We start from the raw sequence: 57,671 nt of genomic DNA, 5'->3' as shown, positions 1-57,671 counted from the left end.
TTTACTAGCTCTGCATCGACATTAATTGAACCAAAGTCATTTACGATAACGGCCATACGCATGCCATCGGCATTGGTTAGGATATGGTTTAACAGGGTGGTTTTCCCGGCACCTAAAAAACCCGCTAAAATGGTCACTGGAATAGGTTTTTTATTCATTGACGTTTCTCTATATGATTTACTTTTTAACGAAAAAGCTCGGTATTACCCGAGCTTTATGATTTTAGGCATAATGGTTATGCAACCACTGGATTACGAACTGCTAAGCCAGGATTTACATCTAAATGCAATTCACCATTTTCGATAATAGGTGTACCATTTACGATCACATGATGCATCCCTTCTGAGAGTGCATTAGGCGCATCAAAGGTCGCTAGCACTTTGATTTCGTCAAGTTTAAATAAGACTAAATCAGCATCTTTACCCACTTGAATACGGCCTTTGTTTTTCATTTGAGGAACACTGTTTTCTAATATTCGACACGCATTTAAGCTCGTACGCTCCATCGCTTCGAGTAGTGTAACTGCTTTGTATTCATTGAGGTATTTACTGATAAAGCGAGTAAAACAAGCAAGCGATCTTGGATGAGCAATAGCATCACTTGGTAATGGCCATACATTACCTTCGATTAATTGCCCCTTAGGATTCATCCATGGCATTGCATCGGATGCAATGGCTGCGCCTGGAAATAATACTGAGCGGTCCATTTTATGGCGATCGGATTTACTTTCATCAGGTTTTAAAAAGTGCATTACTACCACTGTACCTGGCGCATTTGCTTGAAGCTCAGTGACTTTTTCTTGTGTTAAGGCTTTACCATTTGCTTCCATGTAGCTTGCACTTGGCACTCCCCAGCGCTCTAGCCAGTCATCACCGCGGAAAACTTCTGCGCCGATCACTGATGAACCAGCACCGTAAGGATAAGCTTCTGTTGTCACCGATAAGCCTGCATCAACCGCATCTTGAACTAAATCAGCACAATCTTCGATATCTTGCACTGAGGTACTGTTAAGGTGACAAACATGCATGTGTGCACCGGTGGTTGCCGATAAACTGATCAGTTCTTGGTAGGCTTCAAAGCTTGATTTAGGCTCTGCGCTATTTAAGTAACGCACGTGGGTATAAGTAGGCATTTCATAGCGTTTAGCTAGCTTTGCTAATTCGTAGTACTCTTTATGGCCATAACCTGGTGCATAGCCAGCGTTAATACCAATGCCCAAACCTCCCTCTTTAAGGCCTTGCTCAACATAGTTTAAAATGGATTTAAGCTCATCTTTTGTCGCAAGGGTGTTTTGCCAGTTATTTTTAGAAAATGCTTGTTGAAACCAAACAATCGTACCGTCTGCTGGTGGCATTGTGGGCTCTTTTGCCGTGATACGAGCATAAGTCCATGCAACAGAGGCGCCGTAGTTAATAGGGCGGCCCTCTTTGGCTGTGTCATCATAGAATTTAGCAATAGGTAGCAACCCCGACTCCATTTCAAGAGCGGTGGTTACACCATCAAATGCTTGTGCTCGTGCAGCCGGAAGCTGTTGACCATGCGCGTGCATATCAATAAAGCCCGGCGCAACCACTAAGCCTGTGGCATCAATGACTTTTTTGCCTTGTAATTTATCTGTTGAAATGGCGGCAATACGATTGCCTTTAAGGCCGACGTTACGAATGGCATCTAATTTAGTTTCAGGGTCAATGACCCGGCCATTTTCAATAACAATATCAAATGGGCCCTTTTCATTGGCCATTAGCTTAATTTGCTGCTCAGTGAGTTTGTCTGATGCGGCTTGCAAAACTGAGGCAAATGGAAGCGCTGCAGTACTAACAGCCCCCGCCGCAAGCTTAGTTAGCGTAGTACGTTTTGACTGGTCGACATTGTTAGTGGTTAAATCATTTAGCTTGGTATCGTCTTTCATTTTTTATCCTCATTTATTCATGCAATAAAAATAGTAAAAACTGGCAACATGTGAAACGGCAAGCACCATAAAAGCTACTTTAAACAGCTTTGCTCTAAATTTGGATAATGTAAAGCACACTTTGATACTTTTGTTGCGCAATCGTGTCTTTGGGGCGAATAATAAATATTTCAGGGCTTAGGGTTACGGCTTTGTTAGCTTCGGTTGCTCGTATCGCTTTGAGTTTGTTACTGATATTGCGTTAATGATAAAATTTTGCCGCTGTAAAACTTATTACTGATATTAATTAATAGCATAGATTAGAGGAACTCACATTTGAAGGATCTAACCCTTCAAGTTTTGACCAACCTTGGCCAATAATAAATAAATGATAGGTGATAACTGACTAAATGATAGGTCATGAGTTTTTATATGTAGTAGGCTGGATCTTGAGTGGGCGATAGAGTTGGGTAGGTGATAGAGTTGAGTAGGTGATAGAAGTTGAGTAGGTGATAGAAGTTGAGTAGGTGATAGATGTTGAGTGGGCGATAGAGTTGGGTAGGTGATAGAGTTGAGTAGGTGATAGAAGTTGAGTGAAAGGTAGAGATTGAGTCAAAGGTAGAGATTGAGTCAAAGGTAGAGATTGAGTCAAAGTGGTGGCTTGTATTGCATTGGCGGGTAAACACTTTCTCAACAGTCACAGTTATGGCCTAAAAGGCAATAACTGCAACAGCTGAAAACGGATAACCATCCCCTGGTTAGACTGACTTATGTAGCAGGTCTAGGTAACGGGTTCAATCGCTTGATGTGGATTGCGGCTATCTTGCCCTTGAGGCAGATTGCGCATTAAAATTGCTTTATCCAGCTCGACTTCTGCCGGCACAGCTAAGAATACAAAGTGCCCTGAACCTAACCCGGCTTCTACTGATTCACCTTTGCGATTAACTAATTCTGAAATGGTTAAGGTGATATTGCCTTGCGGGGTCATCAATTCAACACTGTCACCGACAGAGAACTTGTTCTTAACGTCAATTTCAGCTGCGCCGGCATCATTGCGTTTACCGGTAAATTCACCAACAAATTGTTGGGTATCACTGATTGAGTAGCCGTAATCATAGTTCTGGTATTCGTCATGAACGTGACGACGTAAGAAGCCTTCGGTATAACCACGATGCGCCAAGCCTTCAAGGTTATGCATTAGCGTGCGGTCAAAATCTTTACCTGCCACAGCATCCTCAATGGCTTGACGATATAACTGTGCGGTTCTCGCTACGTAATAAAAAGATTTAGTACGGCCTTCAATTTTTAATGAGTCGACACCCATTTTGGTTAAACGCTCAACGTGTTGAATGGCACGTAAATCTTTTGAGTTCATAATATAAGTACCATGCTCATCTTCATAAGCAGGCATATATTCGCCTGGGCGTCCTGGTTCTTGCAATAACACCACTTCACTTGATGGCTGACCTGCGCCCAATGTTGGCGGCGTCTCTAACTGCACACCATGTTGGTCAACAAGCCCTTGTGGGTTTACCGCAATAATGTCACCGGTTTCAGTTTGCTTGGCTTCATGGACATCGTACTTCCAACGACAAGCATTGGTGCAAGTGCCTTGGTTAGGGTCGCGCTTATTGATGTAACCAGAGAGTAAGCAACGGCCTGAGTAAGCCATACATAATGCGCCATGGACAAATACTTCTAATTCAATATCAGGGCATTGCTGACGAATTTCTTCAATTTCATCTAACGACAATTCTCGAGATAAAATAACGCGTTTAATACCTTGTTGCTGCCAAAACTTCACCGAAGCCCAGTTAATGGCATTGGCTTGTACTGATAAATGCACTACTTGATCGGGAAAGGCTTCTCTCACCATCATGATAAGGCCTGGATCTGACATGATTATGGCGTCAGGTTTCATCGCCACGACAGGTTCCATATCACGAATGTAGGTTTTTAGCTTGGCATTGTGGGGCGCAATGTTGCTGACCACATATAATTTTTTATTGAGCGCATGGGCTTCCTGGATCCCCATGGCGAGGTTTTCCATTTTGAAGTCATTATTACGAACTCGAAGGCTATAACGAGGCTGACCGGCATATACAGCATCTGCACCGTAGGCAAATGCGTAGCGCATATTTTTAAGGGTTCCAGCTGGAGACAATAGCTCTGGTCTAAACATAATAACTCTCAATTTGATGAAAACTCGCACACAGCGCGGGGGCGGCATTTTACTGAAGTATGGCTGCTGAATGCAAATTTTTCCTCTGTGATTGCGGTTACAGTCAAATTTGATCATCTTTAATGGAATAAAATCCCCATAGTCGTTCTTTTTCTTTATTCAAATAAGCCACATAACTGGTACAATTGCTTACAAAGCGATAATAATAATACAACGGGCTGAATTGATGACGACTGAACACCAACTCCTAGTGGGTTTACTGAAAAAGCTTAAAGATGACGCATTGGTACTGCCAACGCTTCCTGAAGTTGCCATGAGAGTGCAAGAGGTGGTATCAAACCCTAATAGCAGCTTGAAGCAAGTGGGTGATATTATTGGCCAAGATGCGGCGATTTCGGCGCGCATTATTAAGGTGGCAAATAGTGCATTGTATAGCCGTGGTAAAAAAGCTGAAAATATCAGTGCTGCCGTTAATCGAATTGGCTTAGTGCAGATTAAAACCATTGTCACTTCAGTGGCGTTAGAGCAACTTTTTATCTCAACCAATGAAATGGTATGGGAGGTGATGGATGAAGTATGGCAAACCTCCATTGAAGTGACAGCAGCGGCAGGGGCATTACTTGCAATTTATAATAAGCGCAACCCCAGTAAAAGGTTAGATGCTGAAACATTGACCTTGGCTGGCTTAGTGCACAATATTGGCGCGCTACCTGTGTTATCAGAAGCTGAAACAAGGCCTGATACCTTTACCAGTATTGAACAATTACGCGGTCTCGTACGTAAAATGCAAGGGCCAATAGGTCGAGCTATTTTAAAAACGTGGGACTTTGCCCCTGAAGTGATGGAAGTGGTTGAGCGCTGGGCTGATTTGCATTACATCTCTGAGCTGGTCACTTATTTAGACTTTATTCGCTCAGCGGCCTATTACTCTGGTGAGTTAAGAGCAGGTCCCGAGCTTGAGCAGCGGTTAGCATTATTTGCCACAAGAGGCTTACCAGTTACCCCTGAAGATTTAGAGAGTGATGAGTTTTTAGATGTTTATCATTCGATAAAACAGAGTTATCAATAAGCATAAATTCAAGCCCGATGGCTATTGAGTTAACGCTAATAAGGCTAACGCTAATAAAGCAAGATAATAGAGGCACTCGGTTGTGTTAACTGTTGAAATAATGATCATTGTGTTTATTGGCTTAGTTTTGCTGCTCGGTATTGTACTGGGTGGCTATTTTCAGCAAGGGCGCTTTATTAATGAGTTAACCCAAACCCTTGATGTCAATAGTAGCAATAAACTACCGTTAAGTTTCAAACATACCCCTCGGGCTTTTAAACCCCTTATTCGCAATCTAAATCAACTACACAAAAATAATCCTGTTAATCTTGATCGTGACAAACTAACAGGACTGTCCAATCGAGTGGGCTTTAAACGCAAAATGTTTGCCAAAATGCCAGCGACCGAAGGTATGTTGATTTTGGTCGATATTCAACAGTTTAGATTTGTGAATGACTTATTTGGCTTTGTTTTTGGCGATCAATTATTGCAAGCATTTGCAGTGAGGATTAAAGGCTTAACTACCCCCCCTGCGTTTGTATCGCGAATGAATGGTAATGAGTTTTTGCTTTTTTATCCAAATTCATTATTGAGCCAGGATTTACAGGATATGAAGCAGCATTTACAACGACCATTTGAAATTGCTCAAACGCCAATCTGTATTAAAGTTCAACTAGGTGTATTGGAGTTAAATAAACACCATGCTGATGTCAGTTTAATGCTAAGAAGGCTGGATTTAGCCCTTAAAAAAGCTAAGCGCAGCAGTGGCTCTGTTGCTTTTTATAATCAAGATGATGATAAAGCCCAATATCGTGAATTATTAATTATCAATAGCTTACCAAAAGGTTTAAAGCAGAATCAATTGTACATGGTATATCAACCAAAGCTGGACATGAACTCAGGTGCTTGTCATCAAGTTGAAGCACTCATTCGTTGGAAACATGCTGGTCTTGGTGACATTTCTCCTTCGGAGTTTATTCCATTAGCTGAGCATACTGGCATTATCGATTTAGTTAGCCATTGGGCGCTGGATGAAGTGTTAAAACAACAGGTTAAGTGGATTAACAAAGGTTTAAATATCAAAGTGGCAGTGAATTTGTCCACCAAAGATTTAGAGAATAAACAGCTTCCGATCATCATAAGCAGTAAGTTGCTGCAATATAAAGTGCCTGCGCAAAACTTGACCATAGAAATTACTGAAAGCGCCTTGATGATTGATTTGAACAGCACCATAGAAACGCTAAATACCCTCAGAGACATCGGCGTCTCCATCGCCATTGATGATTTTGGCACCGGCCACTCTTCTCTTGCTTACCTGCGCCATCTTCCAGTGGATGAGGTAAAGATTGATAAAGCATTTTTGGACGATTTTAATTGTGATTTACAAGCTAACAAAATTGTCAAAACCAGCATAGATTTAGCTAGTAGCTTAGGGTTTAATGTCACGGTTGAAGGGGTCGAAACAAAGGCGGTATTTGATACCTTGATTGGATTTGGCGCCAATACCATCCAAGGGGATTATTTTAGTAAACCCCTTCGGCCTAGTGAGTTAGAGCATTGTTTAGCTCAGTTAACTTATCCGGTTAGCGCGACGTAATTTATTGCTAAATAGCTAATCTTGACCAAATTGTGATCGTAACTGTGCGATCAGCTCAACTGGCATCGGCGCCATTTGTCGTTGTTGATTCATACAAACCATTTCTATGGTCGCTGTCACAGCAGGCTTGTTAGCATTAGGTCGCCAAATTTCCTGTTGCCACACAGTACGATATTTACTTTCAAAATAATATCGAGTGCGAACATCAACAATATCTGCAAACTCAACCCCATCATGACAAAGCATATCGGTGCGATACACTGCAAATCCCAATTGTTGTAGCTGCCATAAGCTATTTAGTACATCGGCCCCAATAACATGCTCTCTGGCTCTTTCGAAATACTTTAAAAAGTTAGGATGATACACAACCCCAGAAAAGTCGGTGTCTTCATAATAGATTTGCACCGGAAAGTGAAATATTGGGCTATATGCTATTGTTTTTGTGCTCATTCGCTACTCAGTTAGGCTGATTTGGTTATTAAGGTAAAACGGATGCTTATTGTCACCTATTTAAACCACTTTAAACAGACTCTTGCTGTTGATATACCTCAGTTACATACTGCTCAGACCTGCAACGATATTGCATTGTGAGTAGCTTTAAGCATCACAGTCAAACTGATGCTTAATTTTTAGCTGACCTTTTGTTGCATAGACAATGGCAGTAATTGTGTTTCCCCAGTAAGCATTTGGTAAGCGCTTTGCGCGTTGACCGCTGGGCTGAAGATATAACCTTGGCCTACATGACATTGATACTGAATTAACTTTAATAATTGCAGCTCGGTTTCAATACCTTCGGCAACAATTTGCATATTCAAGTCCTTACCGAGATTAATAATGTTTTTAAGTACATTACCAGCCGCTTTGTTATCGATAAAGTTATCGATAAAGCCTTTATCAATCTTTAAGGTATCAAGCGGGAAATGGGTCAGGTAATTCAATGAAGAATAGCCTTTGCCAAAGTCATCTAAACTAATCCTGATATGCAGTTGATGCAGCTGGTTAAGTACTTTTTCAGCGACTTCCACGTTTTCAATTAATAATGATTCGGTAATCTCGAGCTCCAGTTTCTCGGCAGGAAAACCTGTTTCAACTAAAATCGCTTCAATTTGCTGGCAAATATCCGGCTGTGATAGTTGCACTGGCGAAATATTGACTGAAATATTGCCACTTAATAGCCCTTGCTGATGCCATTGATTGCCGGTTATGCAGGCTTGTCTTAATACCCAGTAGCCGATCTCAATAATTTGACCGTTACTTTCAGCTTCTGGAATAAAGCGATTAGGCGGGATCATGCCTTCTTTAGGGTGAAACCAACGCAGTAATGCTTCAAAGGAGCTGATCTCACCGCTGACTAAACAGACTTTCGGTTGATAAAATAACTCAAATTCACCATTCTCTAATGCCAGTTGCAGTTGCTGTTTGATAGTGATTTTTTCTTGCAGGGCGATGGAGAGCGCCTCATTAAAAAAGTATGCACTATTACGGCCTGCATGCTTGGCGGCATACATTGCCGTGTCGGCGTGCTTTAGCAAGGTCTTAGCATCTTGGCCATCTTCAGGGTAACAGGCGACCCCAATACTCGCTGAAGTACTGATCCAATGCTGTTGTACCTGGTAACCGCAATTAATGGTTGCTCTTATCCGTTCAACAATAGTCACTAATTGAGCCAACTCACCAGGGTTTCGAATGATAATGGCAAATTCATCGCCACCTAATCGAGCTAATAAGTCATCCCTTTTTATATTGGCTTTTAAACGCTGACTGACCTGAATAATAAGCTCATCACCAATGTCATGGCCCATGGTGTCATTCACTTCTTTGAAATAATCAAGGTCGATAAAAACAATGGCTGCGTGAGTATTTTTAATGCTAATGGACGCTTCAAGTTTGCTATTAAATTGGAAGCGATTCGATAACCCCGTTAACGCATCAAAGTTCGCTCTTTTTCTAAGTTCAGTAATTTTTTGATGGCGAGTTAATAGGTATAAAAACAGTAATAAGGCACATATTATCAGCAAGCTAATAATGGCGTAATGCCACCAAGCTTGGTTTATTTTAAAAGCAAATATGGCTTGATGAGGGCTCCATAGGCCGTCGCTATTACTCCCTTGTACGATGAAGTTATATTCACCGGCACTGAGGTTAGTATATGTGGCAGTGTTGGTGTTACCGACATAGGTCCACTCTTTATCAAACCCTTGCAGCATATAGCGATACTGGTTTTTAGTGGGGGCACTGAAGTCTAATGAGGCAAAGGTAAACTGGACCATATTTTTTTGATAATCTAGGCTTAACTTAGCGAGCTGATTATTACTATTAGGGCCAATATATTCTTGGTTAGCAACAAGTGCCGAAGTAATATGCACTTGAGGCTGAAAGTCATTTCTTGTTAGCTGCTGGGTGTCAATTTTAAAGGCACCATGATTAGTGCCAATAAGTAACTCGTGGTTTCTTATTGCTATTGCACCATCTGAAAATGAACTGTCTTTTTGAGTGATGGCACTGGGGTATTGGGTGATTTTATTGGTTTTTGTATCCATGTGCGCAAATTTAGCTTGCGAGGTGATCCATAAATTTCCTTTACCATCACCCACCACGCCCTTGAGGGTATTGCTGGTAAACCCATGCTCTTTGGTGAAGTACTGGATGTTTAATTCATCACTCCATTTCTCGCCAATCTCAATTTTAGCCAGCCCTAACCCTTGAGTGGCAACCCAAATAATATTATCTTCATCTTGGTAAATTGTGACGGTGCGAATATTTTCAACCTCACTGCCTAGAGGCAAGTGTTTCACTTCATCAGTTTCAGGGTTAATTCGGAAAATAGCATTGGTTGTGGCCATCCATAATTCGCCGTTATGAATGATTTTCTTATCAAAGGCAAAGTTACCTCCAGAGCGATATGCATTATCGTAGTGCTCGAAATAGCGCTTTAAAATGCCTTTATCAGGATTGAACAGTATTAAACCCACGTCTAAATAACCGCTTATCCAAACATTGCCTTTGTTGTCAGGTATGGCGAGGTAAAACTCATTACTGGGGAATCCATGGGGGTTGTCAGAGCTATTACTAAAATGTCTTAAAGTATCATTATCAATATTATACTGTGATAAGCCATTGGCACCCGCTATCCATAAATTGTTTTGTTCATCAACAATGGTGCTATAGGGTTCATTGATCACAGCATCTGTTATTGGCGCTATGGTAATTGTTTCTGTGCCAGCGTTAATCTTATCGATACCTTTATCAGTGGCTATCCATATATTATTTTGTTTATCGGTATCAAACCAATAAACGAAATTACCTGATAACTCGGGTTTAAAAGGGTGAGGGCGATATAATCGAGAGCCTTGTTTAAAGCTTGAGTAGCGCGATACACCATTGCCAGTGCCGAACCAAATACCGTTTGAATAATCGATTAAGATGCTTGCAACGTAATCATCAGCAAGTGAATTATCATTATAATCTTGATGTTTGATATGGCTGAAGGTCATGGTATCGAGTTGTAATCTTGTGGCACCATGATCGTGCGCAATCCACAGGGTATTGTTATCTTCTGCGGTAATGTAAAAAATTTGATTTGAAGCGAGTTGCTGGGAGGAGGGATTATCCCCTTGATGTTGAAATACCTCAGTAGCCAGTGTTTCAGGGTTAAACTTGATTAAGCCTGTTTGATAAGTGCCAATCCACACAAGGCCATCTTCAGCCTGAAACACGGTCGATAAGCTTCCGTCAAAGATCTCTTGGGTGCGCTTATCGTTAAAATTGACTAATTCCAGTTTCTGCTTCAGCCGATTTACCTTGGCCAAGCCAAAGTCTGAGGTTACCCAAATGTTATGGTTACTATCGTAAAAAAAGCCTGCGATAGAGGTATCATATGCTTTATCCGTTTCAACTTCATAGAGGAAGTAGGGGGTAAAGGTTTGAGTGTCTATATTATAGTGACTGACACCAGAGCCGGTGCCAAACCATAGATCGTTATTATCATCTTCAAATATATCTATTATCCAACTGGAACCTAAGCCATTACTTGATGATTTCATATCATGAATAATAATCTGATTATCTGTGGTTAACTGATTTAGACCATCTTCGGTTGCTATCCATATATCACCATTTGTATCCTCGTGGATTTTAGTGACGTAATTGTTTGATATATGGTGTTTATCATTTAATGAAAATTGGAAATTGGTGAAGTTAACCCCATCATAGCGACTGGCACCCGCATCGGTACCAAACCAGATAAAGCCATTTTTTTGTTGATAAAGGGTAGTAATACTCGAAGAAGGTAGACCGTCACTGATGGTCAGGGTTTCTAATCGAAATTGTTCGCCATAGCTTTGAGGCGTAAAAAAAACAGTGACGCAGGCGCAAGTGATTAACAATACAAACTGCTTTAACGCTCCAAACATCGACTAGCCTCAATTATTATTATTTTTTATTAATGAAGTTCGCTAGTAATTCTACATAAATTTAGAAGTGATGTAATGCGGATAAACAGCACAATATGGGAAGTGAGCACTGTGACCATATAGGAAAGCCTAGTTAGTTGTTTATATTGGTATTTTAAAACATACTAGCCAGCTTATATATGTGTATATATTTGTTTACACGAAGCCGAAGAGTGATGAAAAATGTGACAGTTAAAGTAGCAAGTCATGGTTAATCGCGATATGGCTGCCAGTGACATCAAGCAGTGACTTTGCTGTTAAAGGCGCAACGCTGATCACTTGGGTATTACAGCCATATTTTTGTGCTACTTTGGCAAGCAATAAATCAAAGTCACCATCGCCAGACAATAAAATTACCTTATCGACATGCTCGGCAATATCAAGAATATCTATGGTAATTCCTACATCCCAGTCGCCTTTGGCGCTGCCATCACTGCGCTGAATATAAGGTTTGAGTTTGACTTCAAAACCTATGTGTTTTAATGCATCTTGAAACTTTCTCTGACCGTCGTCTGCAGGGGCAATGGCATAAGCAATAGCATGTTCAATGTGATATTGCTGACTCAGTAATTTATATAAAGCGCGGTAATTGAATGAGCGCCCAAAAGCTTGTTTACAGGTGTAATAAATGTTTTGTACATCAACAAAAATAGCCACTTTTTCCATTTTTACACCTGTATTAAAGTCATTAAGTTAAGGTCGTTGTTTTTGCGCCTCAATAGCATCATTGAGTTGTTGTTCAACATACCCGGGTGAATGCGTTGCCCCTGAAATGAGTCGATACATGGCAGGAATAACTAATAAGGTCACTAGAGTAGCAAATGCCATCCCAAAGAACACTACTGTACCCACAGCTATTCGACTTTCCGAGCCTGCACCTGTTGACATAATGAGTGGAATTGCGCCGATTAGAGTGGTAAAAGCAGTCATTAAAATCGGTCTTAAACGACGAGCTGAGGCGTCGATAATGGCTTGCTCTATTTCAAGGCCTTTATCTCGCAGCTGGTTGGCAAACTCAACAATCAAAATACCATTCTTAGTCACCATACCAATGAGCATTATCATGCCTATCTGGCTATAAATATTTAACCCCTGACCGGTTAAATAAAGCCCTAAGAAGCCGCCAAAGATCCCCATTGGTACGGTAAACATCACCACTAATGGGTTGATGAAACTCTCGAACTGCGCCGCCAGAACTAAATAGGCAACCAATAGCGCTAAACCAAATACGATAAATACGCTGCTCTGGTTTTCTTTAAAATCCTTCGACTCACCGGTATAGGACACATTTATATCACTGGGGAGCATCTCAATGGCTTTTTGGTCCAGAAAATCTAATGCTTCACCGAGTGTATAACCCGCGCCTAAATTCGCCTTTAAGGTTATCGATTTTTGTTTATTTAAATGGCTTAGTTTTTGCGCTGAAGCCACTTCATCAATCTTGGTAATGGTATCAAGGGTGATAAGTTCACCGGTTTTAGTGCGCATATATATCTGACTCAAATCAGCCACGCTATTAAAACTATTTTCATCACCACGTAAGTAAACATCGTATTCTTCACCGCGTTCGATGAAGGTGGTTTCACTTTTGCCGCCCAGCATAATTTCTAAGGTGTCGGCTACTTCTGAGACACTGACGCCCAGCTCTGCAGCGCGTTGCCTATCAACACTCACCAGTAATTCGGGGGTGGTTTCTGCATAATCAAGATCAGCGCCTTCTAGAAGTGGGCTATGATCCGCTTCAAGTTGCAGTGCCTGTGCCCATTTAAATAGCTCCTGATAATTAGAACCACCTAACACAAATTGTACCGGCTCACTGGATTGGCCTCTAAAGCCAGGCAACATTGGCCGAACCATAACGTCAGCAATGCCATCAAGTGCTTTAGCGATAATGCCTAAAGATTGCTGGGCATTAATATCACGGTCTTGCCACTCTTCTAATTGGATAATCACAAAGCCGGTCTGGTCGCCTGCGCGGCCACCAAAAGCAGGCGCTTGAATACTAAATGACTTAATAACACCATCGCCTAACATGGGCAGTAGTCGCTGCTCGACAATATCCATGTTGGCCGCCATGCGGTTATAGCTGGTGCCTTCAGCGCCTTTAACAAAAGCAAACATTACACCGCGATCTTCTTGTGGTGCTAGCTGTGCTGGTACTTGGTTGAGTAACCAGCCACTACCAATCACACAAGCAATAATGATAATAGGCGCGATATAGCGGTATTTCACCGCTTTTGAAACCAGCTTACGGTATTGCTGCTCTAGGCGCTCAAAAAGGTCATCAACCCACAGATTAAATCGATTAGGTTTGACGTTAGCCTTAAGTAATTTACTACCAAGTACTGGGGTTAAGGTTAGGGCAATGAGTGATGAAAACAGCACTGATACAGCCAACATGACTGAGAATTCAGTAAATAGCAGCCCCACCATGCCCTCCATAAAGGAGATAGGTAAAAATACCATGACCAGTACCGCTGTGGTTGCCATTACAGCAAAACCAACCTCACGGGCACCTTTGTACGCGGCAAGTATCGGTGGCTCACCTTTTTCGAGGTGATGAAAAATATTTTCTACTACTACAATTGCGTCATCGACCACTAAACCAATGGCGAGGATCAGTGCCATTAAGGTTAACAAGTTGATTGAAAAGCCAAAGCTATTGGCCGCAATAAAAGCAGAAATTAATGATACCGGAACCGTCACCGCAGGGATCAATGTGGCTCTCACTTGGCCAATAAAAATGTATAGCACCAGTATCACTAAAATAGCAGTGATAATAATAGTGTTATACACCTCATCAATAGAACGAGATATAAACACGGTAGAGTCATAATCTACCGCGAGGGCTGTGCCATCAGGAAGAAACTGTTGAATGTTATCAACCTCTTGATGAACCAATTTAGCGACATCCAAAGGGTTAGCATCTGATTGGGCAATAATGCCTAAACTAAGGTTAGGAACACCATTACTTTTAAAGGTTGAGTTTTCATTCTCTGCACCGATAAATACATCAGCGACGTCTTTTAGATAAATAGGACTGCCATCTTCTGCAGTACGTACAACCAAATAATCAAAATCATCTGGATTATTATAAAGTCTGGCCGTTCTCACAGTCATAACAGTGGTGTCATTACGGACCTCACCACCTGGGGTTTCAACATTTTCAGTATTTAAAGCAGAGACGATATCATTGGCTGACACGTTACGCCCGGCCATAAGTTCAGGCTTTAACTGAACGTACATGACTTTATATAATCCACCAGTGATTGAAATAGAACTCACTCCGGAAATTAAGTTAAATCTGTCCTCTAGCACCCGTTGGGAGTAATCAGTTAACTGGGTCCTATCCATCGTCGATGAGCTTAAATTGACATAGATTGCCGGCTCGCCAGAGCCATTGTCTTTAGAGACCACAGGATCATTAGCTTCATCAGGTAAGCGTCTTTGCGCGCGCGCGACAGCATCACGAACATCGCTTACCCCTTCGGTTAAATTCCAGCCTAATAAGAAGGTTACAGTAATGCGCGACATGCCATTGCGGGTTACTGAGGTAATTTCATCAACACCACTGATACCGGTTAATTCATCTTCAATGGTGGTGGTGATCTGGCTTTCCATAATGGTTGCCGAGGCGCCATCATAGGTGGTCATTACAGTTACCACAGGGCTTTCTACATCAGGCATTTCTCTGATTGAAAGCTTAGACAGTGATACCAGTCCAAATACCCCTAAAAGCAGGCTCAGTACGATGGCGACAACAGGGCGTTTTACCGAAACGTCAGAAAGCCACATTAACTTTTCTCCAATTCAGTGGTTAGCATTGCGCTGTCATCTTCTTTAGCGATTTTCTCAGTGGTTGAGTTGGTTTGTAAAATATCGACACTGACACCATCACGCATATTGACAAGTCCCTGAACCACCACATTGTCGCCAATTTTAAGGCCATTTGAGATCAACACTTCATTATCAATACGGGCACCAAGAATGACTTCAGTACGTTTAGCAATGTTGTTCTTTCCAATCAAATAGACAAAGCGTTTAGTACCTGAGTATTCAATAGCCTGTACAGGAATGACTGGCTCAGCAATCGCAGGAAAGTTAAGTGTCGCCGCCATCATCATTCCCGGCTTGAGTTGACTATTGGAGTTATCAAACTGCACTCTAACTCGTAAATTTAAGGTGTCTTGATTAATGCGGGAATCAATGGCGGTAATCTCGCCGCTAAAGACTTGTTCAGGCCAGGCTTTACTTTGTGCCGCTACAGGCATACCAATGGATAACATAGATAAATAATGCTCAGGCACTTGCAGGTCGAGTCTCATACTAGAAAGGTCGTCAAATGCCAGTAACTCGGTGCCGACAGCAATCATTTTACCTACACTGAAATCAACTAAGCCAGCGGTGCCAGAAAAAGGCGCATTTAATGAATGGTAATCAAGTTCTGCTTGGGCAGCGGCTAAACGCGCCTGAGCTATATCTACACTGGCTTGTTGGGCATCGATTTCAGTTTGGGTAATGGCATTACTTTTAACTAATTTTTGGAACTCTTTGAGCTTTCTTTTTTCATCAGCAAGGTAAGCCGCGGCTTCTGCTGTTGCCGCTTTGGCTTTGGCGTCGTCTAATTGAACAATGATTTGCCCAGCTTGAATATCTTGATTGGACTGAATATTAATTTGACCGATTTGCCCAGCCACTTGCGAAGAGATATACACTGATTGTTCAGCGTCGAGTTTACCAATCAAAGACAGTGATTGAGATAATTCATGTTGCTCTACAAGCCCTGTAACAACCGGAATAGATTTTTGGGCAGGGCCTTTTTGAGACGGCGTAGCTTTATTGGCTTGTGAAAAATCACTATAGATGACTGCGGCAGCAACTAAGCTGCAAATGACAATAAGGGGAAGTAATTTTTTCATAATAGAACTCGATGACTCGTTGCTGAATTGCGGTCTATATTAATAAATAATTAGCCATATAAGCGTAAATGAATGTAAAGCAAAGAAGATAAGAGTGTAACTGAACATTCCGATAACAAGCTTATCAACAGTTCGTTGCAACTATAGGCGATTAGCTGATCATTTTGTAATGAATAGATAACATTAGCTTGGCTTATGTTGTTGGTGACTTTTGGTGTTCGACATTGTTACTGTGACAATTTGCTAGCTTATGATATTAACAACCTGCGGCTTAGTTATTCTTCTCATTAAAATAGCTCATTAAGCTAAATGCACTTAAATAAAAAAGCCACTTAGGTAATACCTAAATGGCTTTTTTTACTCGCAGCTTATAGGGCTATTAGTCGAAGTTTTTTTCATGCTCACTATTAGCGGGTTCAATACCCATAAAGTATTCATAACCTTTATCGGTTAAGCTTTTTTTGGAGGTGGCGTTCGCTTGGTTATTGGTATTAACCTGTTTAGGCTTCATTTTTATAACTTGTTTTTTACTGTCTTTGTTTGGCAAGCTGACTAGGTCATTTTGTCGAGACATATTATTGAAGTTATAGTTAAAAACGCCGTTTCCTTGAATGAACTCAACACTCGATTTATCTTGAGACTGGTATGATGCCAAAATGCCATGTTGCCCTAATGGCACCTCATGAAATAATTCTCGGCCTGTACCGATTTTTACCCCATCAATAAACCAATCAGCAGCGACATTACTCACTAAGGTGATCATGGCTGATTTTAACCCTAGCTTTTCATTAATGAGCGAATCAATTTTACTGTTATAAGAAGGCTTGAAGGCCATCTTGATCTTGTAGTTTAAATTACCACTCATGTTCATGCTGGCATCAATAACATCGTATGAAAGCAACACGCTACGATCATTTAAGAATGGATCCGTTTTAATGGTATTAGTGACAATGTAATTTTCAGAATCTTTAAGACAGTCGTTTATTGATTGGAATTTAGAACATAACGTCGAACCGTCTAAATCAACAGTTTGGACAGTATCTGGTTTTGATACATCAGCGATTAGACGTTTGGTAATATCACTTTTTAAGGCGGCTAACTGCTCATCTTTATCGGTACGTTTAGTATTAATGGCATCGTACTCGGCCATAATAGTCTTGTACTCTCTACGAAGTGATTTGCCGTCAATATCATATTTGGTTTCTAACTGGTCAATTTTAAGCACCAGTTTTTCGATATCTTGGTAATAAGCATTAATGTTTGAGCGCGATAAAATTTTAGCCGGTAGTTTTGAGATAACGTGATCATACTCAGTTTTCTTACTCTTTATTTCAACACTGAGAGCATGATAATCAGATTCTTTTTTCTTATGAGTCGATAACTTGTCATTGGCAGAAATAAGTAAGCTGTCAATGTTGTATTTTTGCTCAATTTCTTCAAGTGCTTTAGTTTCACTGCTGGTAATAATTTCTAAACCAAATGAGCTGCTTGCATAAAAGCATAAAAACATAAATGTTATTCGACTATATCTCACTGATTTCTCCGTTTTTTCTTAATTTTTTTGGTGTATAGCAATTGCGCCATAACAAATGGTCAACAGTAAAACAATCCGTCAATAATTTTATATTACTGAAGTTGGTATGTCTTTACAAATAGATTGTTGTTTTTGAGTATTTTTTACAACATCGCCACAGCTCACGAAAATTAATTCATCTAGGCCATTTTTATACACTAAGGGATAAGTTGTAAATGATTTTTAAGCTGTTGTTAATTAGTAAAAATAGTCCATATGGATGATGAGTTTGGCAAGGGGCGGATAAACATGAACATAACGGCGCCGCTGCAATATGGTTTGGCGAGTTGTTAATATTTAAATTGTTTTTGGATATGAATTAATGGTGTCATTTTTATGACATTAATCAACAAAACTGCAGCTTTAACCTGTTTAGTGAATTTTTTAGTCATGAGATATAAAAATGCTCCTTTAGACTATTTACTTAAAAATGGGTAAATCGTCATAAGGAGCATTTATTAACTTGCATCACCATTGATAGGTATCGGCAGTGACGCGATTGTTATTTTGCAATGCGTTTGTATTTCAAGCGGTGCGGCTCAATGGCTTCTGCACCTAAGTTTTCTTTCAGCCAAGTGGTATATTCACTGTAGTTACCTTCATAGAAGTTCACTTGGCCTTCATCACGGTAATCAAGAATATGGGTAGCGATTCTGTCTAGGAACCAACGGTCATGGGAAATAACCATGGCACAACCTGGGAACTCTAATAAAGCTTCCTCTAGTGCTCGCAGCGTTTCAACATCCAAGTCATTGGTTGGTTCATCGAGTAATAACACGTTGCCGCCAGCTTGCAGTAGTTTGGCTAAATGAACCCGGTTACGCTCACCACCTGAAAGAGTGCCAATGATTTTTTGCTGATCGCCACCACGGAAATTAAAGCGGCCTACGTATGCACGACTCGGGATCTCAGTATTGTTGATCCGCATGATATCTTGACCGTCTGAAATCTCTTGCCAAACTGTGTTCTTATCATTCATTGAATCGCGGAACTGTTCAACTGAGGCTATTTGCACTGATTCGCCGACTTCAATGCTGCCGCTATCCGGTTGCTCTGCACCTGAAATCATCTTAAATAAGGTTGACTTACCTGCACCGTTAGCGCCGATGATACCAACAATCGCGCCTTTTGGCACAGCGAAGGTGAGGTTATCAATTAATACACGGTCGCCATAAGATTTTGTTAGGTTATTAACCTCAATAACCTTGTCGCCTAAACGAGGCCCCGGCGGGATGAATAACTCATTTGTTTCATTACGCTTTTGGTAGTCATTGGTGTTCAATTCTTCAAAGCGAGCCATACGGGCTTTGCCTTTAGATTGACGACCTTTAGCACCTTGACGTACCCATTCTAATTCTTTTTGAATGGTTTTTTGGCGGGCGCTTTCAGTGGCAGACTCTTGTTGCAGGCGGGCATCTTTTTGCTCAAGCCATGATGAATAGTTGCCTTCCCACGGTATACCTTCACCGCGGTCTAGCTCTAAAATCCAACCTGCGGCATTATCCAAGAAATATCTATCATGGGTAATCGCTACAACGGTGCCAGTGTAATCTTGTAAGAAGCGCTCAAGCCAAGCTACTGATTCAGCATCCAAGTGGTTGGTAGGTTCATCAAGGAGCAACATGTCAGGTTTTTCAAGTAACAAACGACAAATGGCCACACGGCGACGTTCACCACCAGAAAGCACTGCGATTTTTTCATCCCAATCCGGCAAGCGCAGTGCATTAGCGGCGCGCTCTAATACCATATCAAGGTTATGGGCATCTTGAGATTGAATAATGGCTTCAAGTTGACCTTGCTCTTTTGCAAGCGCATCAAAGTCTGCATCAGGTTCTGCGTAAAGTGCATACACTTCATCAAGACGGGTTAGTGCATTTTTAGCTTCACTGACTGCTTCTTCGATCGCTTCACGTACGGTTTGCGATTCATCCAGCTTTGGTTCTTGCGGTAGGTAGCCGATTTTTAAATCTTGCATCGGGCGAGCTTCACCTTCGATTTCGGTATCTAAACCGGCCATGATACGAAGTAGCGTTGATTTACCTGAGCCGTTTAAACCCAGTACACCAATCTTGGCGCCAGGGAAAAAACTAAGGGAAATATCTTTAAGGATTTGTTTTTTAGGTGGAACAATTTTGCCCACTCTAAGCATGCTGTATACAAACTGAGCCATTTTTATATCTCTTTGACTGGGGGATCGAACTAGGAATAGCACTAATTCTACTCGAATCGAGCAACAACTTAAAACCGATCTTTTTGCCGTTAGCTGTTTACGGTTTTTTTGAAGGAGACTTATGTTGCTTTAGTGGTCACTAAGCAGGGTTTCTGTCAGCTAATAAAGATGATTTTGTGAAATATTAAGCGGAGTGCTTATTGAGCCGTGACAGTCTAATTAATTTGTTGCTAACTCAAGATTATTTCATTGAATCCGCATTTTGCGGGTTAAAAAGTGATATTCGTGACTATTTTCACTGTTCGCGTTGTTATTTTTGTTGATTCATTTTTTAGAAAAGAGTTTTCTTAAAATTGTCACAAGGTTATGAAACTAAGCGTTAATTTGGATTTTTCTATGAAATACAATTGCCGAACAACTCCATACAAGAAAATACAACTAACACAAGTGCAGTTCATGACGAATTGCAACTAATTTCATGTTTCAAATGCTGGGATTGTGATCAATTGCGCTGTATCATACCGCGCAACCCTACTATAAGAATTAACAGCTGGAGTGAGTAATGCTGAAAAAAGCTATGAATATCGCAGATTATGATCCACAACTATTTGCAGCAATTGAAGATGAGACTCGTCGCCAAGAAGAGCACATTGAATTAATCGCATCAGAAAACTATACCAGCCCTCGTGTACTTGAAGCGCAAGGCTCACAGCTAACAAATAAGTATGCTGAAGGTTACCCAGGTAAGCGTTACTACGGTGGTTGTGAACATGTGGATATTGCTGAAGAATTAGCTATTTCTCGTGCTAAAGAATTATTTGGCGCGACATACGCAAACGTTCAGCCTCACTCTGGTTCTCAAGCAAACTCAGCAGTTTTCATGGCGCTTTTAGAAGGCGGTGATACTGTTTTAGGTATGAGCCTTGCTCACGGCGGTCACTTAACTCATGGTTCTCACGTTAGCTTTTCAGGCAAGTTATACAATGCGGTACAGTACGGCATTGATGAAGTAACAGGTAAAATTGACTACGCAGAAGTTGAGCGTTTAGCCGTTGAGCATAAACCCAAAATGATCATTGCTGGTTTTTCTGCTTACTCTGGGATCATAGATTGGGGCAAATTCCGCGAAATCGCTGATAAAGTAGGTGCTTACTTATTTGTCGATATGGCGCACGTTGCCGGTCTTGTGGCTGCGGGTATCTACCCGAATCCGCTACCACACGCACACGTTGTGACAACCACTACCCATAAAACCCTAGCGGGCCCTCGTGGTGGTTTGATTTTATCTGCCATTAACGATGAAGCTATCTATAAAAAACTAAACTCTGCAGTATTCCCAGGTGGCCAAGGTGGCCCATTAATGCACGTTATCGCGGCTAAAGCAGTAGCATTTAAAGAAGCATTAGACCCTGAATTTACCACTTACCAAGAGCAAGTGGTTGCTAACGCTAAAGTGATGGCGAAAACCTTCATTGAACGTGGCTATGATGTTGTTTCTGGTGGCACCGATAACCACTTATTCTTACTTGATTTAATCAACAAGGATATCACTGGTAAAGACGCAGATGCTGCGCTAGGTCATGCAAATATCACAGTTAACAAAAACTCAGTACCAAATGATCCACGTTCACCGTTTGTGACGTCTGGTTTACGTATTGGCTCTCCTGCTATTACCCGCCGCGGTTTCACTGAAACTGAATCGGTAGAGTTAACTAACTGGATGTGTGATGTGTTAGATGACATCACTAACGAAGCTACTATTGAGCGCGTTAAAAACCAAGTGCTTGAATTATGCGCTAAGTTCCCAGTTTACGGTTAATGTCAACCGAGATTGATTAACATAAACAATGATCTATTTAACTAACGCGGATAATCTTTTCGATAAGGTTAACCTTGTAAAGTAAATAGGATAAACTTCAATGGTCGTAAGTACTCAGTGCTTACGGCCATTTTGTTTTTTATTTCAGGAGCGGATATGCATTGCCCATTTTGTAGCGCGACAGATACGAAAGTTATTGATTCAAGACTCGTGGCTGAAGGCCATCAAGTGCGCCGTCGCCGGGAATGTACTGAGTGTCATGAACGCTTCACCACTTTTGAAGGCGCCGAATTAGTCATGCCGCGGGTGATCAAGCAAGATGGCACTCGCCAACCATTTGATGAAGATAAGCTGCGTGGCGGCATGCTTCGGGCTGTTGAAAAACGCCCAGTTTCAATCGATCAAATTGAGCAAGCGTTAAGTAAGATTAAGTCCACTCTTAGAGCAACAGGTGAGCGTGAAATTGATTCGGCCATGATTGGTAATTTGATGATGGATCAATTGATGATCCTAGATAAAGTTGCCTATATCCGTTTTGCTTCAGTTTATCGCGCCTTTGAAGATGTCTCACAATTCGGTGAAGCCATCGCCAAGCTGCAAAAATAATCTAGCTTATTTTTATTGCCGTCTTTAATTAATTGCAGTCTTACATTTGTTGGTATTGGCACTTTGCATTCTTGCCAATGATTAACCTTATTTAGCAGTTCTGAATTTTAATGACTGCTTTTTAGTTTCTAGAAGGTCTTTATGTCTCAGTGGTCAAAATGTGATATTGAAATGATGAGCCTTGCTATTTCATTAGCTGAAAAAGGCCGTTATACCACACGTCCAAATCCTAATGTGGGTTGTGTGATTGTCGCCAATGGCGAGATCATTGGTCAAGGCTATCATATTAAAGCGGGTGGCCCCCACGCCGAAATTCACGCCTTAAAAGATGTCGAAAATCGACAATTACAACAGCTACTCCCTCAAGCTACAGCCTATGTCACCCTTGAACCCTGCAGTCATTATGGCAAAACCCCGCCATGTGCTAAGGCATTAATTGCAGCCAAAGTGAAGCGAGTGGTGATTGCGCAAATGGATGCGAATCCGCAAGTGGCGGGTAATGGCGTTAGCATGCTTGAAGCGGCAGGTATTAAAGTTGATGTGGGTTTGCTAACAGCTGCGGCAAGCCAACTTAATATCGGCTTTATGAAACGCATGACTACGGGATTACCTGAAATCACCATTAAGCTGGCAGCCAGTTTGGATGGTAAAACCGCGCTATCGAATGGGGTATCAAAGTGGATAACCGGCCCCGAAGCCAGAGCCGATGTGCAAAAGCTGCGCGCCCGTCATTGCGCGCTAGTGACTGGCGTTGAAACTGTTTTAGCTGACGACCCCTCTTTGAATGTGCGCTACGAGCAATTGGCTAGTGTACAAAACAGCCTTGCTGAGTCTGACCTTCAACAGCCTTTAAGAGTGGTGCTTGATAGTAAAGCAAGGCTGACTGCCGACTATAAAATGTTTACTATTGAAACGCCGATTTTGCTGGTGTCTTGTGTCGACTATCCAGCAGAAGTAAAACAAGATTTTAAGTCCCATGTTAGCTTTATCACAATAGCGGCTAATAACGATGGACGAGTTGATTTGCATGCTTTATTTACACACTTAGGCCAGCATTGTAACTCAGTATTAGTCGAGGCTGGTGCCAGCGTTGCTGGTAGTGTTATTCAAAGTAAATTAGCTGATACACTTTATTTGTACCAAGCAATGAAAATATTAGGCAGTCATGGACGCAATTTGATGCAATTAGACGACTATCAAACTATGGATCAGATTCCTGATGTACAATTAACGGATTGTCGCAGAATTGGTACAGACCAACGACTGATTTTAAAGCTTAATTCGCCAGCGAATTAACTAATGCAATTTTGTCTATCGGTCGATGCTAAGCGTGGCCCAAAAGATAACAAGTGAGTAAATATGTTTACTGGGATTATTGAAGCACTAGGTACATTAAGAAAAGTTGAGCGTAAAGGCGATGATATTCGTTTGACTGTAGCCAGTGGCAAGCTCGACTTAACCGATGTAAAACTGGGTGACAGTATTGCCACTAATGGGGTGTGTTTAACCGTAGTGCAATGTTTAGCAGATGGTTATGTTGCAGATATTTCTGCTGAAACCGTTGCCTTAACCGGATTTGCTAAATATAACGTCGGTCAAAAAGTAAACCTTGAAAAAGCGGTGACCCCAACGACCCGATTAGGCGGCCATATGGTTAGCGGTCATGTGGATGGTATTGCCACAGTGGAGCAGCGCCTTGTGCGTGGCCAAGCCATTGAGTTTTGGCTGGCAGCTCCCGCTGAGTTATCTCGTTATATTGCTCATAAAGGTTCGATCACCATTGATGGCGTTAGCTTAACGGTAAATGAAGTTGATCAGCACAGATTCAGATTAACCATAGTGCCGCACACTGCAGCTGAAACCACCTTATTAGCTTTACAAGCGGGTCATAGCGTCAACATCGAAGTTGACCTTATTGCACGTTATCTCGAACGCTTAATGAAAGTAGAACAAAAGCCAGCCACTGAAAGTGGTGTCACAATGGAATTGTTGGCAAGTGCTGGATTTATGCGATAACTGATTATTACTGGTAAATATTATTACCGGAGCATATTTACTCTATATCGCTGATATAGACAAAACAATATAAAGGTCTTAGCAATGGCATTACATAGTATAGAAGAGATCATCGAAGACATTCGTCAAGGTAAGATGGTTATCTTGATGGACGATGAAGACAGAGAGAACGAAGGTGATCTTATCATGGCGGCCGATAAGGTGACGCCAGAGGCCATTAATTTTATGGCGACCTTTGGCCGTGGACTGATTTGCCAAACCATGACTAAAGAGCGTTGCCAGCAACTGAACTTGCCGTTAATGGTTACCAACAATAATGCTCAGTTCTCAACAAATTTTACCGTTTCCATTGAAGCGGCAACGGGGGTCACAACGGGCATTTCAGCCCATGATCGCGCTGTAACCGTTCAAGCGGCTGTTGCTAAAGATGCTAAAGCATCAGATTTAGTTCAGCCTGGTCATATTTTTCCACTTATGGCACAAGATGGCGGGGTGTTAATTCGCGCCGGTCACACAGAAGCGGGTTGTGATTTAGCCCGTCTTGCAGGCTGCGAGCCATCTGGCGTGATAGTTGAAATTCTTAATGATGATGGCACTATGGCCCGTTGTCCAGATCTTGAAATCTTTAGTGAAAAGCACGGTATTAAAATGGGCACCATTGCCGATTTAATTGAATACCGCAACACCAAAGAAACCACGGTTGTGCGTGAAGCTGAATGTAAATTGCCAACGCGTTTTGGTGAGTTCAATATGGTGACTTTCAGAGACACCATCGATAATCAGCTACACTATGCCTTATTGAAAGGTGACGTTGAAGAAAACTGCCTAGTACGGGTACATTTACAAAATACCTTTAATGACTTATTCCACTCTGAACGCGATCAAAAACGTAGCTGGCCACTTGAAAACGCCATGGAGCGTATTGCATCAGATGGTGGTGTATTAGTACTGTTGGCGAATCACGAGCATTCAAGTGACATGCTCGCCAAGGTCAAAGCCTTTGAAGCGGAAGATAACGGTCAAGCGCCTACAGCTGCTAAATGGCAAGGAACCTCGCGCCAAGTCGGTGTTGGCTCGCAAATTCTTTCAAATTTAGGTGTGAGCAAAATGCGTTTATTAAGTTCACCCAAGCGTTATCACTCTCTATCAGGGTTCGGTTTAGAAGTAACTGATTATATTGCAGAATAATTCACTAACTTAGTGAAGTTAACATTTATCAATAATTGCACAGGACTCAGGGCATTTGGCTGTGGTATTATACCGCCACTTTTGCCCAGAGCCGGGTGCTTTAGCTAATTTAGGTAAGATAATGATCGTAGTTGAAGGTAATATCGAAGCAAAAAATGCCAAAGTGGCGATCGTAGTATCGCGTTTCAATAGTTTTCTTGTTGAGAGTCTGCTTGATGGCGCATTAGACACACTAAAACGTTTAGGTCAGGTAAATGACGACAACATTACTGTTGTTCGTGTTCCTGGCGCTGTTGAATTACCACTTGCTGCACGTCGAATTGCTGCTAGTGGAAAGTTTGACGGTATTGTTGCACTTGGTGCAGTAATTCGTGGTGGTACTCCGCATTTTGATTTAGTTGCTGGTGAATGTAACAAGGGTCTTGCTCAAGTCGCTTTAGAGTATGATATCCCAGTTTCATTTGGCGTTTTAACCACTGATACCATCGAGCAAGCAATTGAACGCTCTGGTACTAAAGCTGGTAACAAGGGCACTGAAGCTGCACTTGGTTTACTAGAAATGGTTAACGTTCTGCAAGAATTAGAACAACAGTTAGTATAGTAGTAGGAAAAGTAATGAAGCCTTCAGAGCGCCGCAAGGCACGCCGTTTAGCTGTTCAAGCTATTTATTCATGGCAGTTAAGCAAGAACAATGTTGCTGATGTTGAACATGAATTTTTAACTGAACAAAACATTAACGGTGTTGATGTAGCTTATTTTCGTGAATTGCTATCAGGTGTAGCCACGAAAGCAACTCAACTTGATGATCTGCTAAAGCCTCATTTAGATCGTGATATTGAAGATGTATCACCCGTTGAGAAAGCCATTGTGCGTTTAGCAGCTTATGAATTAACTTATCGTAAAGATGTGCCATATAAAGTGGCCATTAACGAAGGTATCGAATTAGCGAAAGCGTTTGGTGCTGACGATAGTCATAAGTTTGTCAATGGTATGCTAGATAAGCTTGTTACTCGTAAGTAATGAATGAAAACGGTATCTTCGGATACCGTTTTTGTATGTAACGCTTTTTTCTACAAAATAATAGGTGGGCGGTTATCCGCACCAGATTATATCGTGAAAGAATTCCAACTTATCGAACAATTTTTCCGTGATAAAGGTCAGCAACGTCGAGATGTGCATTTAGGCATTGGCGATGACTGTGCATTAGTCCAACCGGCGGAAAACACATCTATTGCCATATCTTGCGACACCCTAGTCGAGAATGTCCATTTTTTACCGACAATGCCAGCTTATGAGCTTGGCTATAAATCTGTAGCGGTAAATTTATCCGATCTTGCTGCCATGGGCGCAGATCCGGCGTGGATGACGTTAGCGCTAACCTTGCCAGATGTTGATAATGAGTGGTTAGCGCAATTTAGCCAAGGGCTATTTGAAGCGGCTGAATATTACAGTGTTAGTCTGATCGGTGGTGATACCACCCGCGGGCCTCGCTGCATCAATATTACTATTCATGGTCAAGTGCCAACCGGTAAAGCATTAACCCGTAGTGGCGCGAAAATTGGTGACTGGGTGTATGTTACTGGCACTTTGGGTGACTCTGCCCTTGGGCTTGATATCCTGTTGGGCAAAAAAGAAGTCGCACATCAACATAAAGAATTTTTAATTAACCGTCACTATCATCCAACGCCTAGAATACTAGCGGGTCAAGCGCTACGCTCTTTAGCAACCAGTGCCATTGATTTATCTGACGGTTTATTTTCTGATATTCAGCACGTTTTAAAGGCATCTAATGTGGGTGCGATTATTGATGTGAATGAATTACCGCTATCGGAATCATTACAAGCATCATTGAGCCCTAATGAAGCAACTAGTTATGCGTTAACTGGTGGCGAAGATTATGAGTTGATGTTTACTGTACCAGAATCTCAACGTGGCGCTTTGGATATTGCACTGATCCACGCTGGGGTTAAATTTATTAAAGTAGGTCAAATTTGTGCCGGCGAAAAGTTACGCTTAGTGGCTGATGGCAAACCTTTTGAGCTAGAAAAAAATAGTTTTGAGCATTTCTAATGAAGTTTATTTCAACCGATCCAGCCGTTAAGAAATTAACCTTAACAAACCCTGTACACTTTTTAGCATTAGGTTTTGGCAGTGGTTTAGCCGCCAAAGCCCCGGGCACCTTTGGTACCCTTGCCGCAGTGCCGATTGTGTACTTGATGAGCTTTTTAAGCCTATCGGCTTTTATTTTTATCACGCTAATTAGCTGCCTTGTTGGTATTTATATTTGTGATAAAGCCGCTAAAGATATGGGCGTTCATGATCATGGCGCAATTGTGTGGGATGAAGTCGCAGGCTTAATGATCACCATGATTGCCGCCCCTGCTGGGGTAATTTGGTTAGTGGTTGGTTTTGCGTTATTTCGTTTTTTCGATATTTTAAAACCGTGGCCAATTCGTTGGCTCGACGCTAAAGTGCATGGCGGTTTTGGGATCATGATTGATGATGTATTAGCGGGGATTTTCTCGTTAATTTGTTTACAGTTGTTGGCTTATTATATTTAACCAATGATACTTTAATCTCTTTAAAGCTAATCCCATTAAACGTTAAGCCCACTTCATAGTGGGCTTTTTAATGGGCGATGATTAATGGATGATGCTTAAAGCTGCAAGATTATTGCAATAGCTCTCTAGCATTCGCTAAGGTATTTTCAGTTATCACATCACCCGCGAGTAGTCTTGCTAGCTCATTGACTCGCTCTTGTTTATCCAATGACTTCATATTCGTCTCAGTGCCGCCACTTTTGGTGAATTTATTCACTAGCATATGTTGGTGACCATTACCTGCAACTTGCGGTAAATGCGTCACACAGAGCACCTGAGTTGATTGACCTAAGCTGCGTAGCATTCTTCCCACAACTGCTGCAGTAGGTCCTGAAATACCTACATCCACTTCATCGAATATCAAGGTTGGTGTTGATACCTTTTTAGCGGTGATAACCTGAATACCAAGCCCAATACGTGACAATTCGCCACCAGAAGCTACTTTGGCAATGGGCTGCATCGGTTGACCGGGGTTGGTGGTAACCAAGAATTCAACTTGATCACAACCAGAAACTGATTGTAGTTCTGGGTTAAAATTCACCTCAATGCAGAATCTGCCTTTGGGCATATTTAACTCTTGAATCGATTGGGTGACTAACTTATTAAGCTCTTTAGCATAGCGGTTACGGCTATGGCTGAGTTTTTGGGCGCTAATTACGTAAGCTTTTTTGCTTTCATCTACTTGCTGCTGAATTTCATCAAGCCTTGTGGCATCGTTATTAAGCTCGCTAAGTTCAGCTTTTAAAGCTTGGTGATGCTCAAACAGTTGCTCAGAGCTCACATGGTGTTTTCTTGATAATTGCATCGCCTTTGAAATGCGCTGCTCAAGGTAAGCAAAGTGTTCAGGATCGAGTTCTATTCGGCTTAAATAGTCCTGAACTTCGCTGCTGCTTTCCTGCACTTGAATTAACGCTTCATTGAGCATTTGAGCAATATTACTTAGTTGTGGGTCAAACTCAGTTAGGTTCTCAGCTAAGCCCACGACCCGATTAAGTAAAGATTCAATATTGGCTTCATCGTCATCACACAGTAATTGCAGGCTGGATTGGCAGGTATCAATTAACTCTGTGCCGTTAGCAAGGCGTTTATGCTCTTGCTCAATCTCAATAAATTCACCGGCTTTAAGATCAAACTCATCAAGCTCTTCAACTTGATATTGCACTAGCTGTTTTCTGGCGATACGCTCTTGCTGATTTTGTTGTAATTGTTTCAGTTCATTTTCGATTAACTTACAGCGTTGATAGCTTTTGCTTACCCCATCAAGCAATAATTTATGGTTGGCGTAGCTATCAAGAAGGGTCAGTTGATGCTCGCTTTTTAACATTGCATGATGCGCGTGTTGGCCGTGAATACCGACAAATAATTGCCCTAGAGATTTAAGCTGGGCTAACGGAACTGGATTACCATTTATATAGGCACGTGAGCGGCCATCGGCATTAATTGTTCTTCTTAAGATACATTCGTCTTCGACATCAAGGTCATTGTCCTCTAGCCAGCGCTTAGCAAATGGCACATCATCTAAGCTAAAGCGGGCACTCACTTCGGCTTTGGTTGCACCTGGTCTAACGCTATTGGCATCTGAGCGATTACCAAGGCATAAGCCCAGGGCATCAATAGCAATGGATTTACCAGCACCGGTCTCACCAGTAATGCTGGTCATGCCAGCTTTAAAGTCGAGTTCTAGAAAACGTACAATTGCGAAATTATTAATGCTTAATTGGCACAGCATAATCAATCCTTGTGTGAATAACCATCAAACCACTGTATCCGCATACAGTTTACACTGTTTTTATATACAGTAAAGTACTGTATAAAAAATGGTGCTGATTTTTTATACGAGGATTAAACCAAGGCGCTTAAGATTTTTTCAATAATGGGCAAACTAATAAAGGTGGCTGTAGTGCTGATCAATATGCACTTGGCACTTGATAAGGCATAGATTTGGTAACGCTGTGCCAGTAAGTAAACACTTGCTGCTGTCGGCAGTGCCGCCAGAATGACGCCCATAAAAACTAGCTCAGACTCCACCTTAAAATAGCTTAATAAAACATAGGCAAATAACGGCTGGACAATGAGTTTTAAACTATTCAGCAAGCTCATTTCAAGGGCGATATTATGTTTTTTAGGCCCAGCTTTTGCGCCGCGATGCATGGCTTTAGCTAACACCATGCCAATGGCAAATAAGGCGCAGGGGCTAGAGGTGTTTCCGATTAACCGAAACATCATGCTGATACTGTCAGGTAGGTTTATTTTGAGCGCTGATACCAATACCCCTAGGGCGCAACCAATAACGATGGGGTTGGTGATTAATGCGTTGAGCATAATCATAATAGGATGACGTTGTTGGGTTTTATTCACCGCAAGTTCCATGCTCACCAGTGCAAATGCGAACATGATAATGGACAGTAGACTGGCAATGGCTGCGGTGGCGATGGCTTGATTGTTATCAGGATACAAGCTCATCATTAAAGGGATCCCAATAAAGGCGGTATTACCAAAACTGGTGTTTAGGCCTCTAATTGCAGCTAGCGCGGGCTGTTTATTGTCTGCAAGGGTTGAGATGATCACTGTAATACAATATGTGCCCGCCATAGCGAGGCCAAAGGCGAATATAAATCCCCATTGCAGAATATCGTTAATGTCAGTTTCGGCCAGCGCAATAAATAAAATAGCAGGGAAGGCGATATAGTAGACGTATTTATTTAGCGCCGAGTCACTATCTTGGGGGAGTAATTTAAGTTTCTGGACACTAAAGCCAATAACCATGATGCCAAAAACAGCGATAAGTGGGGTTAGGATACTAGGCAAGCTTGATTCCTTTTTAGGGCCTTGAATGACATATCAATAATGTGGGCGTTGGATATCTTACTTTAATGGCGCCAATAAGATATTAGATAAAGGTAAGGTATGAGATGAATCTAAGCTATTCAAATAAGTTAAGTTTTTAAATTAAACTAAGATAAGAAAAACTGCATAGATCTGATACGACAAGGAAGATGTAAATGTTGCCCATCAGGTTGGCATTAGAGTATAAAGCTATCTGTTAGCGGTATCTTTAATAAGGGCATGATGACAGGCCCTTATTAAAGAGTGCTATTGCTACTTAAAGAGTGCTATTGCTACTTTAAAAGTATCATTGCTGCAGACTGATGCCGATATTAGACACGCCAGCATCAATGATTTCTTTGCGTAATTCCTTAATGAATTCAGGTGTGATTTTTGTTGTTTCTTCAATCACATCTAATAACATTCCTTGTAAGTGCTTCTCTTCTTGCATTACAGGATGGTTAAATACGAACTCTTCTACAACATCTTCATTCATGACGTCTTCAAGTTCTTCAATGCTAATGGCTTCAATATAGTTGGCCACTGTACTTGATGATAATTTACTGACGTTGGTAATATCTTCTTCGATTTTAGCTTGTATGCCACCGAGTAAAGTCGATAACGCTACAGCAGCATCCATTGCAGGATAAACACCGTAGGCTTCAAAATCTGCAGGCTCAGGGGTATTTTCATCTAAACGCTGTAAGTGAATATCGTAATTAAACTTAAGCTTTTTATCGTATTGTGATTGCCAAAGTAAATCCAATACTGTGCTTAATACTTTAGGCTCGCCAAACTCACACACTTCGGAGAAAAGGGCGTAATTGGGCAGCATGCGCTGACATAGCGCGGTCGCAAAAAGTTGCTTTTGAGGTAATGACAGCGCTTTTAAACGCTTAAAAAAACCGGGTTTATTGCTCATAGGGAACATCCGCTGATAACTGTGATATCACTTGATTTGCTGCTGATTCTACCTTAGTTAGCTCGTCAAGTAACTCAAGTATTTCAGGTTCTAAGTCTTCGATGTTGGTTTTGTGCTTTAACGCAGACTCTAATTCTTGGCAAAGTTTTTGGGTGTTGGGCACCCCACAATAACAACTCGCTCCATGAAGTTTATGCACGGTTTGCAGCATAAGCGAACTATTGCTGCTTTTTAATGCCGTTTCTATGTTGCTGACACTTTCAGGCAGTGAGTCCACCAACATTTGCAGCATCTCTAATGCTAAATCCGGTTTTTGATTGGTTTGTGCTAAGCACAGCTCCCAATTAAGGGTATGCATATCAAAGTGGGTAAATTTAGGTTTATTTATCCAGCGATCAATCACCCCTTTTAATGCCGCTTCATCAATGGGTTTTGGCAGATAACCGTCCATGCCGCTACCTAAAATTAATTCTCGCTCTTCAGCGATAGCGTGGGCTGTTACCGCAATAATAGGTGTATTGCGGTTAAGTGAGTCTTGGCGGATAAGTTTGGTTGCTGTAACCCCATCAGTGCCGGGCATTTGAATGTCCATAAAGATAACATCGAAGGCTTGTTTTTGGGCATAGCTCACGGCTTCATCACCGTTATTGACAGAGATGACATTAACCACCAACTCTTTCAGTAGGGTATCGATTAGCTTTAAGTTAGCAAGGTTGTCATCAACAGCAAGTACGCTCAAATTCTTGCGCTCATACACAGTCGCGGGTAGTGACTCGGTTAATAGCGCTGTTTGAGTGGGTGGATGAATTAAGTGGTTAGCCAACTCGTAGTCACTCACTGGCATACTGAGTAAAATATCGCTATTAGGCCTCAATGCTTGGTTTAATATTTTTTGCTGCTCGATGCAATCATGAAGCAAGACTAAACATGAGGTCTTTTCCCTCGCCATGCTTAAACAGCTTAATAACTGCTCTTTATCACTAAAGCCATGGCAGTTAAGCAGAATATAATCGTAATGCACTTTGCTTGATGAAAGCGTTGACTCTAAATGGCTAATTTGGCCAACAGTGGTTAAATGTAGCCCCCACGCTTCAAAGCGGCGATTGAGCATATCGCGGCTTAGCTCTCTTGATTCAAATAACAACAGGGTTTTATTACGTAAAGAGTCCAAATGCAGCACTTCACCAATATGAAACTGGCTTAATTCCAATGGCAGCATGAACCAAAATGTTGAGCCTTGATTTGGAATTGAGGTAAAGCCAATTTGGCCGCCCATTTGGTTAATCAAACGTTTGGTGATCACTAAGCCCAAGCCGGTACCACCAAAGCGGCGTGAAATAGACGAGTCTGCTTGGCCAAAGGCCTGGAACAGATATTCTTGCTGACTTTCATCAATACCAATACCGGTATCAATTACTTCACAGCGCAGGGTGATATTTTCATCTTTTTGGCCTACAAGATGAATTTTCAAAATAACGCTACCTTGATCGGTAAACTTAATCGCATTGCCCAATAGGTTCGTCATGATTTGTGCAACCCGCATCGCATCACCGCTGACACTTTCAGGCACGTTGTCGTCAATATCAATAATCAGTTCGATGTCTTTTTCTTGAGCGCTGCCGGCCACAATGCTGACGGTTTCAGAAATGGTTTCCCGCAGGGCGAATGGCATTTTCTCTAAGACCATTTTACCGGCTTCTAATTTGGAGAAATCCAGAATGTCATTAATGATCCCCAGTAAGTTACTGGCGCTTCGTTCAATGGTTTTTATGTAATCTAACTGACTTGAGTGCAGCGGCGTTTTAATTAACTGCCGAGAAAATCCAATCACACCGTTTAGTGGTGTTCTTAATTCATGGGACATATTTGCTAAGAACTCTGATTTAATGCGACTGGCTTCAAGGGCGCGCTTTTTGGCTAAATCAAGCTCGACGTTTTGGATTTCAATTTGTTCAAGGGTTTCCCGTAAATCAGAGGTCGCTTGGTCAATGTTTTGCTGCATTTCATCGTGATATTCTGACAATGAACTAGCCATGGCATTAATGCCGCGCTTAAGTAAATCTAGCTCGCCGATTAATTGTCCATCAAGACGGGTGTCTAACTTACCTTCACGAATTTTTGCTACTACTCTTACCATTTCAGTAATGGGGTAGTTAACATGCTTAACCAAACGGAATGTGAAAAACAGATTCAGCTGCACCCCAATTAATACAATGACAAATGCGGCAATGGCGGCACGGTGTTGCTCAAGTAAGGCATTTTCTTTATTGAGTAATATTGAGATATACCCCAATATTTGTTGCCCTTCAGCATTGGTGATAATTTTTCTTGGGCCGTTGGCGGGCGAAATTGTCACCCCTTGCGGGTTAGTTTGTTGATTAACGCCGGTATAAGACATAATCGGCACCCGTATCACCATGGTGTCGTCGATGGTTTCATACTGAGTCGAAATTAAAGACTTTAACGCTGCTGTATAGCGCATACTCTCAAAATCTTTATGGTAGTGAGATGTTACAAACAATTGATTTTCATCATCAAAAATAGCAATTGAGTGAATAAGGGCAGAGTTGTTTAATTGCGATGCTGCCAGTAAACGTTTGCTGGCTTCTCTGTCTTCAGTGACCAGTCCGAACTCGCTGGCAATGGCCAAAGGCTCGACAATACTTCTACCTTGATTGATTAAGGTCTCTTCGAGTTCATAAAAACGGTTTATGGTGAAGTAACTTCCAAGTAGAATACCCACCATGACCGTTGGCGCTAACGCAAGTACCAGTACCCAAGAGCGAAGACTGTATTTGGTCATGTTGTTAGCATTTTTCATCGTGAAGACATTATTCCTAAAGACTTTTTATCTATGATGAGGACTAGACTGCCAGAAACAGAGCCGTCTTGACTAGTCATTTATTCAATACCTGAGGCCAAAATGGCACAATTTTTTAAAGCAAAACCAAACAAAACTAAACAACTGTCGGCCAAGTTGACTTTAACGGTATCACAACTTGATCATCTCGGTGCAGGTATTGCTCAACATGACGGCAAAGTGGTATTTATTCCTGGGGCTCTGCCCGGTGAAACGGTAACCGCGCAATTAATTGAACAAAAGAAAAAGTACGCTAAAGCTAAGCTGCTTAAAATTCAAATCGCAACCGATAAAAGAGTCGCGGCGCAATGCCCTCATTATCAGCAATGTGGTGGCTGCGACTTACAACATATGAGCATTGATGCGCAGCGCGAATATAAGCAAGATGCACTACAAAATTTAATGGGTAAGTTAGCGGTCAATATTGATGACAAGATCATGACTTCAATGATAACCGGTGAGCAATGGCATTATCGTCGTCGCGCACGGCTAGCTACGTTATTTGATAAAAAGACGAAGCATTTACAATTAGGCTTTCGAGCTGCCAATAGCAATAATATCGTTGATATTAAGCAGTGCGATGTATTGGCTGTAGCATTGTCGGCATTGATTGAACCCTTCTCAAACGTGCTTAATCAGTTACAAGCTAAAATGACACTCGGTCACCTTGAACTCACTGAAGCTGAAAATGGCATATTTGCAGTACTTAGAATCACCAAAGCATTGAAAACCGATGATGAGCAGCGCCTGAAAGCGTTTGCTTTGGAGCATCAAATACAGTTGTTAGTGCAAGATAATGATGGCGAACTGCGTTCGCTAGTCAGTGACGATCATATTGAATTACCCAAATATTTGTTAGCTAACGGCCAAGTCGAATGTCGATTTAGCCCGGGAAATTTTGTGCAGGTCAATGCTGATATTAACCAGCGTATGGTCGCACAGGCCATCGAGTGGCTAGATCCACAACAAGATGAACGAATTTTGGATTTATTTTGTGGGGTAGGTAATTTTAGTTTGCCCCTTGCTACCCAAGCCGCTGATGTTATTGGTGTTGAAGGCGTACCTGAAATGGTTACGCAGGCGAAACAAAATGCTGCTGATAACAACTTAACCAACCTGAGTTTTTTTCACGCTGATTTAAGTGCGGATTTATCTCAAGCCTCTTGGCTGGGCAAAATTGATAAACTATTGCTCGATCCTGCCAGAGCGGGGGCGTATGAAAGTTTGCAATGGTTATCTAAAATGAAGCCTAAAAAAGTGGTGTATGTGTCATGTAATCCGGCAAGTTTAGCCAGAGACAGCCAAGTATTAATCGAACAAGGCTATCAGCTTAAAAAACTAACCATGTTGGATATGTTTCCACAAACTCATCATATCGAAGCGATGGCATTGTTTGAAATTAAATAACTTGCTGCGCTGGCGTGGCAAACCAGTAAAATCAACTGTTTTTACTGCCAACTCAAACAGAAATACTGTTTGAAGATGACATTTTTTAAATTGATTAATATTAATTTGACATAAATAACTGAATGCTCAAGATGAAAGCATTAGAGTAAATAACACATCAACACAGATTCAGTTATTTGTACGCGTAAAAGTCAGTACCAATAAGGAAGTTAATTATGGTCTCAGTTCGAGAAGCACATTTTAATCTAGCCGATTTTAATATCGACGAATGGGTTATGCGTTATATCGATAACGCCGAAGAAGCCCTATTGTTACGGGATCTGATCCTGTATCTAGATATGTTGCCAACGAAATCTCCCGATGTACATCGGGCCTTGCTTGAGCGTGCCCGTGAAATGGTGGAAATTCTAGCGCCATTGAATATGGATATCGAGACCTTACAAGCTTCATTATTATTTATTGCTCATGATGCCGGTATTTTATCAATTGAAACAATTGAAGAAAAATATGGCGCTAGCTTAAGCAAGCTAGTGGCAAGCGTGGTGACCATGGAGGCTATTGGCGCCTTAAAAGTCAGTCCTGACTCTCGAACCGCCGAGCCGCAAATCGATAATATTCGTAAAATGTTATTGGCCATGGTCGAAGATGTACGCGCGGTAGTGGTTAAGCTTGCTGAGCGGGTAGCGCTACTTCGTGAAGTTAAAAATGCCGATGAAGAAACCCGGGTATTGTTGGCAAGAGAAGTGGTCGATATCTACGGCCCGCTTGCCAACCGTTTAGGAATTGGGCAATTAAAGTGGGAATTAGAAGATATCTCGTTTCGCTACCTGCACCCGACAGTTTACAAAGATATTGCCAAACAGTTAGATGGTAAACGTGTCGACAGAGAAGTGTTTATCGATAAGTTTGTTACCCAGCTGCAACAGCGTCTGGATAATGACCAAATTCGCGCGAAAGTCTATGGCCGCCCGAAACACATCTATAGCATCTGGCGTAAGATGAAAGGCAAAGACTTGAAGTTTGATGAGCTGTTTGATGTGCGCGCGGTGCGTATTGTCACAGAACGCCTCCAAGATTGTTATGGTGCTTTAGGTGTCGTGCATACCCTTTGGCATCATATTCCCCGTGAGTTTGATGATTATGTGGCCAACCCTAAACCCAATGGTTACCAATCAATTCATACCGTGGTCGTTGGCCCTGAAGGTAAAACGGTAGAGATTCAAATTCGTACTGAAGCTATGCATCAGGACTCAGAACTTGGGGTCGCAGCCCATTGGAAGTACAAAGAAGGCTCTGCTGGTGGCAAGCAAAGTGGCTATGAAGAAAAAATTAATTGGCTACGTAAAATTTTGCTGTGGCAAGAAGATGTTGCTGAAACCGGAAACCTGGTTGATGAAGTCCGCAGCCAAGTATTTGAGGACAGAGTCTATGTGTTTACCCCTAATGGCGAAGTGGTTGATTTACCATTAGGCTCCACCGTGCTCGATTTTGCTTACTACATTCATTCCCATGTGGGCCATAAATGTATTGGCGCCAAAGTCGATGGCCGTATTGTGCCCTTTACTTATCAAGTTGAAACCGGTGAGCGTATTGAAATCATTACCTCAAAGCATCCTAATCCGAAGCGCGATTGGTTAAATCCAAATTTAGGCTACATCAAGTCGTCTCGCTCTCGCTCGAAAATTCAGCATTGGTTCAAGCAGCAAGACCGCGATAAAAACATGGTGGCAGGGAAAGAATTACTTGAGGCTGAACTTAACCGTGTCTCACTTCATTTAAAAGATGCCAAAGTTGCGGTTGAGCGCTTTAATATGAACTCCATGGATGACATGTTAGCGGCTATTGGTGGCGGTGATTTACGCTTAAACCAAGTGGTGAATTACATTGAAACCAGTTTACGCAAAACTGAAGTGACCGAACAAGAGATTGTTGAAGAGCTCATTAAACGCTCGAATCCGAAACCAGCCCGTAAAGGCAAAGGTCAGGTAGAAGTAAATGGTGTTGGTAATTTATTAAGCCATATTGCCAGCTGCTGTAAACCGGTACCGGGTGATGAAATTTTTGGTTATATCACCATGGGCCGCGGCGTGTCAGTGCACCGCAGTGACTGCTCACAGGTTAAAGAGCTAATGCGCGCCCATCCAGAGCGCAGTGTCGAAGTGGTGTGGGGAGAAAACTATTCTGGCGGTTATCGGATTAAAGTACGGGTGATAGCTCATGATCGCAGTGGTTTACTGCGAGATGTCACCACAGTACTGGCGGCTGAAAAGTCCAATGTAATGGCAATGAGTTCAACCTCTGATGAAAAAAACCAAACCGCTACCGTTGAGCTAGAACTTGAACTGTATAACCTCGATGGCTTGTCACGGATATTATCAAAATTAGGCCAAGTTGAAGGTGTGACCGAAGCCAGACGATTATAGTATTAAATCCCAACGGCGCACTTTAGTGTCAAAAGATAAGGTGATAAATCGAAAGGTTTGTCACCTTTATTTTAACTTATCAGCCAGTTTAGGCCATATCATTGAGAAATAGACCATGTCAGCAAATACCCTAAAGCAAGCTAACGATATTATGCAGCCTTTATTAACAATTATGGAAAAACTGCGGGATCCTGAAACGGGTTGCCCTTGGGATAAACAGCAAAGCTTCGAGACTATTGTTCCTTTTACCCTTGAAGAAGCTTATGAGGTTGCCGATGCCATCGAGCAAGCTGATTTAGATTCGCTGCCAGATGAGCTGGGTGATTTGTTGTTTCAGGTGGTGTTTTACTGTCAGCTCGGTAAAGAACAAGGCTTATTTGATTTTGCCACTGTGGTGAATAAAATTTGCGACAAATTAACCAGAAGACATCCCCATGTGTTTAGCGGCGACAACCTTGGCACTAGCGCTGAACAAGTCAAACTTGTTTGGGATGAAATTAAGCAGCAAGAAAGGCTCGCGAAAAGCCAACACTCGATACTTGATGACATTCCAGTAGCAATGCCAGCACTGAACCGAGCGATAAAAATTCAAAAGCGGGTTGCAAAGGTGGGCTTTGATTGGGCTGATTTAGCCCCTGTGGTGGCAAAGGTTCATGAAGAAATCGATGAGGTCATGGCAGAGGCGCAGCACTTAGAAGCCAATAAAGACGAATATTACCCCAAGGTGGTTGATGAAATGGGCGACTTATTATTTGCTGTTGCCAATATGGCAAGACACTTAGGGGTTGAGCCAGAGCAGGCATTAAGGCTTGCTAATCAGAAGTTTGAACGTCGCTTTAAAGGGGTAGAGCAATATGCTGCACAAAGTGGCAAGGCGTTTGAACAGCACTCACTTGAAGAGCTCGATAGCTATTGGGATCAAGTTAAAATGGCAGAGAAAAGTCAGCAGCTTAGTAAAGATTAATCTGCGCACTTGGCAAACATTAGGATGATATTGAATTCAACGCTATGAAAATTAGGGTTAAATTATGACCATGATTTAACTTTGGCTTAATATCAATTTTATGCGTTTATTGTTTGTTGTTAGCGCGCTATTTTGGTAGAATGTCGCCCCGTCCTAGTGCTTTCTTACAAGCACGTTATTTTCAATCTCACATTCTCAGGTTCAGCATGACTACAAGGTATATCTTCGTTACTGGTGGCGTTGTTTCATCACTAGGTAAAGGCATTGCAGCAGCTTCATTAGCAGCAATTTTAGAGGCGCGTGGCCTCAATGTAACCATTATGAAACTTGACCCATACATTAACGTTGACCCTGGCACCATGAGCCCGACTCAGCATGGTGAAGTATTCGTTACTGAAGATGGTGCTGAAACCGATTTAGACTTAGGTCATTACGAGCGTTTCATTCGAACCAAGATGAACCGTCGTAATAACTTCACTACCGGTCGTATCTACGAGCAAGTGCTACGTAAAGAGCGTCGTGGTGATTATTTAGGTGCCACCATTCAGGTGATCCCGCACATCACTAATGCAATTAAAGAAAAAGTACTTGAAGGCGGCGAAGGTCACGATGTTGCTATCGTAGAAATTGGCGGCACAGTAGGCGATATCGAGTCATTGCCTTTCTTAGAGTCAATTCGTCAATTAGGTGCTGAGCTAGGACGTGATCGCACATTATTCATGCATTTAACCTTAGTGCCGTTCTTAGGTGCTGCAGGTGAAATTAAAACTAAGCCAACACAACACTCTGTTAAAGAATTGCGTTCAATTGGTATCGCGCCAGACGTATTAGTTTGTCGTGGCGACCGTGCTATTCCTGCTAATGAAAAAGCGAAAATCTCGCTATTTTGTAATGTAGAAGAAAAAGCCGTTATCTCATTAAAAGATGTCGACAGTATTTATAAGATCCCAGCGTTATTGCGCTCTCAAGGTCTTGATGAGTTAGTGGTTAAACGTTTTGGTATCGATTGTAATGATGCTGATTTGTCTGAGTGGGAAAATGTTATTTATCAAGAAGCTAATCCAAATGGTGAAATTACCATTGGTATGGTGGGTAAATACATCGAACTACCAGATGCTTATAAGTCTGTGAATGAAGCACTTAAGCATGCAGGCCTTAAAAACCGCCTAACAGTGAATATTCAGTATGTTGATTCACAAACAGTAGAAGCTAAAGGCGCTGAAGTACTAGAAGGTTTAGACGGTATTTTGGTTCCTGGTGGCTTCGGTGAGCGTGGTGTTGAAGGTAAAATCTTTGCGGCGCAATATGCCCGTGAAAATAACATTCCATACTTTGGTATTTGTTTAGGTATGCAAGTGGCATTGATCGAGTTTGCTCGACACGTTGCTAAACTTGAAGGGGCTCATTCAACTGAGTTTAAACCAGAAACAGAACATCCAGTCATTGGTCTGATCACAGAATGGATCAATGAAGAAGGTAATGTTGAGCTGCGTCATGAAGCGTCAGATTTAGGTGGCACTATGCGTTTAGGCGCACAGTTATGTCATTTAGCTGAAGGTTCTAAAGCCGCTGCAGCATATAACTCTACTACTTGTGTTGAACGTCATCGTCACCGTTTTGAAGTGAACAACAACTATGTTGAGCGCTTAGAAAAAGCTGGCCTGGTATTTAGTGGTTTGTCATCAGATCGCAAATTAGTGGAAATGATTGAGCTTCCTAATCACCCTTGGTTTGTAGCAGGTCAATTCCACCCTGAATTCACTTCAACACCTCGTGATGGTCATCCATTATTTGAAGGTTTTGTTGCTGCTGCTGCGATTCATCAAAAAGGTGAAGCTGAGTAATTAAAAATAAAGCCACTGATAATCATATCAGTGGCTTTTTTTTATCTGGTCAATTTTTTATCTGCTAATTAATAGATGTGACCTAGGTAGTTGCCGCTTAACGATAATCGGTCTATGCTATGGCTTCAGTTGACCTTTTATTACCAAACTGAAAGTGAAATACCAATAATTGCGCAATTATTAATAAATTGTCGGTGTTTATTGGTATTGATTTTCTATTTTAATATTTAACTTACATATATTGAGGGAATTATGGCTAACATTATTAACGTCATTGGTCGTGAAATCATGGATTCACGCGGTAACCCAACGGTAGAAGCTGAGGTTCACCTTGCTGACGGTTCTATCGGTATGGCTGCTGCACCATCGGGTGCATCAACAGGTTCTCGTGAAGCACTTGAGTTACGTGATGGCGACAAAGCACGTTACTTAGGTAAAGGTGTTCTTAAAGCTGTTGAAGCTGTAAATGGCCCAATCGCTGAAGCGTTAAAGGGGAAAGATGCACTAGCACAAGCTGAGCTTGATCAAATCATGATTGACTTAGATGGCACAGAAAACAAAGCTAAGTTTGGCGCAAACGCTATCCTAGCTGTTTCTCTTGCTGCTGCTAAAGCGGCTGCTGTTTCTAAGAAAGTACCTTTATACGCTCACATTGCTGACTTAAACGGTACTTCTGGTGTTTACTCTATGCCTCTTCCAATGATGAACATCATCAATGGTGGTGAGCACGCAGATAACTCTGTAGACATCCAAGAATTCATGATCCAGCCTGTTGGCGCAGCTAACTTCCGTGAAGGCCTTCGTATGGGCGCTGAAGTATTCCATAGCCTTGCTAAAGTTCTTAAAGCTGGTGGCCACTCGACTGCTGTTGGTGATGAAGGTGGTTTCGCGCCAAACCTTGAGTCTAACGAAGCTGCACTTGCTGCAATCAAAGTGGCTGTTGCAAACGCAGGTTACGAGCTAGGTAAAGACATTACCTTAGCGATGGATTGTGCTGCATCTGAGTTCTTTGATAAAGAAGCCAACATCTACGATCTTAAAGGTGAAGGCAAGAAATTCACCTCTGAAGAGTTTAACTACTTCCTTAAAGATTTGACTGAACAGTACCCAATCGTATCTATCGAAGACGGTCTTGACGAGTCTGACTGGGATGGTTTCGCACACCAAACTAAGCTTCTAGGTGATAAAATTCAATTAGTAGGTGACGATTTATTCGTAACTAACACTAAGATCCTTAAGCGTGGTATCGACAACGGTATTGCTAACTCAATCCTAATCAAATTTAACCAAATTGGTTCGTTAACTGAAACGTTAGCAGCAATCAAAATGGCTAAAGATGCGGGTTTCACCGTGGTTATCTCTCATCGCTCAGGTGAAACTGAAGATGCAACTATTGCAGATCTTGCTGTAGGTACTGCTGCTGGCCAAATCAAAACCGGTTCATTAAGCCGCTCTGATCGCGTTGCTAAGTACAACCAACTGCTGCGTATCGAAGAAGCATTAGGCTCAAAAGCACCGTATAACGGTCTTAAAGAAGTCAAAGGCCAAGGTTAATTTTCCTTGAGCTAAAAAAAGGCCACCACTAGGTGGCCTTTTTTGTTGTACTATAGTGGGATTAATCATTAATTTCGCCACATTATACCTATGAAAAGCCTATTACTATTACTTTTGATCTTAGTCGGTTTATTACAGTATCGATTATGGCTGGGCGAAAATAATTTATCCCAATATATGAATCTGAAAAAACAGATTGCCAGCCAACAAGCCAGTAACGATAAACTCATCGCTAGAAATCAAATTTTAAAAGCGGAAATCATCGATTTAAAACGCGGCACAGAAGCGATTGAAGAACGTGCTCGAAATGAGTTAGGCATGGTAAAAAAAGGTGAAACTTTTTATCGCGTCGTTGGCAACAACCCTCGAAACAATGCTACTTTTGGTCAATAACATCCTATGAACGTTGAGAATCAATCTGTTATCGCGATTGTCCCTGCTGCCGGTATTGGTGCAAGGATGGGGGCGACTATTCCTAAACAATATTTAGCTCTAGGTGAGCAAAGCATCTTAGCCCACACCTTAGATAGCTTGATTACTCATAAAAGAATCAAGCAAGTTATCGTAGCGCTGCACCCTGAAGACACCTTTTTTGCGACTTTATCTCAAGCAAACCACCCTAAAGTGAGCACGGTTATAGGCGGTCAAGAACGTGCAGATTCTGTATTGCGTGCTTTAGTGTCGATTGACAAAGAAACCATGGAGTCTAATTGGGCATTAGTCCATGATGCCGCGAGACCTTGCTTAACCCACTGCGATATCGATAAATTACTTAATGCTAGAGTTGACTGCCCACAAGGCGCGATTCTAGCCATGCCGGTGCGAGACACCATGAAGCGCTGTGCTAACTCAACTAATCTAATTAGTGAAACAGTATCACGTGACCATCTTTGGCATGCATTAACGCCGCAACTGTTTCCCTGCAAAAGCTTGCAGCAACATTTAAGTGATGCACTTAAACAAGGCGTGCAAATTACCGATGAAGCTAGCGCCATGGAGTGGGCTGGTGTTACCCCTGGTTTAGTCACTGGCCGCGCAGACAATATTAAAGTTACTCACCCTGATGACTTGCAGTTAGCAGCGCTGTTTTTATCTCACATAAATTCTCAAAAATAACGGTTATTATTATGTTGAATATACGCATTGGTCATGGTTTTGATGTACATAAATTTGGTAGCGATAAACCGCTGATCCTTGGTGGTGTTACTGTGCCATACGAAACAGGTTTAATTGCTCACTCTGATGGTGATGTAGTGTTGCATGCAGTAAGTGACGCCATACTTGGTGCCATGGCTTTAGGTGATATAGGTAAACATTTCCCTGATACCGATGCCGAGTTTGAAGGTGCTGATAGCAGAGTATTATTGCGCCATTGTGTTTCATTGGCACAAGCTAAACAATTTAATATAGGTAACCTTGATGTCACTGTTATTGCGCAAGCGCCAAAAATGTTGCCACACATTGAAGCCATTAGACAATGTCTGGCTGAAGACCTATGTACCCATATCGATAATATTAATGTGAAAGCCACCACCACCGAAAAACTGGGCTTTACAGGCCGCAAAGAAGGCATCGCAGTTGAGTCGGTCGTCCTTATGGTGCGAGATTAACACTGATAAACGACGATATTACGTCTATTAACGTCACGTAAGCTAATTGCACTCAATAGCTGCAATTACATCATTAGCTCATTTGAGAAGAAACATGACTCCGTTATTTTATTTATTTGGTAAGCCTGATTGCACTGCAGATCTACGCACAGTAAACAGTGACTTTATCGTTAAAGAAATGCTGCCTTTTAGCCCAACTGGCGAAGGCGAGCATCATATGATCCATGTTCGTAAAGATGGCTTAAATACCACGCAAGTGGCAGAAATTTTAGCTAAGTTTGCCAAAGTGCATCAAAAAGAAGTGACATACGCAGGCCAAAAAGACCGAAACGCTGTGACAGAGCAATGGTTTGGGGTGCGTATTCCAGGGAAAGAAACCCCTGATTGGCAATCGCTGTCTGATGAGCACTTAACCATCTTATCAAGCCAACGCCATAGTAAAAAACTGCGTATTGGCGCACTGCTGGGTAATCGGTTTGAACTGATTTTACGAAATGTGTCCGATAAAGCAGTGCTTGAGCAACGGATTTTAAAAGTGGCTGAAATAGGCGTACCTAACTATTTTGGAGAGCAGCGTTTTGGCCATAAAGGTAAAAACTTAGTTTTCGGCCAGCAAATGCTCGCGGGTAAAAAAGTTAAAGATAGAAAAAAACGCAGCATGTATTTATCTGCAGTGCGCTCTAATGTGTTTAACACTGCTGTGTCGTACCGTTTAAGTAAAAATGGTATTGCGCCTATTAATGGTGATTGTGTCATGTTAGCGGGCAGTAAAAGTTTTTTTGTCGCGCAGACATGGGATGAGGCCACAATGAAGCGTTTAGCTGACAATGACATTCAATTGTCTGCGCCATTGTGGGGCAGAGGCGAACTCGCCACTCAAGGGCTTGCATCAGTAGTTGAACAAGCTGCATTAGCTGAGTTAAGCACCGATTTAACCGGGCTTGAGCAAGCGGGTTTAGAGCAAGAACGTCGACCATTATTATTAAAGCCTCAAGCGCTAAAATACCGGTTTGAAAATGATGATGTGTTAGTCATCGAGTTTATTTTACCAGCAGGTAGCTATGCGACCTCAGTATTGCGTGAGCTACTGGATTATCAAGATGTTCAAGAAGTGCAGCGACAACAAATGGTGGCAATGCAGCAGCAAGAGCAAGCGCAGCAATTTGCAAATAGCGTTACAAATGACGCAACTAAAAGCACTCTAGAAGGTTAAGTGATGATTAACATATTGGTCAGCAATGATGACGGCGTTACAGCTCCAGGGATCAAAGCCCTAGCGGCAGAGTTAACCAAAATTGCTAATGTGTTAGTCGTGGCGCCTGATAGGAATTGTTCAGCAGCCAGTAATTCTTTGACCTTGACTAATCCATTAAGAATTAATAACTTAGAAAATGGCGCTATTGCTGTCAATGGCACACCGTCAGATTGTGTCCATTTAGCCATTAGAGAATTATGTCCAGTAGAGCCTGATATTGTGGTGTCAGGCATTAATGCTGGGGCGAATATGGGTGATGATACCCTGTACTCAGGTACGGTAGCCGCAGCAATGGAAGGACGCTTTTTAGGCCTACCTGCGATAGCGGTATCATTAGTGGGCAAAGAATTACGTCATTACGATAGTGCAGCAATCTATGCCGCTAAAATAGTGCAAGGTTTACTTGAGCATCCTATTAATAACGATCAAATATTAAATGTAAATGTGCCCGATTTACCGCTAGAACAAATCAAAGGCATGAGAATTACTCGCTTAGGCTCAAGACATAAAGCTGAAGGCATGATCAAAACTCAAGATCCTGCAGGAAGAGATATATATTGGCTTGGGCCTCCGGGCAAAGAACAAGATGCTAGCGCTGATACAGACTTTGGTACAGTTGAACAAGGTTATGTTTCAATTACTCCGCTAACGGTCGACTTAACTGCGTATGATCAGCTTGCTGACTTAGAAAACTGGATTAATAAACTATGAGCCAGGTAGCTTCAACTGTTGCCCTTAATTTAGCCAAAAAACTGCATGAAGCAGGGATCCGTAATCACACTGTGTTGCAGGCGGTATCAAATACCCCAAGGGAGTTATTTCTCGATGGGGCATTAGCCCATAAAGCTTACGAGAATACCGCTTTACCTATTGGGCAAGGCCAAACTATCTCTCAGCCTTATATTGTCGCTAGAATGACGGAGTTATTACTACAACATAACCCTGCTAGAGTGCTTGAAATTGGTACTGGTTCAGGTTACCAGGCAGCGATTTTAGCGCAACTGGTACCTCAGCTTTGCACAATTGAGCGGATCAAGGCGCTACAAATTCAAGCGAGACAACGTTTAAAGCGCTTAGATTTACATAATGTGTCTTTTAAATATGGTGACGGTTGGAAAGGTTGGACCAATAAAGGCCCATTTGATGCCATTATGGTAACAGCAGCTGCAGCATCGGTACCTGAAGCATTATTGGCGCAACTGGCTGAAGACGGCGTGCTAGTGATCCCTGTTGGCGAAGACTCGCAGCAGTTATTAAAAATCACTCGTAAACAAAATGAGTTTCAATCACAAATTATCGAAGCGGTTAAGTTTGTACCGTTAATCAATGGCGACTTAGCTTAACAGTGATGCAAGGGCGATATTTCAAAAGTATGATGGAGACAATGTTGAAGTGTCGTAATTGGCCTTGGGTTACAATTTTACTGCTGTTTATTTCAGGGTGTAGCTTTCAAGCTCACAACCCTGCACCCGTTACGAGTATTTCGAGTAATGCTGGTCAAAAATTTAATAAAGGCTCTATTACCTCTGGCAGTTACAAGGTAAAACGCGGTGATACTCTTTACTCAATTTCATGGGGCGCTGGGCAAGATTTTAATAAAATCGCTCAATATAATGGCTTAAAAGCACCTTATACCATCTATCCAGGACAAACATTAAAACTCACCAAGCCACAGCGCACTAAGCCTGCAGCCAAGCCTGCACCAAAACCGGTCGCTGTAGCGAACACCAAGTCAAAGCCTGCTAATAAAACGGTTGCAAAACAAACTTCAGCACAAAAAAAGCCAGCGACAACGACAAATCAAAATAGTACAAAAAAAGAGCTTGATCACAAAGCTAAGCCTGCGTATTCTGTAAAAACTACCCAAGACAAAACGGTTCAAATAGCGAAAAAATCTGTTTCAACCTTGCCAGATAAAGTAAGTCAGTGGAACTGGCCGACAAAAGGTAAGATTGTAGGTTATTTCTCTAGTACTCAGCAGGGCAATCAAGGCATAAAAATCGCTGGTTCCAGAGGCGATATTATCAAGGCTGCAGCTGATGGAAGAGTTGTTTATGCAGGTAATGCACTTCGGGGCTATGGCAATTTGGTCATTATTAAACACAATGATGATTATTTAAGTGCTTATGCTCATGCAGATGCAATATTGGTCAAAGAAAAGCAATATGTAAATGCTGGACAGACAGTTGCGAAAATGGGTAGTACAGGGACTAATCAGGTGATGTTGCATTTTGAAATTCGTCTCCATGGTAAGTCAGTAAACCCATTAAATTATTTACCTAAACGTTAACTGTTTAGTTCACATTAAAACGGAGGATACGCGCACGAAAATAACTTAATTTTTATCCGGTTTGGGAGAGCACCATATGAGCCAGAAACAAAATACTGCGGTAGCAGAAGAGCTTATGGATTTAGCTAAACAACCACAAGAGATTGCGCTGAAGGAGGCAAAAAATGCCAAGCCAGCACAGCAATCCGACATTGACCAACAAGTTCAAGATGATCTTCAGAAGAATCTTGACGCCACTCAACTATATTTAGGTGAGATCGGTTTTTCCCCTTTGCTTAGTGCAGAAGAAGAAGTCTTCTTTTCACGTAAAGCACTCAAAGGCTGCGAGAAGTCTCGTAACCGCATGATAGAAAGTAATCTAAGATTGGTCGTAAAAATTGCCAGAAGGTATAACAACCGAGGATTAGCATTACTGGATCTTATCGAAGAAGGTAATCTAGGGCTTATTCGAGCAGTCGAAAAGTTTGATCCGGAAAGAGGGTTTCGTTTTTCAACCTACGCGACTTGGTGGATTAGACAAACCATCGAAAGAGCGATCATGAATCAAACTCGGACCATTCGTTTGCCTATTCATGTGGTTAAAGAGCTTAATGTATACTTGCGAACGGCAAGACAGCTTGCGCAAAAACTTGATCATGAGCCGACGGCAGAAGAAATCGCAGACAAATTAGATGTCTCTACTAGCGATGTCAGTCGAATGCTAAAACTAAACGAAAAAATCACCTCTGTAGATACCCCACTAGGCGGGGATAACGATAAAGCATTGTTAGATGTTATTGCAGATGATGATTCAGTTGGACCAGATTATAAAGTACAGGATGAAGACTTATCTAATTCAATTGTCGGTTGGTTAAATGAGCTAAATACTAAGCAAAGAGAAGTATTAGCACGACGTTTTGGTTTATTAGGTTATGAACCATCGACGTTAGAAAACGTAGGGGCTGAAATTGGCTTAACACGGGAACGTGTGCGTCAAATTCAAGTCGAAGCGTTAAAGCGTTTGAAAGATGTATTAGGGGCACAAGGCCTATCAGTCGAAGCGTTATTTAGAAATTAACGCCAACCTTTTAAGCGATTAATTTACGCTTAGGGTTATTTACCTTTGAGGACACGAGTTGTCCTTTTTTGTTGGCTTTTTTTTACTCACTTTTATAGAGCCTGAGCATTATGATAGTTAATGAAGCTAGGTTCTAAGTATTAGTTATGAGTACTTAATCATTATAATTGTAATGAATGAGCCGTTTTAAATAGCCCATTCAGATTTTACACTGAGCACAATTGCGCTCATCATTTACAAGTTTGATAGCCTTTTTAGTCCATAAAGCATATCAATTGCTTGTTTAGAGCAGTAATCATCAGGATTGACTTTAGGTTCTAAGTGTTAGTTAAGGGGACTAATTATTGTAATGAATGGGCCGTGATAAACAGCCCATTCAGATTTTACACTGAGCACAATTGCGCTCATCATTTACAAGTTTGATAGCCTTTTTAGTTCATAAAGCATATCAATTGCTTGTTTAGAGCAGTAATCATCAGGATTGACTTTAGGTTCTAAGTGTTAGTTAAATTGTAGTGAATGGGCTGTGATAAACAGCCCATTCAGATGTTACACTGAGCACAATTGCGCTCATCACTTACAAGTTTGATAGCCTTTTTAGTTCATAAAGCATATCAAGTGCTTGTTTAGGGCTGTAATCATCAGGATTGATTTGACTGAGTTTTTCAGTCGCAGCATTCGCTTCAGCTTCAGGGATAGATAAATTTAATGCTTCTTGAATTGGCATTTGCTGGCTATTGGCCAAATCTCTACTTTCTAGCATATGCAGTTTTTGTTTAGCCGCTTTGATCACATGGGCTGGAACACCCGCTAAAGAGGCCACCTGTAAACCATAGCTCTTACTTGCCGCGCCATCTTGCACTGCATGCATAAAGGCAATAGTGTCACCATGTTCGATAGCATCTAAGTGCACATTCGCTGCTGATGGGATCTGTTCCGGCAATTGAGTCAGTTCAAAGTAATGGGTGGCAAATAGCGTTAATGCCGCCACTTTTTCGGCTAAGTATTCTGCCGCTGACCAGGCTAAAGATAAACCATCATAGGTTGAGGTGCCGCGGCCAATTTCATCCATTAACACTAAACTTTTGGCCGTTGCGTTATGTAAAATATTGGCGGTTTCAGTCATTTCTACCATGAAGGTTGAGCGCCCTGATGCTAAATCATCGGAAGCACCAATACGGGTAAATATTCTATCTATTGGACCTATCACTGCTTTTTGTGCCGGAACAAAGCTGCCGATATGTGCCATTAAGGTGATTAATGCCACTTGGCGCATGTAAGTCGATTTACCGCCCATATTAGGGCCAGTAACCACTAGCATTCTTCTTGAAGGTGCTAATTGCACCGGGTTGGCAATGAATGGACTTTGGCTGACTAGCTCTACTACCGGATGGCGACCAGCTTCAATATGAATACCAATCTCGTGAGTGATTTGCGGGCAATTATAGCCAAGGGTTTCAGCTCGTTCGGCGAAATTACTTAATACATCCAACTCTGCTGCGGACTGAGCAAATAGCTGTAACTCATGTAGTTTCGGTAGTAATAAATCAAACAGTTCTTCCCATAGTTTTTTCTCAATGGCCAACGCCTTGCCCTGACTTGAAAGTACTTTTTCTTCGTACTCTTTAAGTTCTGGGGTGATATAACGTTCAGTATTTTTTAAGGTTTGACGGCGTTGATAGCTTAACGGCACTTGATCAGATTGTAGGCGGCTGACTTCAATATAATAACCGTGCACACGGTTATAGCCGACTTTAAGGGAATTAATGCCTGTTTGCTCTTTTTCTCGCAGCTCCATTTGCACTAAATAGTCATTAGCGCCTTCACTTAAACCGCGCCACTCATCAAGCTCGGCGTTATAGCCAGTTTTAATGACTCCACCATCACGAATAAGCATGGGTGGATTATCAACAATCGCTGAGGCTAAAAGCTGTTGCTGCTCAGGGAATTCTCCTAGTTTTCGCGCCAGAGTCTTCAGTTCATCTTGCTGACAATGGCTTAAGGTTTGCTGGATTTCAGGCAGCAATTCTAATGCTTGGCGTAAACGGGCAAAATCACGTGGTCGTGCACTTCTTATGGCAAGCCTTGCCATAATGCGCTCGATATCACCTAAAGCTTTCAGTTGTTGGTGTAAGTCGGCATACAAACCGCTATCAATTAGCTCGGCAACCGCTTGTTGGCGCTGATGAATATGCTGCTGGTTTCTTAATGGTTGGTGGATCCAGCGTTGCAGCATTCGACTGCCCATAGGTGTTGCCGTCTTATCTAGCACCCAAGCAAGTGTATTGTCACGCTGGCCCGACAGGTTCAAAGTTAATTCAAGGTTGCGTCTGGTCGCAGCATCTAAAATGATAGTATCAGCTTGATTAAAAAGGGTAATGCTATTGATGTGCGGCAAAGCTGTCTTTTGGGTGTCTTTGACATATTGCATTAAGCAGCCAGCAGCTTGCAGTGATAAGCGAGCATCTGTAATGCCAAAGCCATGTAAATCTTTCGTGCCAAATTGCTCCAGCAATAGCTGTATGCTGGTATCGTAATCAAATTCCCATTCTGGGCGGCGACGAATACCTTTAATGTTTTCAATTAAATGCACATCGACTAAGTCTTCGCTGTAAAGTAGCTCTGCAGGGCTGGTGCGTTGTAATTCAGCTTCTAATGTCTCAGCGTTTTCTAATTCGACTACCACGAAACGCCCTGATGACACATCTAAAGTTGAGTAGCCGAAACCATTTTTACCTTGATAAACCGCAGCTAACAGATTGTCTTGACGCTCTTGCAGTAAGGCTTCATCAGTTAAGGTGCCAGGCGTTACTATACGGACAACTTTGCGCTCAACCGGACCTTTACTTGTAGCAGGATCGCCAATTTGTTCACAAATAGCTGCTGATTGACCAATTTGGACTAATTTAGCCAAATAGCCTTCAACAGAGTGGTAGGGAATACCTGCCATAGGGATGGCATTACCACCACTTTTGCCTCTAGCGGTCAACGAAATTCCTAAAAATTCAGAAGCAAGTTTGGCATCTTCATAAAATAATTCATAAAAATCTCCCATACGATAAAACAACAACATATCGGGATGCTGCGCTTTAAGCGTCAAATATTGGCGCATCATCGGAGTGTGCTTTTCTAAATTTGGATTTTCAATTGCTGTCATTAATTTGTTGCTCTAAATATGGCTTGGGGATCGGAAAAAAGACCAATACTAATCGGCGCTCATCTTAGCAATAATTGATTTGAATCCCAATAGAGTTACTCATTTAGCGCGGTTCTGAACTGCTATTATCGAGTTGAAAGAGTATAACTATTGGCTTATTTGTCAGATGGTTAACATATTGAAACCACTGTATACAGTAGTCTTTATATACAGTGGTGTAGAAGTTTTAATTATATTTTTACTTATAAGGTATTGATATTGATATTGAAAAACCTTGTTTATTAGTGGTTTTGCAATTTTTTTTTGAGTAACTATTGATACTGTATGATTATACAGTATACTGAGCTCATATTAAGAAACAGACAAATTTATTCGTTATCAATCTCGCCAATGAGATGAGTTCGCTTAGAGGGATAATCACAATGAAAGCAGATCCAAATAAAGAGAAAGCACTGAATGCCGTGTTAGGTCAAATTGAGAAGCAATTTGGTAAAGGTTCAATCATGAAGTTGGGCGCAGACCGCACAATGGATGTTGAAACCATTTCTACTGGCTCACTTTCATTGGATGTTGCCTTGGGTGCTGGTGGTTTACCTATGGGGCGAATCGTAGAAATCTACGGTCCTGAGTCATCAGGTAAAACAACCTTAACCTTAGAAGTGATTGCAGCAGCACAGCGTCAAGGTAAAACCTGCGCGTTTATCGATGCTGAGCATGCTCTTGATCCTATCTATGCTAAAAACCTTGGTGTTGATATTGATAACCTACTTTGTTCGCAACCAGATACGGGTGAACAAGCACTAGAGATTTGTGATGCCTTAACTCGCTCAGGCGCCGTTGATGTGATCATTGTCGATTCAGTGGCGGCATTAACACCAAAAGCTGAAATTGAAGGTGAAATTGGTGACTCACACATGGGCCTTGCTGCTCGTATGATGAGCCAAGCAATGCGTAAACTTGCTGGTAACCTTAAGCAATCAAACACGCTATTGATTTTCATTAACCAAATTCGTATGAAAATTGGTGTGATGTTCGGTAACCCAGAAACTACAACAGGTGGTAATGCACTTAAGTTTTACGCCTCAGTGCGTTTGGATATTCGCCGTACAGGTGCAATCAAAGATGGCGATCAGGTGGTTGGTAACGAAACCCGAGTTAAAGTGGTTAAAAACAAAATTGCAGCGCCATTTAGGCAAGCTGAATTCCAAATCTTGTACGGTAAGGGTATTAACCGTACTGGTGAGCTAGTTGATTTAGGTGTGGCGCATAAGCTTGTTGAAAAAGCTGGTGCTTGGTATAGCTACAAAGGCGGCAAGATTGGTCAAGGCCGTGCAAATGCCGGTAAGTACCTAATTGAAAACCCTGCTGCGGCTGAAGAGATCGAAACTGCATTACGTGAATTATTGCTTAGTAAAGATAAAGAAAAAGATGCCGCCCCTGCTAAACCCGATGAAAACATCGATTTAGAAACCGGTGAAGTGTTTTAAGCCTTTGCTAGGTATTAGTAGTTAGAATTATTAAATCGCGGTGAGCTATATGCTCGCCGCTTTTTTTTATCCAATTTTGCTCAGTATGTAACTCATATCTGTCAGAGGCTATATTTTGCTGTTACGCTAATGAAGCTTAACAGCGCCTATCAATTAGCATTATAGCCACTCTTGTTAGCCGTTTTGTTAGCTGTTTTAGTTGCGGTAATTTTTTGATTACCCATAAATATGGCTATATTGCACAATCAATCAAATATTCGATGATCAAAATCGTTAAATTCCAGCCTAAAATAGCCAATCTATTGCCCTAGAATGTCGCACCTATAGTTTGTTTAAGTATATAATGTTGGCAATTTAGCGCTGACTAACAGCTTCCTGATAAATACGATTTATCCATTTTAGGGCGATTTCATGTTTCAAACTACCGCAGAACTAAGAAGTGCTTTCCTAGAGTTTTTTCGTCACAACGAACATCAAGTTGTCGATAGTAGCTCTTTAGTACCTCACAATGACCCAACTTTACTATTCACCAATGCCGGTATGAATCAGTTTAAAGACTGTTTTTTAGGTCAAGAAAAGCGTAGCTATACCCGAGCGACAACATCGCAACGCTGTGTACGTGCTGGTGGTAAACATAACGACCTTGATAATGTAGGTTACACCGCTCGTCACCATACCTTCTTTGAAATGTTAGGTAACTTCAGTTTTGGTGATTACTTCAAAGAAGAAGCCATTAGCTATGCATGGCGCTTTTTAACTGAAACATTAAAGCTTCCAACCGAGCGTTTATGCGTCACCATCTATGAAACTGATGATGAAGCGTTTGATATCTGGACTAACAAAATTGGTGTCGCCCCTGAAAATATTATCCGCATTGGTGATAATAAAGGTGCACCTTATGCGTCTGATAACTTCTGGCAAATGGGTGACACAGGTCCTTGTGGCCCATGTTCTGAAATATTTTATGATCATGGCGAGCATATCTGGGGCGGTCGCCCTGGTACTCCAGAAGAAGATGGCGATCGTTTCATTGAAATCTGGAATATCGTATTCATGCAATACAACCGTCAAGCTGACGGCGAAATGAAGCCATTACCAAAACCTTCTGTTGATACTGGTATGGGTATTGAGCGTATTGCTGCGATTATGCAAGGCGTACATTCAAACTATGAAATCGATATTTTCAAACAGCTTATTGCTAAAACGGCTGAAATCATTGGTGTCCAAGATTTAGAAAATAAATCTTTACGGGTTATTGCCGATCATATTCGCTCTTGTGCATTTTTAATTGCTGACGGTGTAATGCCGTCAAATGAAGGCCGCGGCTATGTACTACGCCGTATTATTCGCCGCGCAGTGCGTCATGGTAACAAGCTTGGCGCGACAGATACCTTCTTCTACAAATTAGTGCCAACATTAATTGAAGTGATGGGCGATGCAGCTAAAGGCCTTGTTGATGCTAAAGCAATTGTTGAAAAGTCTTTAAAAGCCGAAGAAGAGCAGTTTGCTAGAACGCTAGAGCGTGGCCTAGGTATTTTAGATGCAGCCCTTAATGCACTTGAAGCTAATATTTTAGATGGTGAAACAGCATTTAAACTTTATGACACCTATGGCTTCCCTGTCGACTTAACCGCGGATGTATGTCGTGAGCGTGATATCACCGTTGATGAAGCAGGATTTGAAGCGGCAATGGCTGAGCAGCGCAGCCGAGCACAAGCGGCTGGCAATTTTGGCACTGATTACAATGCAGGCCTTAAAATTGAAGGTGAAACCGAGTTTTGCGGTTATAGCGAGCTAAATGGTCAAGGTAAAATTACAGCTATATATGTAGAAGGTAATGCAGTTGATTCATTAACGGCAGATCAAGAAGCGGTCATTGTATTAGATAATACGCCGTTTTACGCTGAGTCTGGCGGTCAAGTTGGCGACAAAGGCCATTTAACAGTTAATGATGCTAATTTTGCTGTGACCGATACTCAAATTTTTGGTCAAGCTTTCGGTCATCAAGGCAAGTTAGTTGCTGGTGTTTTAAATGTTGGTGATAGCGTTAGCGCTGAAGTCGATAAAAAACTTCGTCATCGTACTCAGCTTAACCATTCAGTGACCCATTTATTACATGCAGCACTACGTAATGTACTGGGTAGCCATGTAAATCAAAAAGGGTCATTAGTTAACCCTGAGCGTTTACGTTTTGACTTTGCTCACTTTGAAGCGGTCACCGCAGCAGAACTTAAGCAAGTTGAAGACATGGTTAATACTCAAATTCGTCGTAACCATGAATTAAAAACTGCGGTTATGGGGATTGATGAAGCCAAAGAGCAGGGCGCAATGGCGTTGTTTGGCGAAAAGTATGACAGCGAAGTGCGTGTGGTTACCATGGGTGACTTCTCTATCGAGCTTTGTGGTGGTACTCATGTTGGCCGTACTGGTGATATTGGTTTATTCAAAATCACTTCAGAAGGTGGTATTGCAGCAGGTATTCGCCGTATTGAAGCGGTAACGGGTGCCGCAGCAATGGCTTATGTTGCTGAGCAGCAATCTCAACTTGAACAAGCGGCAAGTTTGCTTAAGTCAGATTCAGCCTCTGTTGTAGCGAAATTAAAAGCACAGCTTGATAAAGTAAAATCCCTTGAGAAAGAAATGTCGCAGCTAAAAGATAAGTTAGCTGCAGCAGCCAGTGCCGATATTGCTGGTGAAGCTGTTGAGATGAACGGCATCAAGGTATTAGTTAAAAAGCTTGAAGGTGTGGACCCTAAATCTTTACGAGGCTTGCAAGATGAGCTGAAGCAAAAGTTACCGTCATCAATTATCGTGCTCGGTATTGCTGGCGATGCAAAGGTTAACTTGATTGCTGGTGTGAGCAAAGATCTTGTCGGTAAGGTTAAAGCTGGTGAACTTGTGGCTATGGTAGCACAGCAGGTTGGCGGTAAAGGTGGTGGGCGCCCTGATATGGCCCAAGCTGGCGGAACACAACCAGAGAACTTAGATGCAGCATTAGCCTTAGTTCAACCATGGCTCAGCGAACGTTTAGGCTAACTGACAACTTAAGCCATAAGGTGTTTACGGCATTTTATGGCTTGAGTATTAGGTTGAGCTTTGAGATAGTGGTTCGGCAAGCTTATAAAGCATTCTTAGGTATCATTTTTTACGCTTTTTTGACTCAAGCTACTATAATTCTAAATTGAAGCAACTTTTATGCTTTTTTTGTACGCATAAGCAGCAATTTATTAAATTACCTGTTTTGCTTTTGTTTAAAGAATAGCCTTTAAATGTTATCAACTTGAAATAATCAGGCCGCAGGAATACGTTTTTTCTTTTTTTTGGGGTAAAAAGCTTAAAAGTTTTATTGATTTAGTGTCGTCACTAATGATTTGTATTAAGCTAACATTATTAAACGCGCATATTACGGATAGAAGCTGGTGTATGCTGATTGGACTAAAGGAGCAATCGAATGCTGATTTTGACTCGCCGTGTTGGCGAAACATTAATGATAGGTGATGAAGTGACTGTTACTGTACTAGGTGTAAAAGGTAACCAAGTACGTATCGGTGTGAATGCACCTAAAGAAGTATCAGTTCATCGCGAAGAAATTTATCAACGTATCCAGTCTGAAAAATCTGGCAACGTTACACCAGAAGATGGTGGCAATTTCTGATATATCAGACATTGTTTGCGATTTACCAATAAAGCCAGCGAAAGCTGGCTTTATTGTTTTTAGACTATTTAAGATTGTTTGCTAAAAAAAATACAAATTTTTTTAAATGAATTGATGATAATTGTGGCTTAACTCATCAATGTGCTCAAAAACAGTTCAAATGAATATAAGATGCTGAAAAAGGTTTGACTTATTTTCGGCAAACAGTAATATGTGCGCCAAGAAACGGAGAGGTGGCCGAGTGGCCGAAGGCGCTCCCCTGCTAAGGGAGTATGGGCTTTAACTCCCATCGAGGGTTCGAAT

Annotated in this window: 42 protein-coding genes (1 of these 42 running past the window's edge); 27 read left to right on the top strand and 15 right to left on the bottom strand. The window is 41.7% G+C overall.

Translation table 11 applies throughout. From position 1 onward, the window contains the following. From Q4591_RS06400 to yegQ, 3 genes are all read right to left on the bottom strand, one after another. Positions 1–158 carry the beginning of a GTP-binding protein gene (locus tag Q4591_RS06400; RefSeq protein WP_303460024.1) on the bottom strand. Its footprint begins 826 nt before the window's first position, so the window shows 158 of its 984 coding nt (coding positions 1–158); its start codon is at positions 156–158; its stop codon lies off the left edge, out of view. A 77-nt stretch (positions 159–235) separates the two neighbouring features. Next, the gene (locus tag Q4591_RS06395) at positions 236–1,909 is read right to left on the bottom strand and encodes an amidohydrolase family protein (protein WP_303460022.1); all 1,674 of its coding nucleotides are present in this window, start codon (positions 1,907–1,909) and stop codon (positions 236–238) included. A gap of 760 nt (positions 1,910–2,669) precedes the next feature. Next, positions 2,670–4,070 carry a tRNA 5-hydroxyuridine modification protein YegQ gene (gene yegQ / locus Q4591_RS06390; protein ID WP_102438026.1) on the bottom strand — a complete coding sequence of 467 codons (1,401 nt, stop codon included), beginning with the start codon at positions 4,068–4,070 and terminating at the stop codon, positions 2,670–2,672. A gap of 226 nt (positions 4,071–4,296) precedes the next feature. Between yegQ and Q4591_RS06385 the strand changes: the two genes are divergently transcribed. Together Q4591_RS06385 and Q4591_RS06380 are read left to right on the top strand one after the other, a co-directional pair. Beyond that, positions 4,297–5,139 (top strand): HDOD domain-containing protein, encoded by an 843-nt coding sequence (locus tag Q4591_RS06385; RefSeq protein WP_303460019.1) that lies wholly within the window; start codon positions 4,297–4,299, stop codon positions 5,137–5,139. A gap of 82 nt (positions 5,140–5,221) precedes the next feature. After that, entirely contained in the window at positions 5,222–6,715 is a 1,494-nt protein-coding gene (locus Q4591_RS06380; protein ID WP_303412182.1) for a bifunctional diguanylate cyclase/phosphodiesterase, read from the top strand. Positions 6,716–6,730: 15 nt separating this feature from the next. On the opposite strand, the gene Q4591_RS06375 is transcribed toward Q4591_RS06380, so the two are convergent. From Q4591_RS06375 to ettA, 7 genes are all read right to left on the bottom strand, one after another. After that, positions 6,731–7,165 carry a thioesterase family protein gene (locus tag Q4591_RS06375; RefSeq protein WP_102438032.1) on the bottom strand — a complete coding sequence of 145 codons (435 nt, stop codon included), beginning with the start codon at positions 7,163–7,165 and terminating at the stop codon, positions 6,731–6,733. A 179-nt stretch (positions 7,166–7,344) separates the two neighbouring features. Beyond that, entirely contained in the window at positions 7,345–11,127 is a 3,783-nt protein-coding gene (locus Q4591_RS06370) for an EAL domain-containing protein (RefSeq protein WP_303460017.1), read from the bottom strand. Between the two features lie 231 nt (positions 11,128–11,358). Next, complete coding sequence (locus Q4591_RS06365) at positions 11,359–11,832, bottom strand: NYN domain-containing protein (RefSeq protein WP_102438036.1); 474 nt, start codon at positions 11,830–11,832, stop codon at positions 11,359–11,361. Positions 11,833–11,859: 27 nt separating this feature from the next. Further along, positions 11,860–14,961 (bottom strand): multidrug efflux RND transporter permease subunit, encoded by a 3,102-nt coding sequence (locus Q4591_RS06360; protein ID WP_303460014.1) that lies wholly within the window; start codon positions 14,959–14,961, stop codon positions 11,860–11,862. Next, entirely contained in the window at positions 14,961–16,085 is a 1,125-nt protein-coding gene (locus Q4591_RS06355) for an efflux RND transporter periplasmic adaptor subunit (protein WP_303460011.1), read from the bottom strand. Before Q4591_RS06355 ends, Q4591_RS06360 begins: the two co-directional genes overlap by 1 nt. A 379-nt stretch (positions 16,086–16,464) precedes the next feature. Continuing rightward, on the bottom strand, positions 16,465–17,619 hold the full coding sequence (locus Q4591_RS06350; protein ID WP_102520088.1) for a hypothetical protein: 1,155 nt from the start codon (positions 17,617–17,619) through the stop codon (positions 16,465–16,467). A gap of 541 nt (positions 17,620–18,160) precedes the next feature. After that, complete coding sequence (gene ettA, locus Q4591_RS06345) at positions 18,161–19,828, bottom strand: energy-dependent translational throttle protein EttA (protein ID WP_102477180.1); 1,668 nt, start codon at positions 19,826–19,828, stop codon at positions 18,161–18,163. A 562-nt stretch (positions 19,829–20,390) separates the two neighbouring features. Here ettA and glyA point away from each other — a divergent pair. The 9 genes from glyA to Q4591_RS06300 all read left to right on the top strand — a co-directional run bounded on the left by glyA (position 20,391) and on the right by Q4591_RS06300 (position 28,018). After that, positions 20,391–21,647: a serine hydroxymethyltransferase gene (gene glyA / locus Q4591_RS06340; protein WP_303460006.1), complete on the top strand. Its 1,257-nt coding sequence runs from the start codon at positions 20,391–20,393 to the stop codon at positions 21,645–21,647. Between the two features lie 156 nt (positions 21,648–21,803). Beyond that, entirely contained in the window at positions 21,804–22,253 is a 450-nt protein-coding gene (nrdR, locus tag Q4591_RS06335; protein WP_076543024.1) for a transcriptional regulator NrdR, read from the top strand. 141 nt (positions 22,254–22,394) lie between these two features. After that, positions 22,395–23,549, top strand: coding sequence for a bifunctional diaminohydroxyphosphoribosylaminopyrimidine deaminase/5-amino-6-(5-phosphoribosylamino)uracil reductase RibD (gene ribD / locus Q4591_RS06330; protein WP_303446474.1), 1,155 nt, complete (start codon positions 22,395–22,397; stop codon positions 23,547–23,549). 63 nt (positions 23,550–23,612) lie between these two features. After that, on the top strand, positions 23,613–24,269 hold the full coding sequence (locus tag Q4591_RS06325; protein ID WP_102438052.1) for a riboflavin synthase: 657 nt from the start codon (positions 23,613–23,615) through the stop codon (positions 24,267–24,269). A gap of 84 nt (positions 24,270–24,353) precedes the next feature. Further along, entirely contained in the window at positions 24,354–25,457 is a 1,104-nt protein-coding gene (ribBA, locus tag Q4591_RS06320; protein WP_102477182.1) for a bifunctional 3,4-dihydroxy-2-butanone-4-phosphate synthase/GTP cyclohydrolase II, read from the top strand. A 121-nt stretch (positions 25,458–25,578) separates the two neighbouring features. Beyond that, positions 25,579–26,058 (top strand): 6,7-dimethyl-8-ribityllumazine synthase, encoded by a 480-nt coding sequence (gene ribE, locus Q4591_RS06315; protein ID WP_102438136.1) that lies wholly within the window; start codon positions 25,579–25,581, stop codon positions 26,056–26,058. A gap of 14 nt (positions 26,059–26,072) precedes the next feature. Further along, positions 26,073–26,477, top strand: a complete 405-nt coding sequence (gene nusB, locus Q4591_RS06310) for a transcription antitermination factor NusB (protein ID WP_076543020.1) — start codon at positions 26,073–26,075, stop codon at positions 26,475–26,477. A gap of 93 nt (positions 26,478–26,570) precedes the next feature. Further along, the gene (gene thiL / locus Q4591_RS06305) at positions 26,571–27,527 is read left to right on the top strand and encodes a thiamine-phosphate kinase (protein WP_102438054.1); all 957 of its coding nucleotides are present in this window, start codon (positions 26,571–26,573) and stop codon (positions 27,525–27,527) included. After that, positions 27,527–28,018 carry a phosphatidylglycerophosphatase A gene (locus Q4591_RS06300; protein ID WP_102438056.1) on the top strand — a complete coding sequence of 164 codons (492 nt, stop codon included), beginning with the start codon at positions 27,527–27,529 and terminating at the stop codon, positions 28,016–28,018. Before thiL ends, Q4591_RS06300 begins: the two co-directional genes overlap by 1 nt. Before the next feature lie 109 nt (positions 28,019–28,127). Here Q4591_RS06300 and recN read toward each other — a convergent pair whose 3' ends face one another. The 4 genes from recN to barA form a co-directional block, all read right to left on the bottom strand. Further along, a complete protein-coding gene (recN, locus tag Q4591_RS06295) occupies positions 28,128–29,786 on the bottom strand; it encodes a DNA repair protein RecN (protein ID WP_102438058.1) in 1,659 nt (552 codons plus the stop codon). A gap of 113 nt (positions 29,787–29,899) precedes the next feature. Next, on the bottom strand, positions 29,900–30,865 hold the full coding sequence (locus Q4591_RS06290; protein WP_303460003.1) for an AEC family transporter: 966 nt from the start codon (positions 30,863–30,865) through the stop codon (positions 29,900–29,902). Between the two features lie 325 nt (positions 30,866–31,190). Beyond that, the gene (locus Q4591_RS06285; RefSeq protein WP_076543013.1) at positions 31,191–31,805 is read right to left on the bottom strand and encodes a YjaG family protein; all 615 of its coding nucleotides are present in this window, start codon (positions 31,803–31,805) and stop codon (positions 31,191–31,193) included. Next, positions 31,795–34,626, bottom strand: a complete 2,832-nt coding sequence (gene barA, locus Q4591_RS06280; protein ID WP_102477186.1) for a two-component sensor histidine kinase BarA — start codon at positions 34,624–34,626, stop codon at positions 31,795–31,797. The genes Q4591_RS06285 and barA overlap by 11 nt, the downstream gene beginning before the upstream one ends. Positions 34,627–34,728: 102 nt before the next feature. Between barA and rlmD the strand changes: the two genes are divergently transcribed. The 13 genes from rlmD to rpoS all read left to right on the top strand — a co-directional run bounded on the left by rlmD (position 34,729) and on the right by rpoS (position 49,069). Beyond that, a complete protein-coding gene (gene rlmD, locus Q4591_RS06275) occupies positions 34,729–36,072 on the top strand; it encodes a 23S rRNA (uracil(1939)-C(5))-methyltransferase RlmD (protein ID WP_102438064.1) in 1,344 nt (447 codons plus the stop codon). A gap of 215 nt (positions 36,073–36,287) precedes the next feature. Then, positions 36,288–38,495, top strand: coding sequence for a GTP diphosphokinase (relA, locus tag Q4591_RS06270; RefSeq protein WP_102438066.1), 2,208 nt, complete (start codon positions 36,288–36,290; stop codon positions 38,493–38,495). Positions 38,496–38,610: 115 nt separating this feature from the next. After that, positions 38,611–39,459 (top strand): nucleoside triphosphate pyrophosphohydrolase, encoded by an 849-nt coding sequence (gene mazG / locus Q4591_RS06265; RefSeq protein ID WP_102438068.1) that lies wholly within the window; start codon positions 38,611–38,613, stop codon positions 39,457–39,459. A 206-nt stretch (positions 39,460–39,665) separates the two neighbouring features. After that, positions 39,666–41,303, top strand: coding sequence for a CTP synthase (locus Q4591_RS06260; protein WP_102438070.1), 1,638 nt, complete (start codon positions 39,666–39,668; stop codon positions 41,301–41,303). A 252-nt stretch (positions 41,304–41,555) separates the two neighbouring features. Then, complete coding sequence (eno, locus tag Q4591_RS06255; protein WP_102438072.1) at positions 41,556–42,857, top strand: phosphopyruvate hydratase; 1,302 nt, start codon at positions 41,556–41,558, stop codon at positions 42,855–42,857. Between the two features lie 90 nt (positions 42,858–42,947). Continuing rightward, entirely contained in the window at positions 42,948–43,250 is a 303-nt protein-coding gene (ftsB, locus tag Q4591_RS06250; protein ID WP_303460000.1) for a cell division protein FtsB, read from the top strand. 6 nt (positions 43,251–43,256) lie between these two features. Continuing rightward, positions 43,257–43,973, top strand: a complete 717-nt coding sequence (ispD, locus tag Q4591_RS06245) for a 2-C-methyl-D-erythritol 4-phosphate cytidylyltransferase (RefSeq protein ID WP_303459998.1) — start codon at positions 43,257–43,259, stop codon at positions 43,971–43,973. A gap of 14 nt (positions 43,974–43,987) precedes the next feature. Next, positions 43,988–44,467 (top strand): 2-C-methyl-D-erythritol 2,4-cyclodiphosphate synthase, encoded by a 480-nt coding sequence (ispF, locus tag Q4591_RS06240; RefSeq protein ID WP_102477224.1) that lies wholly within the window; start codon positions 43,988–43,990, stop codon positions 44,465–44,467. Between the two features lie 94 nt (positions 44,468–44,561). Then, the gene (gene truD, locus Q4591_RS06235) at positions 44,562–45,680 is read left to right on the top strand and encodes a tRNA pseudouridine(13) synthase TruD (protein ID WP_303459995.1); all 1,119 of its coding nucleotides are present in this window, start codon (positions 44,562–44,564) and stop codon (positions 45,678–45,680) included. Positions 45,681–45,683: 3 nt separating this feature from the next. Next, positions 45,684–46,433, top strand: a complete 750-nt coding sequence (gene surE, locus Q4591_RS06230) for a 5'/3'-nucleotidase SurE (RefSeq protein ID WP_102438080.1) — start codon at positions 45,684–45,686, stop codon at positions 46,431–46,433. Then, a complete protein-coding gene (locus tag Q4591_RS06225) occupies positions 46,430–47,065 on the top strand; it encodes a protein-L-isoaspartate(D-aspartate) O-methyltransferase (protein ID WP_102438082.1) in 636 nt (211 codons plus the stop codon). The genes surE and Q4591_RS06225 overlap by 4 nt, the downstream gene beginning before the upstream one ends. Positions 47,066–47,106: 41 nt before the next feature. Further along, complete coding sequence (locus Q4591_RS06220; RefSeq protein ID WP_102438084.1) at positions 47,107–48,012, top strand: peptidoglycan DD-metalloendopeptidase family protein; 906 nt, start codon at positions 47,107–47,109, stop codon at positions 48,010–48,012. Positions 48,013–48,088: 76 nt separating this feature from the next. Next, on the top strand, positions 48,089–49,069 hold the full coding sequence (rpoS, locus tag Q4591_RS06215; RefSeq protein ID WP_102477190.1) for an RNA polymerase sigma factor RpoS: 981 nt from the start codon (positions 48,089–48,091) through the stop codon (positions 49,067–49,069). Between the two features lie 577 nt (positions 49,070–49,646). Here the strand turns inward: rpoS and mutS are convergent. Beyond that, complete coding sequence (gene mutS, locus Q4591_RS06210; protein WP_102438088.1) at positions 49,647–52,226, bottom strand: DNA mismatch repair protein MutS; 2,580 nt, start codon at positions 52,224–52,226, stop codon at positions 49,647–49,649. 422 nt (positions 52,227–52,648) lie between these two features. Here mutS and recA point away from each other — a divergent pair, with 422 nt between their 5' ends. The 3 genes from recA (at position 52,649) to csrA (ending at position 57,368) form a co-directional block, all read left to right on the top strand. Next, entirely contained in the window at positions 52,649–53,713 is a 1,065-nt protein-coding gene (gene recA / locus Q4591_RS06205; RefSeq protein WP_076542998.1) for a recombinase RecA, read from the top strand. A gap of 411 nt (positions 53,714–54,124) precedes the next feature. After that, positions 54,125–56,749, top strand: coding sequence for an alanine--tRNA ligase (alaS, locus tag Q4591_RS06200; protein ID WP_102438090.1), 2,625 nt, complete (start codon positions 54,125–54,127; stop codon positions 56,747–56,749). Positions 56,750–57,164: 415 nt separating this feature from the next. Next, a complete protein-coding gene (csrA, locus tag Q4591_RS06195; RefSeq protein WP_076542996.1) occupies positions 57,165–57,368 on the top strand; it encodes a carbon storage regulator CsrA in 204 nt (67 codons plus the stop codon). Positions 57,369–57,671: the final 303 nt, after the last annotated feature.

Source organism: Shewanella sp. 3_MG-2023 (genome assembly GCF_030548765.1).
GTDB lineage: Bacteria > Pseudomonadota > Gammaproteobacteria > Enterobacterales > Shewanellaceae > Shewanella.
This window is presented reverse-complemented; position numbering and strand designations above follow the sequence as displayed.

Coding starts and splice junctions, on each gene's coding strand:
- Q4591_RS06395 (WP_303460022.1), bottom strand. CDS start 1,909: ATGAAAGACGATACCAAGCTAAATGATTTAACCACTAACAATGTCGAC.
- yegQ (WP_102438026.1), bottom strand. CDS start 4,070: ATGTTTAGACCAGAGCTATTGTCTCCAGCTGGAACCCTTAAAAATATG.
- Q4591_RS06385 (WP_303460019.1), top strand. CDS start 4,297: ATGACGACTGAACACCAACTCCTAGTGGGTTTACTGAAAAAGCTTAAA.
- Q4591_RS06375 (WP_102438032.1), bottom strand. CDS start 7,165: ATGAGCACAAAAACAATAGCATATAGCCCAATATTTCACTTTCCGGTG.
- Q4591_RS06370 (WP_303460017.1), bottom strand. CDS start 11,127: ATGTTTGGAGCGTTAAAGCAGTTTGTATTGTTAATCACTTGCGCCTGC.
- Q4591_RS06365 (WP_102438036.1), bottom strand. CDS start 11,832: ATGGAAAAAGTGGCTATTTTTGTTGATGTACAAAACATTTATTACACC.
- Q4591_RS06360 (WP_303460014.1), bottom strand. CDS start 14,961: ATGTGGCTTTCTGACGTTTCGGTAAAACGCCCTGTTGTCGCCATCGTA.
- Q4591_RS06355 (WP_303460011.1), bottom strand. CDS start 16,085: ATGAAAAAATTACTTCCCCTTATTGTCATTTGCAGCTTAGTTGCTGCC.
- ettA (WP_102477180.1), bottom strand. CDS start 19,828: ATGGCTCAGTTTGTATACAGCATGCTTAGAGTGGGCAAAATTGTTCCA.
- glyA (WP_303460006.1), top strand. CDS start 20,391: ATGCTGAAAAAAGCTATGAATATCGCAGATTATGATCCACAACTATTT.
- nrdR (WP_076543024.1), top strand. CDS start 21,804: ATGCATTGCCCATTTTGTAGCGCGACAGATACGAAAGTTATTGATTCA.
- ribD (WP_303446474.1), top strand. CDS start 22,395: ATGTCTCAGTGGTCAAAATGTGATATTGAAATGATGAGCCTTGCTATT.
- Q4591_RS06325 (WP_102438052.1), top strand. CDS start 23,613: ATGTTTACTGGGATTATTGAAGCACTAGGTACATTAAGAAAAGTTGAG.
- ribBA (WP_102477182.1), top strand. CDS start 24,354: ATGGCATTACATAGTATAGAAGAGATCATCGAAGACATTCGTCAAGGT.
- ribE (WP_102438136.1), top strand. CDS start 25,579: ATGATCGTAGTTGAAGGTAATATCGAAGCAAAAAATGCCAAAGTGGCG.
- nusB (WP_076543020.1), top strand. CDS start 26,073: ATGAAGCCTTCAGAGCGCCGCAAGGCACGCCGTTTAGCTGTTCAAGCT.
- Q4591_RS06300 (WP_102438056.1), top strand. CDS start 27,527: ATGAAGTTTATTTCAACCGATCCAGCCGTTAAGAAATTAACCTTAACA.
- recN (WP_102438058.1), bottom strand. CDS start 29,786: ATGCTGTGCCAATTAAGCATTAATAATTTCGCAATTGTACGTTTTCTA.
- Q4591_RS06285 (WP_076543013.1), bottom strand. CDS start 31,805: ATGAGCAATAAACCCGGTTTTTTTAAGCGTTTAAAAGCGCTGTCATTA.
- barA (WP_102477186.1), bottom strand. CDS start 34,626: ATGAAAAATGCTAACAACATGACCAAATACAGTCTTCGCTCTTGGGTA.
- rlmD (WP_102438064.1), top strand. CDS start 34,729: ATGGCACAATTTTTTAAAGCAAAACCAAACAAAACTAAACAACTGTCG.
- relA (WP_102438066.1), top strand. CDS start 36,288: ATGGTCTCAGTTCGAGAAGCACATTTTAATCTAGCCGATTTTAATATC.
- mazG (WP_102438068.1), top strand. CDS start 38,611: ATGTCAGCAAATACCCTAAAGCAAGCTAACGATATTATGCAGCCTTTA.
- Q4591_RS06260 (WP_102438070.1), top strand. CDS start 39,666: ATGACTACAAGGTATATCTTCGTTACTGGTGGCGTTGTTTCATCACTA.
- eno (WP_102438072.1), top strand. CDS start 41,556: ATGGCTAACATTATTAACGTCATTGGTCGTGAAATCATGGATTCACGC.
- ftsB (WP_303460000.1), top strand. CDS start 42,948: ATGAAAAGCCTATTACTATTACTTTTGATCTTAGTCGGTTTATTACAG.
- ispD (WP_303459998.1), top strand. CDS start 43,257: ATGAACGTTGAGAATCAATCTGTTATCGCGATTGTCCCTGCTGCCGGT.
- truD (WP_303459995.1), top strand. CDS start 44,562: ATGACTCCGTTATTTTATTTATTTGGTAAGCCTGATTGCACTGCAGAT.
- surE (WP_102438080.1), top strand. CDS start 45,684: ATGATTAACATATTGGTCAGCAATGATGACGGCGTTACAGCTCCAGGG.
- Q4591_RS06225 (WP_102438082.1), top strand. CDS start 46,430: ATGAGCCAGGTAGCTTCAACTGTTGCCCTTAATTTAGCCAAAAAACTG.
- Q4591_RS06220 (WP_102438084.1), top strand. CDS start 47,107: ATGTTGAAGTGTCGTAATTGGCCTTGGGTTACAATTTTACTGCTGTTT.
- rpoS (WP_102477190.1), top strand. CDS start 48,089: ATGAGCCAGAAACAAAATACTGCGGTAGCAGAAGAGCTTATGGATTTA.
- mutS (WP_102438088.1), bottom strand. CDS start 52,226: ATGACAGCAATTGAAAATCCAAATTTAGAAAAGCACACTCCGATGATG.
- recA (WP_076542998.1), top strand. CDS start 52,649: ATGAAAGCAGATCCAAATAAAGAGAAAGCACTGAATGCCGTGTTAGGT.
- alaS (WP_102438090.1), top strand. CDS start 54,125: ATGTTTCAAACTACCGCAGAACTAAGAAGTGCTTTCCTAGAGTTTTTT.
- csrA (WP_076542996.1), top strand. CDS start 57,165: ATGCTGATTTTGACTCGCCGTGTTGGCGAAACATTAATGATAGGTGAT.